Annotated in this window: 52 protein-coding genes and 4 tRNA genes (1 of these 56 only partly in view); 28 read left to right on the top strand and 28 right to left on the bottom strand. The window is 67.2% G+C overall.

The window, feature by feature from the left end; translation table 11 throughout:
• From GORHZ_RS18875 to GORHZ_RS18845, 7 genes are all read right to left on the bottom strand, one after another.
• Positions 1-108 carry the 5' end (the start) of an MBL fold metallo-hydrolase gene (locus GORHZ_RS18875; RefSeq protein WP_006335807.1) on the bottom strand. The gene continues 660 nt to the left of window position 1, outside the view, so 108 of the gene's 768 nt are visible here — the first part of the coding sequence; its start codon is at positions 106-108; the stop codon falls past the left edge of the window.
• Positions 105-2,027, bottom strand: a complete 1,923-nt coding sequence (locus tag GORHZ_RS18870; RefSeq protein ID WP_245551470.1) for a galactan 5-O-arabinofuranosyltransferase — start codon at positions 2,025-2,027, stop codon at positions 105-107. Before GORHZ_RS18870 ends, GORHZ_RS18875 begins: the two co-directional genes overlap by 4 nt.
• A 13-nt stretch (positions 2,028-2,040) precedes the next feature.
• The gene (gene dprE2, locus GORHZ_RS18865; protein ID WP_006335804.1) at positions 2,041-2,802 is read right to left on the bottom strand and encodes a decaprenylphospho-beta-D-erythro-pentofuranosid-2-ulose 2-reductase; all 762 of its coding nucleotides are present in this window, start codon (positions 2,800-2,802) and stop codon (positions 2,041-2,043) included.
• Between the two features lie 34 nt (positions 2,803-2,836).
• Complete coding sequence (gene dprE1, locus GORHZ_RS18860) at positions 2,837-4,255, bottom strand: decaprenylphosphoryl-beta-D-ribose oxidase (RefSeq protein ID WP_040532471.1); 1,419 nt, start codon at positions 4,253-4,255, stop codon at positions 2,837-2,839.
• Between the two features lie 93 nt (positions 4,256-4,348).
• Positions 4,349-5,656, bottom strand: coding sequence for a DUF2254 domain-containing protein (locus GORHZ_RS18855; protein WP_157205265.1), 1,308 nt, complete (start codon positions 5,654-5,656; stop codon positions 4,349-4,351).
• A 37-nt stretch (positions 5,657-5,693) separates the two neighbouring features.
• Positions 5,694-7,241, bottom strand: a complete 1,548-nt coding sequence (locus GORHZ_RS18850; protein ID WP_006335801.1) for a phytoene desaturase family protein — start codon at positions 7,239-7,241, stop codon at positions 5,694-5,696.
• 7 nt (positions 7,242-7,248) lie between these two features.
• On the bottom strand, positions 7,249-8,466 hold the full coding sequence (locus GORHZ_RS18845; protein WP_040532469.1) for an alpha/beta hydrolase family protein: 1,218 nt from the start codon (positions 8,464-8,466) through the stop codon (positions 7,249-7,251).
• Between the two features lie 67 nt (positions 8,467-8,533).
• Here GORHZ_RS18845 and GORHZ_RS18840 point away from each other — a divergent pair, with 67 nt between their 5' ends.
• The 4 genes from GORHZ_RS18840 to GORHZ_RS18825 all read left to right on the top strand — a co-directional run bounded on the left by GORHZ_RS18840 (position 8,534) and on the right by GORHZ_RS18825 (position 13,545).
• On the top strand, positions 8,534-9,364 hold the full coding sequence (locus GORHZ_RS18840) for an aldo/keto reductase (RefSeq protein ID WP_040532488.1): 831 nt from the start codon (positions 8,534-8,536) through the stop codon (positions 9,362-9,364).
• A 209-nt stretch (positions 9,365-9,573) separates the two neighbouring features.
• Positions 9,574-11,592, top strand: coding sequence for an MDR family MFS transporter (locus tag GORHZ_RS18835; protein WP_006335798.1), 2,019 nt, complete (start codon positions 9,574-9,576; stop codon positions 11,590-11,592).
• A gap of 29 nt (positions 11,593-11,621) precedes the next feature.
• A complete protein-coding gene (locus tag GORHZ_RS18830; RefSeq protein WP_006335794.1) occupies positions 11,622-12,125 on the top strand; it encodes a GtrA family protein in 504 nt (167 codons plus the stop codon).
• Between the two features lie 4 nt (positions 12,126-12,129).
• Entirely contained in the window at positions 12,130-13,545 is a 1,416-nt protein-coding gene (locus GORHZ_RS18825; RefSeq protein ID WP_006335793.1) for a phytoene desaturase family protein, read from the top strand.
• Positions 13,546-13,549: 4 nt separating this feature from the next.
• Here GORHZ_RS18825 and GORHZ_RS18820 read toward each other — a convergent pair whose 3' ends face one another.
• The gene (locus GORHZ_RS18820; RefSeq protein ID WP_006335792.1) at positions 13,550-14,428 is read right to left on the bottom strand and encodes a TIGR03619 family F420-dependent LLM class oxidoreductase; all 879 of its coding nucleotides are present in this window, start codon (positions 14,426-14,428) and stop codon (positions 13,550-13,552) included.
• A 141-nt stretch (positions 14,429-14,569) separates the two neighbouring features.
• Positions 14,570-15,043 (bottom strand): winged helix-turn-helix transcriptional regulator, encoded by a 474-nt coding sequence (locus GORHZ_RS18815; protein WP_040532467.1) that lies wholly within the window; start codon positions 15,041-15,043, stop codon positions 14,570-14,572.
• A 55-nt stretch (positions 15,044-15,098) separates the two neighbouring features.
• Between GORHZ_RS18815 and GORHZ_RS18810 the strand changes: the two genes are divergently transcribed.
• Entirely contained in the window at positions 15,099-15,914 is an 816-nt protein-coding gene (locus GORHZ_RS18810; protein ID WP_006335790.1) for an acyl-CoA thioesterase, read from the top strand.
• A gap of 48 nt (positions 15,915-15,962) precedes the next feature.
• Positions 15,963-17,408 carry a DHA2 family efflux MFS transporter permease subunit gene (locus tag GORHZ_RS18805; RefSeq protein WP_006335789.1) on the top strand — a complete coding sequence of 482 codons (1,446 nt, stop codon included), beginning with the start codon at positions 15,963-15,965 and terminating at the stop codon, positions 17,406-17,408.
• Between the two features lie 91 nt (positions 17,409-17,499).
• On the opposite strand, the gene glfT1 is transcribed toward GORHZ_RS18805, so the two are convergent.
• From glfT1 to GORHZ_RS18785, 4 genes are read right to left on the bottom strand one after another with little or no spacing between them, the layout of a single operon-like run.
• Positions 17,500-18,396, bottom strand: coding sequence for a galactofuranosyltransferase GlfT1 (glfT1, locus tag GORHZ_RS18800; RefSeq protein ID WP_006335788.1), 897 nt, complete (start codon positions 18,394-18,396; stop codon positions 17,500-17,502).
• The gene (wzt, locus tag GORHZ_RS18795) at positions 18,396-19,223 is read right to left on the bottom strand and encodes a galactan export ABC transporter ATP-binding subunit Wzt/RfbE (protein WP_006335787.1); all 828 of its coding nucleotides are present in this window, start codon (positions 19,221-19,223) and stop codon (positions 18,396-18,398) included. Before wzt ends, glfT1 begins: the two co-directional genes overlap by 1 nt.
• A gap of 6 nt (positions 19,224-19,229) precedes the next feature.
• Positions 19,230-20,087: a galactan export ABC transporter permease subunit Wzm/RfbD gene (wzm, locus tag GORHZ_RS18790; RefSeq protein WP_006335786.1), complete on the bottom strand. Its 858-nt coding sequence runs from the start codon at positions 20,085-20,087 to the stop codon at positions 19,230-19,232.
• 23 nt (positions 20,088-20,110) lie between these two features.
• The gene (locus tag GORHZ_RS18785) at positions 20,111-20,665 is read right to left on the bottom strand and encodes a bacterial proteasome activator family protein (protein ID WP_006335785.1); all 555 of its coding nucleotides are present in this window, start codon (positions 20,663-20,665) and stop codon (positions 20,111-20,113) included.
• A 63-nt stretch (positions 20,666-20,728) separates the two neighbouring features.
• Between GORHZ_RS18785 and GORHZ_RS18780 the strand changes: the two genes are divergently transcribed.
• The gene (locus GORHZ_RS18780; RefSeq protein ID WP_006335784.1) at positions 20,729-21,925 is read left to right on the top strand and encodes a cysteine desulfurase-like protein; all 1,197 of its coding nucleotides are present in this window, start codon (positions 20,729-20,731) and stop codon (positions 21,923-21,925) included.
• Between the two features lie 147 nt (positions 21,926-22,072).
• Positions 22,073-22,555 (top strand): MarR family winged helix-turn-helix transcriptional regulator, encoded by a 483-nt coding sequence (locus GORHZ_RS18775; protein WP_157205264.1) that lies wholly within the window; start codon positions 22,073-22,075, stop codon positions 22,553-22,555.
• A gap of 37 nt (positions 22,556-22,592) precedes the next feature.
• Here the strand turns inward: GORHZ_RS18775 and GORHZ_RS18770 are convergent, their stop codons facing one another.
• The gene (locus GORHZ_RS18770) at positions 22,593-23,558 is read right to left on the bottom strand and encodes an NAD(P)H-quinone oxidoreductase (protein ID WP_006335782.1); all 966 of its coding nucleotides are present in this window, start codon (positions 23,556-23,558) and stop codon (positions 22,593-22,595) included.
• 68 nt (positions 23,559-23,626) lie between these two features.
• On the opposite strand from GORHZ_RS18770, the gene GORHZ_RS18765 reads away from it, so the two are divergent.
• Positions 23,627-23,711, top strand: a tRNA-Ser gene (locus GORHZ_RS18765).
• Positions 23,712-23,753: 42 nt separating this feature from the next.
• Here the strand turns inward: GORHZ_RS18765 and GORHZ_RS18760 are convergent.
• A complete protein-coding gene (locus tag GORHZ_RS18760) occupies positions 23,754-24,203 on the bottom strand; it encodes a tyrosine-type recombinase/integrase (RefSeq protein WP_051998993.1) in 450 nt (149 codons plus the stop codon).
• Between the two features lie 392 nt (positions 24,204-24,595).
• Here GORHZ_RS18760 and GORHZ_RS18755 point away from each other — a divergent pair, with 392 nt between their 5' ends.
• Entirely contained in the window at positions 24,596-25,570 is a 975-nt protein-coding gene (locus GORHZ_RS18755) for a Fic family protein (RefSeq protein WP_217998344.1), read from the top strand.
• A 406-nt stretch (positions 25,571-25,976) separates the two neighbouring features.
• Complete coding sequence (locus GORHZ_RS18745) at positions 25,977-27,260, top strand: multidrug effflux MFS transporter (protein ID WP_006335775.1); 1,284 nt, start codon at positions 25,977-25,979, stop codon at positions 27,258-27,260.
• A 105-nt stretch (positions 27,261-27,365) separates the two neighbouring features.
• Here the strand turns inward: GORHZ_RS18745 and GORHZ_RS18740 are convergent, their stop codons facing one another.
• Positions 27,366-28,409 (bottom strand): alpha/beta hydrolase, encoded by a 1,044-nt coding sequence (locus tag GORHZ_RS18740; RefSeq protein ID WP_245551469.1) that lies wholly within the window; start codon positions 28,407-28,409, stop codon positions 27,366-27,368.
• A gap of 136 nt (positions 28,410-28,545) precedes the next feature.
• Complete coding sequence (locus tag GORHZ_RS18735) at positions 28,546-29,364, bottom strand: class I SAM-dependent methyltransferase (RefSeq protein ID WP_006335773.1); 819 nt, start codon at positions 29,362-29,364, stop codon at positions 28,546-28,548.
• Between the two features lie 156 nt (positions 29,365-29,520).
• Between GORHZ_RS18735 and GORHZ_RS18730 the strand changes: the two genes are divergently transcribed.
• Positions 29,521-30,195: a winged helix-turn-helix transcriptional regulator gene (locus GORHZ_RS18730; RefSeq protein WP_006335772.1), complete on the top strand. Its 675-nt coding sequence runs from the start codon at positions 29,521-29,523 to the stop codon at positions 30,193-30,195.
• Between the two features lie 25 nt (positions 30,196-30,220).
• On the opposite strand, the gene GORHZ_RS18725 is transcribed toward GORHZ_RS18730, so the two are convergent.
• The gene (locus GORHZ_RS18725) at positions 30,221-31,237 is read right to left on the bottom strand and encodes a magnesium transporter CorA family protein (RefSeq protein WP_006335771.1); all 1,017 of its coding nucleotides are present in this window, start codon (positions 31,235-31,237) and stop codon (positions 30,221-30,223) included.
• 43 nt (positions 31,238-31,280) lie between these two features.
• Between GORHZ_RS18725 and GORHZ_RS18720 the strand changes: the two genes are divergently transcribed.
• The 3 genes from GORHZ_RS18720 to GORHZ_RS18710 all read left to right on the top strand — a co-directional run bounded on the left by GORHZ_RS18720 (position 31,281) and on the right by GORHZ_RS18710 (position 34,847).
• On the top strand, positions 31,281-32,387 hold the full coding sequence (locus GORHZ_RS18720; protein WP_006335769.1) for an acyltransferase family protein: 1,107 nt from the start codon (positions 31,281-31,283) through the stop codon (positions 32,385-32,387).
• Between the two features lie 65 nt (positions 32,388-32,452).
• Entirely contained in the window at positions 32,453-33,685 is a 1,233-nt protein-coding gene (locus GORHZ_RS18715; protein WP_006335767.1) for a hypothetical protein, read from the top strand.
• A gap of 181 nt (positions 33,686-33,866) precedes the next feature.
• Positions 33,867-34,847, top strand: coding sequence for an alpha/beta hydrolase (locus tag GORHZ_RS18710; RefSeq protein WP_006335765.1), 981 nt, complete (start codon positions 33,867-33,869; stop codon positions 34,845-34,847).
• Positions 34,848-34,928: 81 nt separating this feature from the next.
• Here GORHZ_RS18710 and hisC read toward each other — a convergent pair whose 3' ends face one another.
• A complete protein-coding gene (gene hisC, locus GORHZ_RS18705) occupies positions 34,929-35,996 on the bottom strand; it encodes a histidinol-phosphate transaminase (RefSeq protein ID WP_006335761.1) in 1,068 nt (355 codons plus the stop codon).
• 110 nt (positions 35,997-36,106) lie between these two features.
• On the opposite strand from hisC, the gene GORHZ_RS18700 reads away from it, so the two are divergent.
• From GORHZ_RS18700 to GORHZ_RS18675, 6 genes are all read left to right on the top strand, one after another.
• Positions 36,107-36,195, top strand: a tRNA-Ser gene (locus GORHZ_RS18700).
• Between the two features lie 96 nt (positions 36,196-36,291).
• A tRNA-Arg gene (locus GORHZ_RS18695) sits at positions 36,292-36,364 on the top strand.
• A 260-nt stretch (positions 36,365-36,624) separates the two neighbouring features.
• Complete coding sequence (locus GORHZ_RS18690) at positions 36,625-38,163, top strand: phytoene desaturase family protein (protein WP_006335760.1); 1,539 nt, start codon at positions 36,625-36,627, stop codon at positions 38,161-38,163.
• A gap of 157 nt (positions 38,164-38,320) precedes the next feature.
• Positions 38,321-39,085 (top strand): aquaporin Z, encoded by a 765-nt coding sequence (aqpZ, locus tag GORHZ_RS18685; protein WP_006335757.1) that lies wholly within the window; start codon positions 38,321-38,323, stop codon positions 39,083-39,085.
• A 142-nt stretch (positions 39,086-39,227) separates the two neighbouring features.
• A complete protein-coding gene (locus GORHZ_RS18680) occupies positions 39,228-39,953 on the top strand; it encodes a hypothetical protein (RefSeq protein ID WP_006335754.1) in 726 nt (241 codons plus the stop codon).
• Positions 39,954-40,033: 80 nt separating this feature from the next.
• On the top strand, positions 40,034-40,657 hold the full coding sequence (locus GORHZ_RS18675) for a putative glycolipid-binding domain-containing protein (RefSeq protein WP_006335752.1): 624 nt from the start codon (positions 40,034-40,036) through the stop codon (positions 40,655-40,657).
• An 11-nt stretch (positions 40,658-40,668) separates the two neighbouring features.
• Here GORHZ_RS18675 and GORHZ_RS18670 read toward each other — a convergent pair whose 3' ends face one another.
• A complete protein-coding gene (locus GORHZ_RS18670; protein WP_040532463.1) occupies positions 40,669-41,643 on the bottom strand; it encodes a prephenate dehydrogenase in 975 nt (324 codons plus the stop codon).
• A 93-nt stretch (positions 41,644-41,736) separates the two neighbouring features.
• Here GORHZ_RS18670 and GORHZ_RS18665 point away from each other — a divergent pair, with 93 nt between their 5' ends.
• The 5 genes from GORHZ_RS18665 to GORHZ_RS18645 all read left to right on the top strand — a co-directional run bounded on the left by GORHZ_RS18665 (position 41,737) and on the right by GORHZ_RS18645 (position 43,637).
• The gene (locus tag GORHZ_RS18665; protein WP_040532461.1) at positions 41,737-42,279 is read left to right on the top strand and encodes a tRNA adenosine deaminase-associated protein; all 543 of its coding nucleotides are present in this window, start codon (positions 41,737-41,739) and stop codon (positions 42,277-42,279) included.
• 41 nt (positions 42,280-42,320) lie between these two features.
• The gene (locus tag GORHZ_RS18660) at positions 42,321-42,761 is read left to right on the top strand and encodes a nucleoside deaminase (protein WP_040532460.1); all 441 of its coding nucleotides are present in this window, start codon (positions 42,321-42,323) and stop codon (positions 42,759-42,761) included.
• 128 nt (positions 42,762-42,889) lie between these two features.
• Positions 42,890-43,159, top strand: coding sequence for a hypothetical protein (locus GORHZ_RS18655; protein WP_006335739.1), 270 nt, complete (start codon positions 42,890-42,892; stop codon positions 43,157-43,159).
• Positions 43,160-43,265: 106 nt separating this feature from the next.
• Positions 43,266-43,478, top strand: coding sequence for a CsbD family protein (locus GORHZ_RS18650; RefSeq protein WP_006335738.1), 213 nt, complete (start codon positions 43,266-43,268; stop codon positions 43,476-43,478).
• Between the two features lie 71 nt (positions 43,479-43,549).
• Positions 43,550-43,637 (top strand) — tRNA-Ser (locus tag GORHZ_RS18645).
• Positions 43,638-43,698: 61 nt separating this feature from the next.
• Here the strand turns inward: GORHZ_RS18645 and GORHZ_RS18640 are convergent.
• The 3 genes from GORHZ_RS18640 to GORHZ_RS18630 form a co-directional block, all read right to left on the bottom strand.
• Positions 43,699-44,457, bottom strand: coding sequence for a hypothetical protein (locus tag GORHZ_RS18640; protein WP_006335737.1), 759 nt, complete (start codon positions 44,455-44,457; stop codon positions 43,699-43,701).
• 121 nt (positions 44,458-44,578) lie between these two features.
• Complete coding sequence (locus GORHZ_RS18635; RefSeq protein ID WP_006335736.1) at positions 44,579-45,331, bottom strand: IclR family transcriptional regulator; 753 nt, start codon at positions 45,329-45,331, stop codon at positions 44,579-44,581.
• On the bottom strand, positions 45,328-46,770 hold the full coding sequence (locus tag GORHZ_RS18630) for an APC family permease (protein ID WP_006335735.1): 1,443 nt from the start codon (positions 46,768-46,770) through the stop codon (positions 45,328-45,330). The genes GORHZ_RS18635 and GORHZ_RS18630 overlap by 4 nt, the downstream gene beginning before the upstream one ends.
• Before the next feature lie 606 nt (positions 46,771-47,376).
• Between GORHZ_RS18630 and GORHZ_RS18625 the strand changes: the two genes are divergently transcribed.
• Entirely contained in the window at positions 47,377-48,828 is a 1,452-nt protein-coding gene (locus GORHZ_RS18625; RefSeq protein ID WP_006335734.1) for an APC family permease, read from the top strand.
• Between the two features lie 48 nt (positions 48,829-48,876).
• Positions 48,877-50,826, top strand: coding sequence for a primary-amine oxidase (locus tag GORHZ_RS18620; RefSeq protein WP_040532474.1), 1,950 nt, complete (start codon positions 48,877-48,879; stop codon positions 50,824-50,826).
• A gap of 70 nt (positions 50,827-50,896) precedes the next feature.
• Here the strand turns inward: GORHZ_RS18620 and nuoN are convergent, their stop codons facing one another.
• The 5 genes from nuoN to GORHZ_RS18595 are packed head-to-tail and all read right to left on the bottom strand — an operon-like array spanning position 50,897 to position 57,260.
• Positions 50,897-52,633, bottom strand: a complete 1,737-nt coding sequence (gene nuoN / locus GORHZ_RS18615; protein ID WP_006335732.1) for an NADH-quinone oxidoreductase subunit NuoN — start codon at positions 52,631-52,633, stop codon at positions 50,897-50,899.
• Positions 52,630-54,252 carry an NADH-quinone oxidoreductase subunit M gene (locus GORHZ_RS18610; RefSeq protein WP_006335731.1) on the bottom strand — a complete coding sequence of 541 codons (1,623 nt, stop codon included), beginning with the start codon at positions 54,250-54,252 and terminating at the stop codon, positions 52,630-52,632. The genes nuoN and GORHZ_RS18610 overlap by 4 nt, the downstream gene beginning before the upstream one ends.
• A gap of 2 nt (positions 54,253-54,254) precedes the next feature.
• Positions 54,255-56,153, bottom strand: a complete 1,899-nt coding sequence (gene nuoL, locus GORHZ_RS18605) for an NADH-quinone oxidoreductase subunit L (protein WP_006335730.1) — start codon at positions 56,151-56,153, stop codon at positions 54,255-54,257.
• A gap of 10 nt (positions 56,154-56,163) precedes the next feature.
• Complete coding sequence (gene nuoK, locus GORHZ_RS18600) at positions 56,164-56,463, bottom strand: NADH-quinone oxidoreductase subunit NuoK (protein WP_006335729.1); 300 nt, start codon at positions 56,461-56,463, stop codon at positions 56,164-56,166.
• Positions 56,460-57,260 (bottom strand): NADH-quinone oxidoreductase subunit J, encoded by an 801-nt coding sequence (locus GORHZ_RS18595; protein WP_006335728.1) that lies wholly within the window; start codon positions 57,258-57,260, stop codon positions 56,460-56,462. Before GORHZ_RS18595 ends, nuoK begins: the two co-directional genes overlap by 4 nt.
• Between the last annotated feature and the right edge of the window lie 46 nt (positions 57,261-57,306).

Raw genomic sequence — 57,306 nt, 5'->3', positions numbered from 1 at the left:
ACCCTCCTGCAGCACAATCCAGTTCACCACGTCGCTGTACACGAGGAACGCCGACGACGACCCGGCGTCGAGCCGGCTGATCAGAAACCTGCTGCGAGGTGCGATCATCGGCGCACCACCAGCACGAACGGTCCCACCTCGGTGACGATGAATCTCGGGTCTGCGAACACTGTCGGATCGAAGGTCACCGTGTACCTCTTCACATTCGGGTCGTTGGGATAGACGTCTTCGGCCAGCTTCAGCGTGTAGCCGTCGGTGCTGTAGCGGAACAGGAACACGCGAGGCGGCGTCCACGGCGACCGATCGAGTTTGCCGATGAGTTCGCCGGGGGTGGTCGACTCCGACCATCGCTTGATGGTCGCGGCCCGCTTGTCGAACTCCGCCAACGGATTCGCGTAGTGCGATGTCAGGCCCTGAAAGCCCCAGTAGGGATAGATGGACAGGAAGCCGTAATCCGCGGTGAGCAAGACATTCTCGTCGGCGGGCTTGCCGGTCTGTTTGGCGATGAGCCGCCGGATCTGCGGGAAGTACGATTCGGCTCCCGCCGGCCGCTGGTCGGCCCGCTCGCCGTGGCCGTCGGTGTCGGTGTAGGCGAGGGTGATCTCGGTGGAGAGGTAGCCCGGGACCCCTTGCGCGAGCGCGATCGCGACGACGGCGGCCACGGCGCCGATCGCGAATCGCACGTCACCGAGGCGGCCGACGGCCCACCGTGCGAGCTCGGCGACACCGAGCACACCGGCGGCGGCGAGGACGGCGATGAGGAGCGGATCGAGCCGGAACGCCAGCAGGGTCGTCCCGGCCGCGGTGGCCAGCATCGACAACAGGCAGAACAGATAGATGGTCACGACCGCCAGCCCGAGTGCCAGCGCGATGGTGCGCTGACGGAACCGGAGCAGAATCCACACGAGGCCGATCGCGGTGATCACGCCGACCAGCGTCAGATGCACGAACGGCACGGGGAGGATCGCGCCGCGATCGGGCAGATAGTGCTCTGCGGTGCCCCCGCTGGCGGGTTCGCTGCGCACGCGGGCCCACAGGTACGGGGCCCACACGAGCAGAGCGACCAGACCGGAGATGACACCCATCGCGGCCAGTCGGCCGATCACCGCCGTGATGACCGACCGCCGGTGCGCCGAGCGAACGTCGTCGGCCACCGCCTTGTTCGAGTTCCGCAGCCATCCCGCGACGATCAGGTAGAGCGCCATCACGACCGCGATGAACGCGAACAGACCCGCGTAGAGCGTGTAGACGGTCGCGCACAGACCGAGGAACAACCCCGCCGCGATCACCGACGCCCAACTCGTCCCCGATCTCAACCCGCCGACGGGACCCTCGGCGGCACGCGAGCGTCCACGCAACGCGTAGAGCATCGTGATCAGCATCGGGGTGCCGATCAGCACCAGTACCGCGGCATAGGGTTCCGGCGCGGCGTACATCACCGTGACGACGGTGACCGCCAGCGCGATCGGGATACCGCGCCCGGCGGAGACCATCCGATTCCACAGCAGGACACCGACGGTGGCGGCCGCCGCCATCGATATGATCGCCCACGGCTTGTAGGCCTCCCAGCCGGGCAGGCCCTCGACGTTCGCGTACCGGCCACCCCACCAGAACCAGCCCGCCGGATAGTAGGGCGGCAGATCGAGATAGGTCATGTCCGCCAGACGCGGACTGTTGGTCAGCCGCGTCAGGTACTCGGTGCGGAACTGTTGGTCGGCCGACAGCCCGGACAGGTAGAGCCGCGTCGCCCCCAGCGGCATGCCGAGGGTGACCGTCACCAGCCCGGCCGTCGCGATCCCCGACAGCAGGTCGACGAGCCATCGAGGCCGCCCGTAGCGGTGGAGGACCACCGCGACGACGAGGACCGCGATCGCGAGCACCTGACCCGCCGTGGTCAGGGCACGGGTGACGTTGGAGGAGTTGAAGGCCGGCCAGTCGACCGTCGCGATGGCCTTCAGCCCGATGAAGGCGATCAGCGCGCCGAGGATGGCGCCGATGATCAGCTCGCCGGCGTCGCGAGCGCGCACCCCCAGCCCCACGTCAGATGGGCAGTCGACGGAAGATCGGGCGCGGGATGTGCCGCAGGATCATCATCACGAACCGGAACGGCCCGGGCGCCCAGACGATTTCCTTGCCCTTGTCGGCCGCCGCCACCGCGAGGCGGGCCACGTCCTCCTTCTCGACGGTCAGCGGCGCTTCGGCCACATGCGCCGACAGGCGGGTGCGCACCTGGCCTGGTCGGACCACCAGCACGCGAATACCGAAGGGCCGCAGGGCGTCGGACAGTCCGAGGTAGAAACCGTCGAGTCCGGCCTTGGTGGAGCCGTACACGAAGTTGCTGCGACGCACCCGTTCTCCGGCGACCGAACTCATCGCGATGATCTGCCCGAACCCCTGCGCGCGCATCTTCTCGGCGAGCAGCACGCCGACCGACACCGCTGCGGTGTAGTTGATCCCGACCTCGGTCACCGCCGTCTTCTGGTCCTGCCAAGCCTTTTCGTCGTCGGGCTGGATGCCGAAGGCCACGATCGCCACGTCGATGTCGCCGCCGCCGAACGCCTTCTCGAGCACCTCGGCGTGGGTGTCGGGTGCCAGGGCGTCGAAGTCGATCTGTTCGACACTCGACGCGCCGGCCCGCTGCATCTTCTCCACGGCCGCCGCGGCGGTGGGATCGCCGGGCACGGTGGCCAGCACCACCCGCATGGGGCCCTTCGTGAGGTACTCGGCGGTGATGGCCAGGCCGATCTCGGAACTACCGCCCAGAACCAGGACGGACCGCGGCACGCCGACGGCATTGATCATGATCTCAGTTCTCCTTTGGGAAGCTGGTGAACGCTCAGACGAGTTCGAGGCGACGTGCCATGTCGGACACGAAGACCCGCTCGGGGTCGACGCGACGGCGCGTCGCGATCCAGTCGTCGATCTGCGGGTACATGGCGTGGAAGGTCGCGGCCGAGGTCCGTGAGTCCTTGGCGGTGTAGAGCCGGCCGCCGATCGAGGTCACCCGCCGATCGAGTTCGTTGCAGAACTCGGCGAGACCCTTCTTGATCGGGAAGTCGACGCAGATGTTCCAGCCCGCCATCGGGAACGACAGCGGTGCCCGGTTGCCGGGGCCGAACAACTTGAAGACGTTGAGGAAGCTGACGTGTCCGGACGCCTGGATGTCGTAGATGATGTCCTTGAACTCGTCGACGGCCTCGGGCGGCACGATGAACTGGTACTGCAGGAACCCGTTCGAGCCGTAGGCGCGGTTCCAGTTCCCGAACAGATCCAGCGGGTGATAGAACTTCGTCAGGTTCTGGATCTTGCCGGTGTAGTTGCCGCCCATCCGGTAGTAGGCCTCGCCGACGATGGAGAAGTCGAACTTGTTGGCCAGACCGTTGGGGAAGATGTCCGGGAAGTTCATCAGCGTCGGGGCGTCGAACTTCAGCGGATCCTTGGCCAGTTCGGGCGGCAGCTGATCGAGCGTGGCCAGCGATCCGCGTGAGAAGGTGCCACGGCCCAGCTTCGGCGGTTTGCTGATCGCGTCGAACCAGCCCGACGAATAGGTGTAGTTCTCCTCGCTGCCGTCCTGGTGCAGCGCGATCGTCTCGTCGAGATTTCGGGTGACGGCGCCGTCGGCGATGAAGTAGGCGCTCTCGGTGCGCGTCATCGCGATCTTGGCCCGCAGGATGATGCCGGTCAGCCCGATGCCGCCGACGGTGGCCCAGAAGATCGAGGCGTCGGGGTCGTCGTCGGTGCCCTCGGGGGTGATCGTGATGACCTTGCCGCTGCCGAGCAGCAGGGTCATCTCGGTGACGTGATTGCCGAAGCTGCCCGCGCTGTGGTGGTTCTTGCCGTGGATGTCGCACCCGATGGCGCCGCCGACGGTGACCTGCCGGGTGCCCGGCAGGACCGGAACCCACAGTCCGTAGGGCAGGGCCTTGCGCATCAGGGTGTCGAGGTCGACACCGGCGTCGACGTCGACGATCGCGGTGTCCGGGTTGATCGAGTAGATGCGGCGCAGCGGCGTCATGTCGACGGTGAGGCCACCCGCGTTCTGGGCGTTCTCGCCGTAGGAGCGGCCGAGCCCGCGGGCGATCACGCCGCGCTGCAGGTGGCTCGGTTTGTCCGAGTTGTGGTCGGCGACCCGCGCCACCGCCTCGGCGATGACCTCGGGGTATGGCGTCGACAGCACGTGCCCCTCGATGGGCATCGTGCGGCCCCAGCCCATGAGTTTGCGGGTCTCGATCGGCAACAACTCTTCAGTAGACATCGCACATGAGGGTACCTGGCCGCCGCGGCGCCCGGTCCGCGATGACGACCTCACCGCGAGCCGGGGCCGCGCGCCGGTCGGCCGCGGCGGACCCTACGCCCGGGATGCCCGGATCGCCGAGCGGGCCTGCTCGATCTCTCCGCGACAGAAGTGCGTGTTTTGTGGGTCGTCGGCGCGGTCGAGAGCGGCATCGATGAGGTCGAGGTGCGTGAGCACGGTGTCTGTGACGTCGGCGTCGGCGGCGACGACCCCGATCCGGCGGGCGAGCATGATCGCGGCCGTCATCGCCACCGGCGCGTCGAGTGCATAGGTCCGCACCGCGGTGAACACGTCGTCGAGCAACTCCTGTAGGGGCAGGCGGGTCACGATCAGCCGCAGCGTGCCGTCCTCGGTCCGTCCCAGATCTGCGGCCGGGCGTCGGGCGAGCGGCACCAGACCGGCCGCGAGCTCATTGAGCGCGTTGTGTGCGGTGTAGGGGTCGTTCGTGCCGGGCGACAGCGCGCGCACCGCCATCTCGGTGAGCTGCTGCACCGCGAACTGGATGTCCTGGTACGGGGTGCGGGTGGCGCCCAGGTCGACGGCCCCGCAGATCGCCCCGGCGGTGGCGTCGAGGTCGGCGTCGTCGAAGCGACCGGGGTTGGCCGGGTGTACCCGCGCCAGGGGTTCGCCGTCGACGAGGTGATCGCCCGGCCGCACCCGCATCGCGATCAGGCAGTCCCGGTCGACCGCGGCGCGCAGCAGGGCTGGTTCGTCGATCCCGATGACGAAGCCGGATCCCGTCGAGGTGACCTCGCGGCCGCCGGGCGGGGTGGGCGCGGGCACCGCATTGTCGGGGGCGGCCTCGGGGTAGAGCTCCTCGACCACCGCGTCGAGTTCGGAGCGGACCCGCGCCGACAGCGTCGACACCTGAATGGACGACGCGATGTGATTGATGAAGTAGACCAGCACGAGCACGTCGACGATAGCCAGCAGCACCGCCACATTGACCGCGATGTCGGGGACGAACGTCGTTTCCTCCGTCGGGCCGGCGCTGATCGCGCGCAGCACCATCAGGGAGTACAGGAACGTCGCGCCGAACATGCCCAGGACGAACTGGTTGCCCCGGTCGTTCATGAAGTTGCGCACCAGACGAGGCCCGTACGTCGAACTTGCGGTGGCCAGCACCGAGATCGTGATGGAGAACGACGTTGCGGCGACCGCCAGCATCGAGCCGCCGATGGCGCCGAGCAGATCACGCCCCCCGCTGGCCCCGACCCGGTCGAACAGCGCCCCACCGGAGCCGAGGGCCGTGTCGTCGAGGGCGTGATCGACCGCGATCAGCACCTGCGCCAGCACGAGGGCGGCAAGCCCCATCACAAGCGGCAGGAACCAGAACACATCGCGCAAGCGCGCCAGACGCATTCGCATTCCGTCCCTTTCCGATCCGCCCGTCCCGGTGTTACCCGTCGAGAACCTTGCGCGCGGCGTTGCGGCCCGGGATACCGCTCACGCCACCGCCTCTGCGTGCTCCGGCACCGCACAGCAGCAGCCGCGGATGACGGGTCTCGCAACCCCAGGTCCCCACCTCGGTGGCCGATTCGGCCCACGGCCACTGCAGGCTCCGGTGGAAGATGTTGCCGCCGGGCAGCCCGAGGGCGTCCTCGAGATCCTGAGGGGTCTTCACCTCGATACACGGATTGCCGGTGACGTCGTGCGCGATGACATTCTGGATCGGTTCGGCGAGTACCGAGTTCAGCGAGGCCAGGGTGGCGCCGACGGCGTGTTCGACGGCGCCCGGTTCGTCGAACACGTCCGGCGGGGTGTGCAGCCCGAACAGTGTCAGCGTCTGCTTGCCGGCGAGTTCGGGGCCGAGGATCGAGCGGTCCGACAGTGTGTGGCAATAGATCTCGCACGGCGGCAGTTCGGGCACCTCACCGCGATCGGCCTGCCGCCAGGCCGTGTGCAATTGCGTCGCGCTTTCGTTGATGTGGAAGGTGCCCGAGAACGCCGCCTCCGGGGACACCGACGTGTCGCGCAGCCGAGGCAGCCTTTCCAGTAGCAGGTTGATCTTCAGTTGCGCTCCGCGCGTGTCGTTCTCGGTGACGATCGGCTCATCGAGGAGTTGATTGATCACATCCGGTGCGCAGCCCGCATACAGCATCGACCCGGAAACGGTGCCGTCGGCGAGTTCGACGGTGCCGTCGGCCGGATCGATCCCGGAGATCCGCACACCGGTCCGGATCTCCGCGCCGGCCGACGACGCGGCCTGATACAGGGCCCCCGAGACCGCGCCCATCCCGCCGCGGGGGACGTCCCAGTCGCCCGTGCCGCCGCCGATCAGGTGATAGAGGAAACAGATGTTCTGCCGCAGCGTCGGGTCATCGAGGTCGGCGAAGGTGCCGATCAGCCCGTCGGTCGCGACGATGCCGCGGACCACGTCGTCGTCGAAATACTGGTCGAGCAGCGTGCCGAGGGGCTGCGAGGTGAGTGCCTCCCAGAGTTCGGCCTCGCTGGAATCGGTCCCGACGACGAGATCGTGGATCTGTGCGGCCGACCGCAACGGTTCGGTCATGGTCGGGAAGACACGCTGCGCGATCGTGCCCATCCGGGTGTAGAACGACTGCCACGCGGTGAACACGGTGTCGGTTCCGGTTGCCTGCCGAAACGAGTCGGCCGTCGCGTCGAGATCCTCGTTGTCGACCAGGATGCCGCGCGTGGGATCGGAGGGCAGCGGCGTGTACGACGAGTAGCGACGACGGATCAGCGTGATGTCGAGTTCCAGATCCGCCACGATCTCGCGCGGCAGCAACGACACCAGATAGGAGTACCGCGACAACCGGGCGGGCAGACCGGGAAACGGCATCGCCGACACCGCGGCACCACCGACGTGATCGGCCTTCTCCAGCACCAGCACCGACCGGCCGGCGGCGGCGAGATAGGCGGCGGCGGTCAGGCCGTTGTGGCCGGCGCCGATGACGATGTCGTCGAAATGCGCAGATCGGGTCACGATGATGTCACCTCATGATGCGTTCGAGGAAGGGGGTGGAATCGGCCGTCGACGCGAGCACGGTGCCGGAATGGTCCTGGTTCGGGTATACGTGCAACTCGACCGGTTGGTCGTTCGCCCGCATCTGTACGTACAGCGACAGCGCGGACGGCGCCGGTACATCGGTGTCCAGCAGACCCTGGCCGAGGAAGATCGGCCGGTCGTACCCCGAGTACGGAGTCCCCATGTAGTCGGCGAGGGCTTCGCGCGCGCCTGGGATACTGCTGATCGGGGCGCGGAACAGTGTACGCAGGTCTCGATCCTCCATCAGCCTGTCCATCTCCGCATAGCAGAGATGGTGCGCCCGCTCGATCAACGTCGCACCCGCTGGGCTCAGCACAGAGTAGGGCCGCAGATCGGGGCGGGCTTCCATGAAACCGGCCAGGATGTAGGCGGTGTAGGTGTTCAGCCCGGCCGGGAGGATGACCGGTGGGAAGGCCGGTCCGCCGAGCACGATGAGGTCTTCGATATTGGCGGGGGTTCCGGTCGCAACGACTCCGCGATAGTCGAGGCCCGAACCCCGCGACAACTCGGTGGCCCGCCGTGCGGCGTTCAACGCCGCGCCGGCCCCCTGGGACTGCCCGACGATCGCCCACCGGCGGCTCAACGGCACTCCGATCTGATGGGCGGCCCGTACCGAGTCGACGATCGAGTGTGCCTCAGACTCACCGTTGAGATAGCTCATCAGGCCCGGTGTGCCGAGCCCCACGTAGTCGGTGGCCACGATCGCGTATCCCTGGCGCAACCAGTGCGACAGGTACGCGGCGTCGCGGGCGCTGCGCGGCAGCGCCGACGGTGTGCAGTCGTCGCCGAGGCCGGTGGTGCCGTGGGCCCAGGCGATCACCGGCCAGCCACCGGGCGGCGGGACACCGGCCGGGATGAACACGGCACCCGTGCTCGTCGCCGGCCGGCCGTGCTGATCCGGTGTCGCGTAATGGATCCGATAGGCCTGCGCGGCACCGGGGATGCTCAGTGTGTCGGCCAGCGGGACCTGCGCGATGAGCGTCCCGGCGCGGGTCGGTGCCGGGCCGGCGTAGGTGCGGACGTCCAGGCCCGACCAGTTCGGCGCGGCCGTGGCCGGAGTCGTCTCGGCCCCCGCGGTGGGGTGGCCCACCGCGACCGCGATCACCGCGGCCAGCGAGGTGATCATCGCCGCGACGGCTCGACGCGGCCTGGGAGACCTCATGTTCGGCAGCCTAGATGAGGACGGCGACCGGCACGCCCAGATGGGCCGTTGGCCCTATTCTTGGTTGGTGGACATTCCGTCAGTGACGCTGAACAACGGTTTCTCGATCCCGATGGTGGGCCTCGGTACCTTCTCGATGATGGGGCGGCCCGGTGTCTCGGCCGTGGCGGGAGCGCTGCGCGCGGGGTATCGCATGGTCGACACGGCCAGTCAGTACGGCAACGAGCGCAGCGTCGGTCTCGGATTGCGGGAATCGGGTGTCCCCCGTGACGAGATCGTGGTGCAGACCAAACTCTCCGGCGGCGATCAGGGGTTCGACGAGGTCATCAACGCCGCCAAGGACAGCGCCCGACGACTCGGTGTCGACCACCTCGACGTCTTCCTCATCCATTGGCCGTGCCCGAGTCTCGGCCGCACCGTCGACTCCTGGAAGGCCTTGCTCACCCTGGCCGACGAGGGGTTCATCCGTGCGGCAGGCGTGTCGAACTTCAAAGAGCACCACCTGCAGATGCTCTACGACGAGACCGGACAGTGGCCGGCGCTCAACCAGATCCAGTGCTCGCCCGCCCTGGCCCGCACCGACCTGCGGGCGTTCATGGCCGAGCGGGGAATCCACGCGCAGGCGTGGCATCCCACCGGGCGCAAGGAGGGGATGCTCGGGGAGGCCGTGGTGATCAAGCTGGCCCGCAAGTACGGCAAGTCGCCGTCGCAGATCGCGTTGCGCTGGTCGGTGCAACAGGGTGTCAGCGTCGTCCCGAAGTCGTCGCACGTCGGGCGGCAGATAGAGAACGCGGACCTGTTCGACTTCTGGCTGGACTCCGACGATCTCGGCGCCCTCGAGGCCCTCGACCGCGGGGAGAGGGCCGCCCGCGACTCGGACGTCGAAGAGCAGTTCTGACCTGATCCCGGTGACCTCATCCTGGTGACCTCATCCCGGTGATCGCGTGGTTCTGACTTACCCGGTGATCGAGTGGTTCTGACTCACCCGGTGATCGCGAGTAGCCCGAGCCGCCAGGCGAGGGCGTATCGAGATCGGGCGCGCCGCTGACCCCGCCGGTCTCGCGCGAACGGCCGTCCGCCCGGTGCCGAAAGTCGTAGTGTCGGCACATGACCGACGGCCGGGCCCCGACAGCCGATGCGCCCCCGGTGGGCGACCTCGATCAGCGCCGTATCTGGTCCATCTTCGGCGGCCTGATGCTGGCGATGCTGCTGGCCGCTCTCGACCAGACGATCGTGTCGACGGCGTTGCCGACGATCGTCAACGACCTCGGCGGGGCCGAACACCTCACCTGGGTCGTCACCGCGTACATGCTGGCCACGACCGCGACGACCCCGCTGTGGGGCAAACTCGGTGATCTCTACGGCCGCCGATATCTGTTCATCGGGTGCGTGGTGATCTTCCTGATCGGGTCGGCGCTGTGCGGCACCGCGACGACGATGGGTCAGCTCATCGGCTACCGCGCTCTGCAGGGTGTCGGGGCGGGCGGCCTGATGGTGCTGGCGCAGGCGATCATCGGCGATGTCGTGCCGCCCCGCGAGCGAGGTCGCTACCAGGGGATATTCGGCGCGGTCTTCGGGTTCGCCAGTGTCGTCGGTCCGCTGCTCGGCGGATTCTTCGTCGACAACCTCAGCTGGCGGTGGGTCTTCTACATCAACCTGCCGATCGGTGCGGTGGCGCTGGTCGCGGTGATCCTGGTTCTGCCGTCGACGTCGGCGGCGGTCAAACCGTCGATCGACTACCTGGGCATCCTGCTCGTGGCGAGCGCGGCCACGGGCGTGGTGCTGGTCACCAGCTTCGGCTCGATCTGGGGCTGGGGTTCGTGGCGGGTCATCGGGCTGGCGGTGCTCGCGGTGATCGCCGCGATCGCGTTCGTGGCAGTGGAGCTTCGAGCGCCGGAACCGGTGCTGCCCATCCGGCTGCTCACCAACCGGGTCTTCGTCATCGCCGCGTCGGTCGGTTTCGTCGTCGGCTTCGCGATGTTCGGCGCGATCACCTTCCTGCCGGTGTTCCTGCAGTCGGTGCAGGGCGCCACCGCGACCTCGTCGGGTCTGCGGATGGTCCCGATGATGGTCGGTCTGCTGCTCACCTCCATCGGCAGTGGCCAGATCATCAGCCGCACCGGCCGATACAAGATCTTCCCCATCGTCGGCTCGGGGATCTTCACGATCGCGTTATTGCTGCTGTCGACGATGGACCGGTCGACGTCGGAGCTGACGACCAGCATCTATCTGTTCATCCTCGGGTTCGGGCTCGGCATGGTGATGCAGGTGCTGGTCCTCGCGGTGCAGAACGCCGTGGAGTACCGCGACCTGGGCGCCGGGACGAGCGGGGCGACCTTCTTCCGCACCATCGGCGCGTCGGTCGGTGTCGCGGCGTTCGGGGCGGTGTTCAACAGCCGACTCGACGCCCACCTGACCGGGAGCGCCCCGCCGGGGGCGGTGGGTCCGTGCTCGGCCGAGGTGCTCAAAGCCTCCAACCTCACCCTGCCGTCGTGCCCGCCCGATGTGCAGATCTGGTTCCTCGACGCCTTCACCGCGGCGTTCCATGTGGTCTTCCTCGTCGCGGTGCCGATCGGGGCGATCGCGTTCATCCTGGCCTGGTTCATGCCCGAGGTGACGCTGCGTACGGTCACCAAGACCGCCGATCCCGGCGAGTCCTTCGGCATGCCGTCGGCGCGGACCTCGCTGGAGGAGCTGCGCCTGAAGGTGTGGCAGACATTGGCCCGCGACGACCGGCTACGTGCCTGGGAACTCGTCGTCGAGACCGCGCAGAGTTCGTTGTCGCGCGGGGAGGCGTGGATGGTCAGTCGGGTGTCCGAGGAGACCTCGAGGGAGATGTCGGCGATGGCGGATGCCTCGCAGACACCGCGCCCCGTCGTCGAGGAGACGGCGCGGTCGCTGGCCGACCGGGGCATGGTCACCATCGACCACGGTCTGGTGACCATCACCGAGGAAGGCGTTGCGGAGGCCGAGCGACTGTTGGAGGCGCAGCGGCAGCGGCTGCGGGATTTCGTCGCCGACTACCCGGGCAGCGACGAGGCCGATGTCGACGACATGCTCGACGAGATCGCGCGCCGGCTGCGCGACGACGTGCCGCCGCACGGGCTCGTGACCAGTGAACACTGACCCGACGTTCCTCGACTAGGGTCTGAAGCGTGTTCCAACCCGAGCCCGGCGCGGCCGATCAACATCCGCGCCACGAGGATTTCACCACCCGCCACGCCCCGACACCTCCGGAACTGCCGCTGCGTGATGGGGAGGCCTCGACGAACGTCGATCTGAAGACGCAGATCGTGCGGTTCGTCATCACCGGGGCGGGGTCCGGGGTCCTCGACTTCGGGTTGACCCTGTTTCTGCAGTACATCGTGGGGACGCCGTTCTGGATCGCCAAGTCGCTCGGCTTCGTCCTCGGCACCACCACCGCCTACCTGCTGAACCGGCGCTGGACCTTCGAGGCCGAACCGAGTGCGCTGCGGTTCGTCGGCGTCGCCGCCCTCTACGCGGTGACGTTCTTCGTCAACGTCGGTCTCTACACGTGGCTGTCGCACCTGTGGCCCGAAGAGGTGCTTTTCAGTTTCGTCGCCTACGTCATCGCCCAGGGCACCGCGACCGTGATCAACTTCGTGGTCCAGCGACTGGTCATCTTCCGGATTCGCTGACGCCATGACCACCGCGGTCGTTGTCGGGAGCGGGCCCAACGGACTGACCGCGGCGGTCGAACTGGCGCGGGCCGGCTGTGAGGTCCATGTCGTCGAGGCCGCGGACACGATCGGGGGCGGAGCGCGTTCGAGCGAGATGCTGCGGCCGGGGATCATCCACGACCACTGCTCGGCCGTTCATCCGCTCGGCGCGGGTTCGCCGGCGCTGCGCGCGTTGGGCCTCGACGAGTACGGACTGCGCTGGCGCCGACCGGAACTCGATTGCGTGCATCCACTCCCGGATGGGCGTGCCGGTGTGCTCCATCGGTCGGTCGCGCAGACCGCCGCGGGCCTCGGCCGTGATGGTGAGGCCTGGCGGGACATGATCGGCGGTGTCGCCGAGGATTTCGACCAACTGGCACCCGACGCGCTGGGGCCGATGCTTTCGATCCCCCAGCACCCGGTCCTGTTGGCGGAGTTCGGGCATCGCGCGCTATACTCCGCCACCGTGTTGGCGCGGGTGTTCCGCACCGACGAGGCCCGCGCACTGTTCGCCGGGGTGGCCGCGCACGCCTTCACCCGGCTCGACCGGCCCGGCTCGGCGGCCGCAGGGCTGATGCTGCTCGGTGCCGGGCACCGCTACGGCTGGCCGGTCGCCGAGGGCGGATCGTCGGCGATCGTCACGGCGCTGGCGGCCGCATTGATCGACGCGGGTGGCACGATCACCACACGGCAGCGGGTCACCGACATCGCTGAGGTGGAGCCCGCGGATGTGATCCTGCTCGACGTCATGCCGGGCGCGGCCGCCGGCATGCTCGGAGACCGGCTGTCGCCGAGGATGTTCCGCCGGTTTACCCGTTACCGGCACGGTCCCGCGGCCTTCAAGGTCGACTACCTCGTCGACGGTGAGGTGGGCTGGACCAACGAGGACTGCCGCCGTGCGGGCACCGTCCACCTCGGTGGGGACATCGCCGAGATCGCTGCGTCCGAGGCGGAGTCGGTGTCCGGCCGGATGCCGCGACGTCCGTTTACCTTGGTGGCCCAGCAGTGGTTGGCCGATCCGTCGCGTAGTCCCGGTCGCGTGAAACCGCTGTGGGCCTACGCCCATGTGCCGCAAGGCTTCACCGGTGACGCGACGGACGCGATCAGTGCGCAGATCGAGCGGTTCGCGCCGGGTTTCCGCACGCGGATCGTCGCATCGGTGAGCACCTCGCCGGCCGATCTCGAGCGGGTCAACCCCAACCTGGTCGGCGGTGACATCGGCGGCGGCCGAAACGATCTGAAGCATCTGCTGGCCCGGCCGAGGCTGTCATCGAATCCGTATGCGACCGGGGTCGAGGGTGTCTACCTGTGCTCGTCGGCGACCCCGCCCGGAGGTGGGGTGCACGGCATGTGCGGCCACCATGCCGCTCGGGCGGCACTGTCCTATCTGGGGCAGTGAGCCGTCAGCCGTTGACCTTGTCGATGATGTTCTCCGCGTACCAGCGCAGGTGCGCGAGTTTCTTGTCGAGCGGTTCGGTGTCGTCCCCGGTGATGTAGGGCATCCGGAACCCGACGATGACGTCGGTGATCCCTCTGTCCTCCAGTCGTTTACATCCGTCGACGGAGTAGGCGTCCAGCGAGATCACGTGGATCTCGAAGGGATCGTTGGTCTTTCCCTCCGCCTTGCGGATGTCGGCGATCTTGTCGAGGAGGGCCTCGAGTTCCTCCGGCGGTCCGCCACCGTGCATCCAGCCGTCGCCGCGGATGACCGCACGCCGCAGCGCGGCGTCGGCGTGCCCGCCCACGAGCAGCGGGATCGGTTGTGTCGGTGCGGGGGTCATCTTGTACCGCCCGATGTCGTAGAACTCGCCGTGGAACTCGAAGTAGTCGCCGGTGGTCAGGCCCCGGATGATGTCCATGCACTCGTCCATACGCTTGCCGCGCCGCGCGAAGTCCACGCCCATGAGCTCGTAGTCCTCGGGCCAGGGGCTGGTGCCCACCCCGAGTGCGAGCCGGTTTCCGGTGAGGTAGGCGACCGAACTCGCCTGTTTGGCGACGAGGGCGGGTGGGCGCACCGGCAGTTTGAGCACAAACGGGATGAAGCGGATCGTCGAGGTCACCGCGCCGAGCGCCGCAGCCTGGATGAAGGTCTCGATGAACGCCTTTCCGTCGAGGAATTCGCGGTCGCCGTCGGGGGTGTAGGGGTAGGTGGCGTCGGATTCTTCGGGGTAGGCGAGTGAGTCGGGGATGGTGAAGCCCGCGTAGCCGGCCTCCTCGGCGGCCTGCGCGAGCGGCGCGTAGAAGCTCGGGTCGGTCATTGCCTCGGCGAAGGTGAAGCGCATCGTGCTCCTCGAAACGGGTGGCGGTCTCCACCCAGAGTAGAACACGTTCTAGTTCTGCTGGGTTGATTCTCGCTGCACCATTCCGTTCGGGCTCCCCCGATCGAAGGGGCGGCAACCAAACCGTGTGGCGGGAACCGGAGGTCAGCGGACCGGCAGAGGGCTGCGCTCGGTGGCGCCGGGGCCGGGGCGGACTCGCAATGAGCCGGGACCGATCGGCTCGCGGCATTCGGAGCACACCAATTCGGCCGTCATCTCCTTCCCGCAGGAGCGGTGAATGGTGATCACAGGTGCCCCGTTCTCCGCGGTCCACTTGTCACCCCACTGTCGCAGTGCGGTGATCACCGTCCACAGATCACGGCCCTTCTCGGTGAGCCGGTAGTCGTAGCGCACCGGCTTGTCCTGGTAGGGCTCCTTGGTCAGCACGCCGTGCGCAACGAGCATGTCGAGACGCTGGGTCAGCACATTGCGCGCGATCCCCAGCCGCGACGAGAACTCGTCGAAGCGGGTCACGCCCAGAAGGGCGTCTCGGATGATCAGCAACGTCCACCACTCGCCGACGATCTCGAGTGTCTGGGCGATCGAGCAGTTCATATCCGTGAAGGAAGCGCGGCGCATGTCTTCGAGAATAGTGGGTTGCGTGAAACAACTCAATGATGCTTTGATGAGTTGCATGAAACAACTCACAAGGTATGCGTTGACCGACGAGTTCTCTGCGATGCCGATCGGCGCCGGTAGATGGTCGGCCGACATCGACCGATCGTGGTGGGGCTGGTCCGGACCGCACGGCGGGGCGATCGCGGCGCTGGCGGTTCATGTCGCCGCCTCCGCCGCGCCGGAGGCGGCCGTGCGGGCACTCGACCTGCGTTTCGTCGGCCGGCCGTCCGAGGGTGAACTCGTGCTCACCCCGGCGGTGCTGGAGGTGGGCCGGCACACCCGCGTCGTCGATGTCTCGATGACGCAGGGCGGCCGTGCGGTGGCCGCGGCATCGGTGACGCTGGGCCGCGTCGGACCGCCGCACCCCGACGACGTGGTCGACGTCTCGCGGGTGTCGCTCCCGAGACCGGAGGATTGTGAGCCGTTCATGATCCCGCCGGAGATCGTGCCCATGGGCGGTCATCTGGACCTGCGGCCCACCGACGGGCCGCTGCCGCTGAGCGGGTCGTCGGAAGCCTGGATGCGGGCCTGGATCTCCACGATCACGCCGATGGCGATGGACGCCGCCTACCTCGCCCTGCTCGCCGACTGCCTGCCGCCGGCGGTGTTCCCGACGATGACGGCGCCGGCGGCGATCCCGACGGTCACGTTCTCGATGCACCTCACGGCGCCGTTGCACGATCCCACCCCGGGGCCGGTGCTGGTCCGCACCGCCAACGTGTCGACCTCGGGCGGCTGGTCGGTCGACGACACGACACTGCGCGATCCGTCCGGACGCCTGTTGGCCACGGCCCGGCAGTCCCGTCGTGTCCAAACCCCGACCACCCGCTGACGCTCCCGCCCCCGTCACCCCGACGATCGAATCCTGGAGGCTCATCCCATGACCGACCTCGCCCGCACCGCAACCGGTGAACCGCTGTCCACGACGCCGGGCGGCGCATTGTCGAGCGCGCCCGGCCGCCCCGGCGTCGTGCTGCTCATCTTGTCCGCGGCCGCGTTCATGGCCAGCCTGGACGTCTTCATCGTCAACGTCGCCTTCGACGACATCGGACAGGACTTCCACGGCGTCGGGCTCGCCGAACTGTCGTGGGTGCTCAACGCCTACACGATCATCTTCGCTGCGCTGCTGGTGCCCGCCGGGCGGATGGTCGATCGCTACGGCCGTAAGGGTGGTTTCCTGTTCGGCCTGGCGCTGTTCACCGCGGCCAGCGCGGCATGTGCGGTGGCGCAGGGGATCTGGTGGCTCGTCGCCTTCCGGTGTCTGCAAGCTCTCGGTGCCGCGATCCTCACACCGGCGAGTCTGGGGCTGGTGGTGTCGACGTTGCCGGTTGCGGTCCGGGCGCGGTCGGTACGGATCTGGGCGGCGACCGGGGCCCTGGCCGCCGCATTCGGGCCCGCCGTCGGGGGTCTGCTCGTCGAGGCGTCGTGGCGGTGGGTGTTCCTGGTGAACCTGCCCGTGGGCGTCGCGGCTCTGATCGCCGGTGCGATCGTGCTCACGCGGTCTGAGAACGACACCGCGACGGGGCTTCCCGACCTCGTCGGCGCGGCGCTTCTGGCGCTGTCGATCGGCGCGCTGACTCTCGCACTCGTGCAAGGCGGTGACTGGGGCTGGACCGATCCCCGGATCGTCGGGTCCGCGATCGTCGCGGTCGTGGCGCTCGGGGGCTTCGTCGTCAGCTCCGCCCGCCACCCTGAACCCGTCATCGATCCGGCGTTGCTGCGGGTGCGGGCGTTCTCCTTCGCCAATGTCACCGCGCTGCTGTTCGCGATCCCGTTCGCCGGTGCGCTGCTGGCCAACATCCTGTGGCTGCAACAGGTGTGGGGATACTCGGCGATCAAGACCGGCTTCGCGGTCTCGACGGGTCCGCTGATGGTGCCGATCTTCGCCGCCGTCGCCCATCGTCTGAGTGTGCGCTATCCGATCGGTGCGATCGTGTCGGCCGGGTGTCTGCTGTTCGGGCTCGGTGGCGTGATCATCGCGGTGTCGGTGGATCAGACGCCGGACTACGCGACGGAGATCCTCCCGGGCTGGCTCATCGGCGGTATAGGGGTGGGACTCGCTCTGCCGTCGATCCTCTCCTCGGCCACCGCGGACCTGCCGATGCACCAGTCCGCGACGGGGAGTGCCGTGGTCAACATGAGCCGCCAGATCGGCATGGCGCTAGGCGTGAGCCTGTTGGTCGCGATCCTGGGCAGCCCGATCGGCTACGTCGCCGCGCACACTGTGTTCGTGCAGGCCTGGTGGGTGCTCGGCGGTGTCGCACTGTTGGGTGCGCTGGCCGCGCTGGGGATGAGCCCGCGCGCTGCCGTCCCCCACGCTTCCTGACGGTTCTTCCCTCGGGTATGACTTCGTCGTCCGCGAGCAGGCGGAGGGCGAAACGATACCCGAGGGAAGAACTGTCCTTGAAGGAGTGGGGCTATGGCCGCGTGAACCGCTCCCGACGACCCATTCGGCGCAGCCGCATCCACTCGGCGAACCCCTTCGGATCGTGCTGCTGGACGAGGAAGTACCAGCCGAATCGCGCGTACTCCTGAGGGATCAGTTTGCGCATGCCGGGCTGTGACATGAGGTAGCCGCGGTTGCGATAGGTGTAGAACCGCTTCGTCGGGTTGTCGGGGTACTGGGTGTGCATGCGGCCGCCCAGGATCGGCCGGAACTCATCCGATCCGTAGGGATGCAGATAGCCGGTGGTCAAGCAGGTGCCGAAGGCCAGTCCGGACCTCTGCAGACGGCGGTGCATCTCCACCTCGTCGCCGCGGAAGAACAACCGCAGGTCCGGGACCCCGATCACGTCGAGGGCGTGGGCGCGGAACAGCGCACCGTTGAACAACGACGCGATACCCGGCAGGAAGTCGTCGTTGGTCTCGGTGACCAGTTCCGAGCGTTTGCGCCGCCACACCAGGCCGCGGCGCAGCGGGAAGGCCAGGGTGTCCGGGTCGTCGATGTTGGCGACCACCGGCGACACCTCGTCGAGGTGGTGGCGGGCGGCGCAGTCGAGCAGCGTGCTGAGCACGGTCGGGCCGTCGGGCCGGCCGTCATCGTCGGCGCACCAGACCCAATCCGCGCCCAGGGCGAGCGCATGGAGCATGCCCAGCGCGAAGCCGCCGGCACCGCCGAGGTTGCGTTGCGATCCCAGATACGTCGTCGGGATCGGCTGCCCGGCGACGAGTGCGGCGACCTCGGGTTCGTCGGCGTTGTCGACGACGACGAGGTGGTCCACCGGGCGGTCCTGCGTCGCGATCACGGCCAGCGATCCGGCGAGTAGTTCGACCCGACGATGTGTCACCACGACGGCGATCACGCGTTCGGTCATCAGTTCCGTTCCTCGCCGTCGAAGCCGGCCTTGTCCTCGAGGCTGGTCAGCACCTTCCGCACGTGCGCGGCGGCCTTGGGCCCCTCGTAGGCGCCGACGACCTCCTCGATGCCGCCCTCCATCCGGATCTGGCCGTGGTCGATCCACAGCGCGCGGTCGCAGAGCTGGGCGAGGAACTCGTTGGAGTGGCTGGCGAACACCAGGATTCCGGACCGTTCGACGAGCGCCTGTAGCCGCGTGCGGGCCTTGCGCATGAAGTCGGCGTCCACGGCGCCGATGCCTTCGTCGAGGATGAGGATCTCCGGGTCGATGCTGGTGACGACGCCGAGCGCGACCCGCACCCGCATACCGGTCGAGTAGGTGCGCAGCGGCATCTGCAGGTAGTCGCCCAGTTCGGTGAACTCCGCGATGTCGTCGATCTTTTTCAGCATCTCCTTGCGGGTCATGCCGAGGAACATGCCGCGGATGATGATGTTCTCGTAGCCGGAGATCTCCGGGTCCATGCCGACACCGAGATCGAAAACCGGCGCCACCCGTCCGCGGATCCGGCAGGAACCGCGGGTGGGTTCGTAGATTCCCGACAGCAACCGCAGCAGCGTCGACTTGCCGGCGCCGTTGTGGCCGACCAGACCGACCCGGTCGCCGTGCTGCAGATGCAGGTTGATGTTCTTGAGCGCCTCGACGACGACGACGTTCGAATCGGTCGAGCCGATGACACCACCGGCGGCACCGATCACCGACTTCTTCAGCGACCGCGTCTTGGCGTCGAAGATCGGGAAGTCGACGCAGGCGTCCCAGGTGTCGACGCGAACCGTGCTCTCAGCCATATATCCCTACACCCAATAGGCCACACGGGCCCGATAGTTGCGCATCACGGTCATCGCCAGCACCCACCCGACGACGGTGCAGCCGATCACGATCGCCCAGTGGTAGAAGGCCACCGACTGGCCCAGCAGGGGACCACGCGCGATGTCGAGGTAGTGGTACATCGGGTTGAGCTCCACCAGCTTGAGCCTCGACGACGACTGGCCCGTCTTGCCGAGGCTCTGGGTGGTCCAGATGATCGGTGTCATGAAGAACACCAACTGGACGACGGTGGTGAGGAGCTGGCCGATGTCCCGGAACCTCGTCGAGAGGATGCCGAAGACGATCGCGACCCAGATCGCGTTGAGGACGTAGAGCGCGATCGCGGGGACCACGAGCACCACGGTCCAGTTCAGCGGCGGCGGGAAGATCAGGAAGATTGCCACGATGATCACGATGTTGTGCGCGAAGATGATCAGCTGACGCCACACCACGCGGTACACATGCACGCTCACCGGCGCGGGCAGCTGCTTGATCAGGCCCTCGTTCTTGGAGAAGACCTCCGCGCCGTCGAGGATCGAGGCCTGGATGAAGTTCCAGAAGATGAAACCCAGCGCCACATAGGGCAGGAAGAAGTTGAGGTCCATGCCGAAGAGCTCGCCGTAGAGCAGACCCATCGCGACCGCGGTGACACCCGTGGCGACGGTGATCCACAGCGGTCCGAGGACCGAGCGTCGGTAACGCTGCTTGATGTCCTGCCACCCGAGGTGCAGCCACAGCTCGGAGGTGAACAGCCCCTCGCGGAGATCCTTCACCGCACGCTTCAGGGTGCGGGATTCGGACGCCGTCGGTGCGGGGGGTACCTCGTCGCTGACTACGGTTGACACGAGGTCACAGCATACAAGCGATCTCAGAGGTACTGACCGGTGCTCGGCCCGCCGGGTCCGCCGCCGGCGGCGATCCCGGGCGGCAACGCACCCTGACGCATGTGTTCGAGCTGCGACCGCGCAGCCATCTGCTGGGCGAACAACGCAGTCTGGATGCCGTGAAACAGACCCTCCAGCCAGCCGACGAGCTGGGCCTGAGCGATGCGGAGTTCGGCGTCCGACGGGGTCGTGTCGTCGGTGAAGGGCAGCGCCAGCCGTTCGAGTTCCTCGCGCAACTCCGGGGCGAGCCCGTCCTCGAGTTCACGGATCGACGACTGGTGGATCTCCCGCAGCCGATTTCGGCTGGCGTCGTCGAGGGGTGCGGAGCGGACCTCTTCGAGGAGCTGCTTGATCATGGTGCCGATCCGCATGACCTTGGCGGGCTGTTCGACCATGTCGGCGACCGACTGGCCGTCGTCGTCCTTGTTGTCCTTCTCGGCCTCGGCGGGCGAGTGGTTACCGACGACGATCACCCGGTTCGCCTCGTCGCCGGCGGCGTCGTTGCGATGGTTGTTGTCTGGGAACGGGCCAGATGTCATGGCAACCATTGTGCCCAAGCCGTCCCGGACATCGTGCGCGACCCCGATGTCTATCGTTGAGCCATGGCCATCGACGTCGCCCGCGTGCGCGGATTGTTCCCCTCGCTCGGTGACGGATGGATCCATCTCGACCCCCAGGCCGGGGCACAGATCCCCGATTCGGTGGCGACGGCGGTGTCCACCGGATTCCGGCAGCTGGTCTCCGCGCCCGGTGGTGTCTACGCGGCGTCCCAGGCCTCGGCCGACGCCGTTGACCGCGCCCGGCGGGCGGTGGCCGACCTGCTGGCCGCCGACCCCGCCGGAGTCGTCCTCGGACCCTCGAGATCGGCGTTGATTGGTGGTCTCGCCGAGGCCATCCCGCCGACCACCTGGTCACGTGGGGCGGTCGTGCTCAGCCGGCAGGACGACGAACCCAACATCGTGCCGTGGTTGCGGGCGGCCGACCGTTCCGGTGCGGAGGTGCGCTGGGCGGAGGTCGACGTGGAGACCGGCACGCTGCCGGCCTGGCAGTATCGCGATCTCGTCGACGCGCGTACTGCGCTGGTGGCGGTGACGCTGGCATCGTCGACGACCGGGGCGATCACCGACGTCAGCGCGATCGCCGCCCAGGCCCGGGCGGCGGGTGCCATCACCGTCGTCGATGCCACCTGCGCCGCCCCCTACCTGCCGGTCGACATCGGCGAACTCGACGCCGACATCGTGGTCGTGTCGGCCGAACGCTGGGGTGGGCCGCGGATCGCGGCGATGGCGTTCCGGGATGTCGCGATGATGGACCGGCTCCGCACGCTGTCGATGGACCCGCGCGCACTGGGCCCGGCCCGGCTGGAACCCGAACCGCACGTCGGTGCGTTGCTCACGGGTCTGGTGGCCTCGATCGAGCATCTCGCGGCTCTCGACGACGAGGCCACCGGGAGTCGCCGGCACCGGCTGGTCACCTCGCTCGACGGGACGTACGAGTACCTGCACCGGCTGACGTTCTACCTGATGACCACGCTGCAGCACCTGAACCAGGTCAGTCTGGTGGGCACCGTCGAGGACCGGATTCCGGCGGTGAGTTTCACCTTCGAGGGTGTCGGTGCCGACAAGGTCGTGCGACGACTCGCCGACAACGGCATCTGCGCGCTCGCGGACGTGCCGAGCCGCGCGCTGGTTCGGATGGGGGCGGGGGACTTCGGCGGCGCGGTCACCGTCGGTCTCGGGCCCTACTCCACCCCGTATGAGGTCGATCATCTCGTGCGGGCGCTCGGCTCCCTCGGGTGACGTACATCAATCGGATGAACAACTAGGTCGATTGTCCGACTTGACCGGAGAGAGCGTCCGATTTGACCGATACTGGATTAGCAATTCGGCATCATGGCCATTACGTTGGCGACGACCATTGTGGCAGTGTCGGTTTCCGGAGAGGTGATGAGCACAGTTCACGAAGATTCTGGCCGGACACTCAGCGATTCCGAACGCGAGGTGTGGCGGTCGTTTGTGAACGGAGGGTGGGCCCTGCTGGCGGCGGTCAACGCCCAGCTCTCGACTCGCGGGGTGACCCAGGCCGATTTTCGGGTACTCGAGGTGCTCGCCGACTCTCGCGAGCGCAGCATCAGCGAGCTGTCCGACACCGTGCACATCCGCGTGAGCACGATGTCGCGTCAGGTCGGGCGGCTCGTCGACGACGGGTCGCTCGAGCGTGTGGAGAATCATGCCGACGGCCGGCAGCGGTTCGTGCGGATCACCGACCACGGTCTCGAGGTGTTCGCCGGGTATGCGCGGATTCGTGACGACCTGATCTGCCGGTTGGTCATCGATCCGCTGACCCCCGAGGAGTTCCGAACACTCGGCGAGGCGTTCCGCAAGATCAGTGACCGCATCGCGGACTCGGCGATCGAGTCTGCGGACTGACGGCCCGATCAGGTTCCCCCGAGCGAGGTAGCGGGCGTCACTGCATGGTCAGCAGCACCTTGCCGATCGCGTCCCCGCCCTCGAGGTGCGCCTGCGCGGCGTCGGCCTCGGCCAGCGGGTAGGTGGCGTCGACGATCGGGATCACCTCGCCGTCCTCGATGAGCGGCCAGGTGACGTGACGTGTCGTCGCCACCACCTCCGCCTTGGAACCGGGGCCCTCGACCGGCCGCGCACGCAGCGTCGTCCCGAACACGGCGGCCCGCTTGGTCAGCAGTTTGGCGATCGACAACTCGGCCTTCGTGCCACCCTGCATGCCGATGATCACCAGGCGTCCGCCGGTGCGCAGCGCGTCGATGTTACGGGCCAGGTAGGCGCCACCCATGATGTCGAGGATCACGTCGGCGCCGCCGCTGCCGCTCACGACGTGCACGAAGTCGGTGGTGGAGTAGTCGATGAGGATGTCGGCCCCCAACTCGTGGCAGCGTTCCAGCTTCTTTTGGGTGCGCGCGGTGACCGCGACGCGGGCGCCGAGGGCGTGGGCGACCTGGATGGCGTGGGTGCCGATGCCGCTTGAACCGCCGTGGATCAGCAGCAGTTCGCCACTGCGCAGGTGCGCGGTGTCGAGGAGATTGGATGCGACGGTGCACGCGACCTCGGGCAACGCGGCCGCGGACACCAGGTCGACGGGGCCGGGTTTCGGCAACACCTGCACGGCGGGCACGGCCACTTTCTCCGCATAACCGCCGCCGGCGAGCAGGGCGCAGACCTCGTCGCCGACCGCCCAGGCGGCGACGTGCTCACCGACCGCGGAGATGCGACCGGACACCTCGAGGCCGAGCGTGTCGACCGCGCCCGGCGGCGGGGGGTAGAGCCCGCGGCGCTGCAGGAGGTCGGCGCGGTTGATCCCGGCGGCCACGACGTCGATGACGACCTCGTGCGGCCCGGGTTCGGGATCGGGCAGGGTGACGACGGACAGCTGGTCGGTTCCGGCGATGGCGCGCACGTTGGTAAGGCTGTCACATCAGGGTCGTCGGTGTACGCGTGATCCGATCCAGTAGCCTCTACGGTCAGGGAAGCGTGGCAGAGCGGCCGAATGCACTCGCCTTGAAAGCGAGCGTGGGTAAAACCACCGGGGGTTCAAATCCCTCCGCTTCCGCAGAGAGTCCCAGCCTGTTCGCTCAGGTCAGGGACTTTTCTGCTATCCGGCGGGATCCTGCTCGGGTGCTTGTGCCCACGGTTTGGCCACATTCGCCGATGATCGTGCCTGATTCGGAGCGATCTCGACGGCGTCGAGATCATCGTCGAATACGTCCGAGTACACGTCGAGCGTCATGGCTGCCGAGGCGTGCCCGAGCATCCGTTGCAGTGCCTTCACGTTGACGCCGGCCGAGATTGCCGTCGACGCCGCCGAGTGCCTGAGGTCGTCGATCGTGACCCAGGGGACTCCGGATCGGCCGACGGCCCCGGCGAACAACCCGGTGAACGACATGGGCCGTTTGAGGTGGCGGCCGTGTCCGTCGTCGAACAGGAGCGCATCACCGCTCTTGCAGCGTGTTGTGGCTGCCGGCTCGAAGACGACGAACTCCGGTATATCGACATCGATCGGGGCTCGTCTGACTTGGGTGTGCCGACGACGAGCCTTGTCCATCCCCACCGAGTTTCACATGGTTGTGCCACGCGACCTCGATCGGAGGTACGACGACGGTTTCAGGTCGGACTGTTTGCGTTCGAGCCACGCTGTCGCCAACCCCAGGCAAAGCCCTCAGACCCGGAGCGAGTTCGAGCGACTATGCCCTACGGGGCGTGACTTTGGTGCTCTGGGGGCGCGCCACCCTGGGGGAGTGGCAGGTCACCTGAGCGGCCATCCGGAATGTGTACGCTTGAGCGAAAATAAACGTACAGTACGAAAGTGGCGGCATTATCCCTGCTCGCGCCCGAAAATTTGAACTGTACGCTTTGGTTCCGGGTAACCGTACAAATTCGGTCAGCGGAAGGATCATTCCCATGTCAGGCGGTCGAGGGCGGCCAGCTCGTTCTGAGGTGTACCGGCGGCTCGACACTCAGATCGCAGAGTTGTGGAACCGGCTGGGCGGCCTCCCCAACCCGATGGAGGCCGCGGACATCTGGAAGGACATCTGGACTGCGGAGGCACATCACTCTACGGCTATTGAGGGGAACACTCTCGTCATCAGTGAGGTCGAGAAGCTCCTCAGCGAGGGGCGTGCCGTGGGATCGAAGCTTCTGCGGGAGTACATGGAGGTCCGCGGCTACGCGGATGCATCGGACTGGGTGTATCGGGAGGGGATACAGCCGACCAGTTATGACCCCGACCGCATCATCACGATGCAGGATGTGCGGCGGGTCCATCAGCAGGTGATGGCCCTCGTCTGGGATGTCGACCCGCACCCGGATGCAACCGAGCGTGAAGGTCCGGGCAACTTCCGGGAGCACGAGATCCAGCGATTCGATGGAGGGATGCAACCGGTCAGTTGGACGCTTGTTGAGTCTGAGATGGACTTGTGGCTCGAAGAGGCGAATGCGCTCAAGCCAAGGTCTCTGCAGTTTCCAGAAGAGGTTGCGAAGGTACATCGTGACTTCGAGGCCATCCACCCATTCCTCGATGGCAATGGCCGGACTGGCAGGCTTGTGCTGAATCTGATCCTCGTGCGTCATGGCTACCCACCCGCGATCATCTACAAGGGAGATCGAAGCAAGTACCTTCGCGCTCTGCAGCGGGCGGATAGTGGTGAGTACGGTGCCCTTGGTGAGTTCATTGCTCGAGCGATTCTGGACAACCTCTACAAGTTCATTGTCCCCGCCATCGCGGGGCCGGCCAGGCTGGTTCCTCTCGCTGCGCTGACGACGGACGAGTTCAGCGCCACAACCCTCCGTGCAGCCGCGAATCGAGGTGCTCTGCAGGCAACCAAAGGACCTGACGGCCAGTGGCGGTCGAGCAGGAAATGGGTCGAGGAATACGCGGGACAGCGGTACAAACGAAATCGCGGAAACGAGTAGGTCTGCCCACATTCTGCCGTCACTTGCCCGCGAAACCCAGGGATCTGGCGTGATGTTCGGTGACGATAAACCGCTGTTCACGAGGTGTTTTCCGGTCTGACCGGCACCATCGATCAGGGTTCGAATCCCTCCGCTCCCGCCGGTCTCGGGTCCCGCTGGAAGTTTTGGCCCGAATCGTGTGAAGCCAGCCCCGGGCTCGGAGCTGGCTTTATACGATCTCTGATTCTTTCGGAGCGGTGTTCAGCGGACCTTCGTCAAGATGGTGTGGCCAAATGGAACTCCGCCGTATCCGTACGTCGTGCCCCGGTATCCGTGTGGGGTCTTGGTGTATTCCGTGCGGCTGAACCACACGGTGAACGGATCCTCTGACACGGTATTCAACCCGCCGTGCTTCGTGACCGTCTGAATGGTAATCGGCCCGGACGCCGGGTCGAGCACCGACCGACGCGGGACTATCGTCACGTCGGTGAACACGACCACCCCGCAGCGCGAGGGCCTGGGGGCGCGCCTGCTTCTGGCTCTCGCGTTGCTCTCGGCCACCGCGCCGATCGCGACGGACCTCTACCTGCCGTCGTTCCTCGACGTCCAGGAGTCTCTGCACACCGACGCGACGTCGGTCCAGCTGACGCTGACGGCCTTCCTCGTCGGGGTGGCCGTCGGTCAGGTGCTGTGGGGTCCGGTGTCGGACCGGTTCGGACGTCGGGGTCCGCTGCTGATCGGCTCGGCGACGGCGGTGATCGCCGGCGCGGTCGTGGTGGCGGCACCGAATATCGAGGTCCTCATCGCGGCACGGTTCGCGCAGGCGGTGGCGGCCGCGGCCGGGATGGTCATCGCCCGCGCCATCATCGCCGACCTGCTGCACGGATTCGCCAGCGCCCGCTCGATGACGCTGATGATGACCATCCAGAGCCTGGCCCCGGTCATCGCGCCCGTCATCGGCGGCGTCCTGGCCGGCCATGTCTCCTGGCGGGGCGTGCTGGGCGTGATCCTCGCCGTGACCGTGCTGCAGCTGATCATGGCGGTGACATCGGTGCCGGAGACACTCCCGGCCGGCGAACGCGTCGTGCAGCTGCATCTGGGCGACGTGCTCAATCGGTTCCGGAAACCGGCGTTCCTCGCATATGTGTTCGCCCAGGCGTTCGCCTTCGGTGCGCTGATGTCCTACATCTCGAGTTCGTCGTTCGTCTACCAGCGGGTGCTGGGCACATCGTCGGTGGTCTTCGGACTGTGCTTCGCCCTCAACGCCTTGGGGATGACCGGCGCGGGTCTGACCGCCGCCCGCCTCGCCCGACGACACGTTCACCCGGCGCGCACCATCCGTGTCGCGATGTCGGTGCTGGTCCTCGCCTCGATCGGGGTGCTGGCCGCAACCGTGTCGCCGTGGCCGGTGCTGCTGGTGGTGCCGCTGTTCGTCGCGGTGACGTCGTTCGGCTTCATTACGGGCAACACGACGACGCTCGCCATGGAACACAGCCGCGACGCCTCCGGCGCGGGCAGCGCGGTCCTGGGTGGGCTGATGTTTCTGGTCGGCGGCGCGGTCTCACCGCTCGGCGGTCTCGCCGGCGACGACACCGCGGTACCGATGGCTTGTGTGATGACCGCGTCGGCGGTGCTGGCGCTGGCGTGCTTCGCCGTCGCACGCTGGTATGTCGCGCGTCATCCGGACAGTGAGGCGGTGTTCACCCGCTGAGTGTGCACGGTCGCCTGCTCTGGCGTGCACGGTCGACGGAATTCACCCGCGTGGGTGCACGGTCGATGATCTGTTGCGCACCATCGGCGCGCGGGATGTAGGAGATCAGCGCAGGCCGAGCGACTTCATCAGGATCGGCCAGGACGCGGCGAGTTCGTCGTTCCAGTAACCCCACTTGTGCGTGCCGGAGGTCCGCATCGCGGTGGTGTACGGAATGCCCAGCGCGGACAGCCGTGAACTCATCTGGCCGGTGCAGAACGCGGTCCCGATCTCGCCGATGATGCCCCGGACGGTCTCGTCGACCGGGTCGTCGAGCAGGGCGTTGTACTTGCCCGGGACGCCGTTGCCCGACGACATGTAGATCGTCTTGCCGCGCAGCTGGTCGGCGATCAGGTATGGGTCGTGGGCCGCCCAGCCGGGAGCGCCGACCGGACCCCACATGTTCGCGACGTCCCCCCCGCCCCGTTTCACGTCCCACTGGGTGAGCAGCTGGTTGGGCATGCTGGAGATGTTCGCGCAGTCGCTGTAGCCGGCGACCCCGCGATAGAGCGACGGATGCCGCGCAGCCAGGGTCAGCGCGGCCACACCGCCCATCGACGCGCCGGCGATCGCGTTGGTGCCGTTGCCGCCGAACTCCGCGTCGACCAGCGGCGGCAGTTCGGAGGTCAGGAAGGTTTCCCACATGAACTTCTTCCCGATCCCGGGGTCGAAGGATTGCCAATCGGTGTAGTAGCTGTGCGGGTCGCCGACCGGGGTGACGACGTTGAGCCGTTCCGCGCTCGCCAGAGTGGCCAGGTCGGTCATCGCGTACCAGCCGGACTCCTCGTCGTGGGCCTCGGCGCCGTCGAGGAGATACAGCGTCGGACGCGACCCGTCACCCGTCGGGCGCTGGATGTCGACGGTCACCGCCCTGCCCATCGCCGGCGACCACACGGTCAGGCGCTCCCGCTGCGCGAGCGTGCTCGTCGAGACGACATGGGGCCGGGTGCGGTCGGGCGCGGTGAGCGCGGTCGACTCGGGCTCGGCGAGAGCGGTCGGGGCCGCGAGCCCGCTCGTCCCGATGCCGAGAACGACGACGGCGGCCGCCACCGCGTGGAGGACTCGCCGCCGACGACTCAGCGCACTGCCACATAAGTAAACACCAGTCACTTCTGCCCCTTCTGTATCGGGTGCAGTATGTGGCATATGGCCGTCCGCCGCCAATTCGGAGACGGTTCCGTGATCGCCGGGTGACCGGGCCGCAAGCTCGTGACCTGCGGACCGGCCACCGATCATCTGCTCGCGATCACCGCACCGTGGCGGTTACCAGCAGGTACTCCCAGTCCATCGATCCGTCGACCAGATTCCGGTCGGCGAGCTCGGCCACCGCGTGGTCGAGTTCGGCGGTTCGGGCAGGGTCGTCGGCGATCGTCTTGTAGGCCGCGATGGTGGGTCCGTAGTACGCCTTGAAGAAGTCGCGGAATGCCGCGCCGTCGGTGAACTGCGTCACCGGCACCGTCTCCGTCGTGGTGGTCAGATTCGTCACCCGGTTGCCGAACAGGTTACGGACATGATCGGCGTTCCCCCACAGCACACCGGGCTGTGCGCCGGGAGGCGGCGGAGGAGCGTAGGGCTTCATGACGGAGAACAGCTGTCCGACGAAACCGGTCGGTGTCCAGTTGATGAGGCTGATCCGGCCGCCGGAGCGTGTCACACGGACCAGTTCGTCGGCGCACGGCTGGTGGAATGGCACGAACATCACGCCGACGCACGAGAGGGCGACATCGAAGGTGCCGTCATCGAACGGCAGATCCTCCGCGTCGGCGGTGCGCCAGCTCATCGCGAGGCCTTCCTGACCGGCGCGGGATTCGCCGACCTCCAGCAGCTCGGGGGTGAGGTCGGTGGCGACGACCTCGGCACCGGAGCGTGCCGCGGGAATGGCGGCGTTGCCGGCGCCGGCGGCGACGTCGATCACGCGATCGGCGGGTCCGACGCCGACGGCCTCGACGATGCGCTTGCCGAGCGGGCCGATCAGATCGGCGACGTTGGGGTAGTCGCCGGATGCCCACAGCGCCCGATGGCGTGCCTTGAGCGCGGTGTCGGTCGCGATGGAATCGATGGACATTGTGCCCTCCTCAGGGGGTGTTTGGGTGCTTCGAGCATCCCGTCCGACCTCGTGATGCCTCCAGATCAAGAAATGAACCGCCGACGCTTCTGAATCTGTACTGGTCACCATTCCGCCACGGGTGTGTACTGGATCAGCGGAGGAGAGGTGGCGGCGATGACTCCATATGGACAGTTCTGTCCCGTCGCGAAAGCGATGGAACTGCTCGACGAGCGCTGGACGATTCTGATCGTCCGCGAACTCCTCTTGGGCAGTAGGCATTTCAACGAGCTGCGCCGCGGGGTGCCGAAGATGTCGCCGGCGCTGCTGACCAAACGGCTGCGGGAACTCGAGCGGGCCGGCGTCATCCGGCGCTCCGAGGTCGGGGGTCGGTCGGTCTACACCCTGACCGAGATGGGTGAAGAACTCGACCCCGTGGTGAAGTCGCTGAGCACGTGGGGAATCCGCTGGATCGGCGAACTCGGCAACATCGACCTCGATCCGCATCTCCTGATGTGGGACATCCATCGGACGATCCCGATCGATCTCTGGCCGCGGCGTCGGACCGTGGTGGAGTTCACCTTCCAGGACATCGTCGGGAAGGGTGGGACCTGGTGGCTGGTCGTGGACGGCGCCGACCCGCAGGTGTGCGACGCGAACCCCGGCTATGACGTGGATGCGCGGGTCGTCACCGATCTGCGCACCCTCACCCAGGTGTGGCGGGGGGACATCGACTGGCGCACCGGCCTCGGGGAGGACCGCATCACCGTGCTCGCGCCGACGGAGATCCGCCGCCAGATCCCGGACTGGGTGGGTCAGTCCACCTCGGCCGCCATCCCCCGGCCCGCCTGAACCGATTCGCGAAAGAGGTTGTGCGTCACAGCCAGTCGCGACGCCGGAAGCTGACAAAGAGCACGGCGACCAACGCGACGATGACGGCGGTGCTCGTGATGAACCCGACCGTGTTCGCATAGCCGGGGAAGGGGATGTTCTGGCCGTACCATCCGGTGATGGCGGTCGGCACCGCGATGATCGCGGCCCACGCGGTCAGCTTCTTCATCACGGTGTTCAGGCGCGCATCGGCCAGCGAGAGATTCGTCTCGAACACCGTGGTGACCATGTCCCGCAACGATTCCGTCCACTCCGCGGCCCGCAGCGCGTGGTCGTACAGGTCCGAGAAGTGCGGATCGAGTTCGGGCGGTGCGTGATTGTCGAACCGGCGTCGTTGGATGCCGGCGATGACCTCTCGCATCGGCAGGACCACCCGGCGCAGGAGAACGAGATCCTTGCGGAGGGCATAGGTCTGACGTTGCAGTGCCCGACCGGCGACCTTCTCGTCGAAGAGCATGCCCTCGACGTCCTCCATCGCGTCGTCGAGGTGTTGTACGGCGTCGAAGTGACCGTCGACGACGACGTCGAGCAGACCGTGCAGCAGGGCGCCGATGCCGTACTGTTCGTCGCCGATGTCCGCCCAGCGCGCGACGACGGCGTCCATGTCGAAGCCCGCGGTGCGCCGCACGGTGATCAGGGCGTTCTTCTTGACGAACACCGAGATCCGATGAAGGTCGAACAGGCTCGCCTGTTGGGTCGGCGGCCGCTCGTCGGCCGGCTGGGTGTCCGGCGCCCGCAGCACGACCGCATAGACCATCAGAAAGGTGTGCTGGGCGTAGGTGACGGTCTTGACCCGTTCGGCGGCGGCGATCGTGTCCTCCACGGCGAACGGGTCGAGGTCGAGTTCGTCGGCGAGCCTGGCCATGGTCGAGCGGGTGGGGCATTCGAGGTCCGCCCAGACAAGCAGACCGGGATCGGAGATGCAGTCCGACACCTCGCTGAGATCGAAACCCTCGACCTTGGTTCCATCGCGCCAGATCTGGCCGCGGATGCGTTCCGGCATGCCCACATCCTGCCACCGGGGAGGTCAATGGCAGGATCGCGACATGACCGCGCGGATTGGATCCCTGACCGGTATCCGGACCCTGGCGGCTTTGTCGGTGTGTCTGACCCACGCGGCGTTCTGGACCGGCCACTACACCGACGACTACCTCGGTCGCCTCGCCGCCCGCTTCGAGGTCGGAGTCGCGATCTTCTTCGTCCTGTCGGGCTACCTGCTGTTCGCGCCCTGGGTTCGGGCGTTGGAGAACGGGCTGCCGTCACCGTCGACCCGACGCTACTTCTGGCATCGGGCGCGACGCATCCTGCCGGCGTACTGGCTCACGGTGATCGCGGTCTATCTGCTCTACGCCATCCATCCGCCGGGCGACGCATCGTCGACGGGGACGGGGTGGGAGGGTTTGTTGCGCAACCTGACCCTCACCCAGGTGTACGGCGTCGGTCACCTGCAATGGGGGCTCACCCAGATGTGGAGCCTGGCCGCCGAGGTCGTCTTCTACCTGGCGCTGCCGGTGGTGGCATGGGTGCTCGTCGTGGCGGTGTGCCGTCGGCGATGGCGCCCGGATCTGCTGCTCGTCGGGCTGGTGCCGCTGTTGCTGGTGTCGCCGATCTGGTCGGTGATCGTCGCCGGCAGCGACGGGATCAGCCCGACGGCCCGGCTGTGGGCGCCGGCCTTCTTCGGCTGGTTCGTCGCGGGCATGGGACTGGCGGTGAGCGTGCGTCTGATCCGACGCTGGAATCCGTCGGTGTCGGTCGGGGTGGCCGTCGGCGCGTTTCTCCTGTCGGCCGGAACCCTTGCCGGGGAACCCACCATCACGCCGACGACAGGATCGGCCACCGTCGTCAAACACGTCCTGTACCTCGTCGTCGCGGTCGGCCTGATCGGTCCCCTCACCATGCGCGACCAGACGAACTGGTGGGCGCGCTGGTGCGGGAGCCGGCCGATGGTCTGGTTCGGCGAGATCTCCTATGAGTTCTTCCTTGTCCACGTGGTGGTGCTGGAGATCGTCATGGATGCGCTCGGCTACGAGGTCTTCACCGGTTCGACGGTGGTCGCGTTCCTGGTCACCACCGTGATCTGCGTACCGGTGGCGTGGCTGCTGCACCGGGCCACCGCACCGCTGTGGCGAGTTCGCACACCCGTGTTGTCCTGAGCCGCAGGTAGCATCGAGGTGCGGTCCGGGTGGCGATCCCCGGACAGGGGAATGAGGCATATCCGATGGGTGACAACCGGGGTCTGAGAACGCAGATCATCACCAGCGACGAGATCCGGGCCTGGTGCAACGAGTCACGCCTACCCGGAGACCGGCCGGAGCTGTCCGATGTGGCGGCGGTGCTGATCGCCTCGGGCTTCCTGACACCGGGCGGGCGGGCCATCGTCGTGCGCCGCGTGTCCACGGGGCTGGCGTTACCGACATTGCCGGGCGGGTTCGGTGAACTGAGGCGGCTGCAACGCGCCGTCGCGCAGACCGAGCACCAGCTGGCCAATCCGGTGATGCCGAGCGTGGTCGCGGCGATGATGCGTAACCGTCTCAACGGGCTGGTGCGTCGTCGCGACGAGGCGCGCAAGATGATTGTCACCGGCAAGGGCGTCTTCGCCGGCGGCACCCGGGCGATCCGTCGGGAACGCCGGGAGAACGTCTACCTCGAGATCGAGGAGCGCGAACGCCTCTTCGGTGGGCTCGCCTGCACCCCCACGCCCAACGTCAACACCCCCGGATACATGCGGCGCGCCGGCAGCGCGGCGATCGACCGGCTGGCCGGTGTGGTCGGCCAGGTGGCCGCGCGGTCGGGGTATCCGCAGGCCGGACAGTGGGCCGGTCAGATCCTGATGCCCGACCGGGGTGACACGGCCACCCCCGGCGGCACACCGGGCTCCGCGACCTTCGTCGACGGGTACGAGACCCTGCTGTTCCTCGCCGGACACTTCTACGACCGCATCATCGGCAACCCTGCGTGGCGGTCGGACCACTTCGAGATCCAACGCACCCAGGTCAACCTGCACGCCGAGCTGGCCGAGATCGCGGCCGACGTGATCGCTCTGCGCGCCGTCCGACTCGACCTGGACCGTGCAAAGGCCAACGGCGGGTTCGACCGGTCGTTCGCCGAGCACATCGACCGTCGCGAAGCCACGCTGCGTCCGGTGTGGACGGAACTGATCGATCGGGTGCAGGCGCTCGGCGAGGTGGCTGCCGTCGTCGAGTCGGCCGCGGTCGAACTGCGGGTGCTGACCGAGTACAACCGGGCCAGCACCATCGACGACCGGATCGACGAGCTCATCGCCCGTTCCGGGGACCGCGAGATCTCCGTCGACAACGCGAAACGACTCACCGAACAGGTGCGCAGCGGTGAGGAGCAACTGCGCATCTACCGGGACGTGTTGCAGGGCAACATCGCCCGAATCTCTCCCGCGGCCGGCCGGGAGTTGCCGGCGCGCTACGAACCGAACTGAGCGCTGCTGTTCACCAGCTCGCAGCATGCTCAGGTTTCGGGGTCGACCCCGAATCGTTACCCTTGTCGGGAGGCTGAGAGCTGTGAGCTGAGGCCCGTCGGTACGCCGGTGGGTACAGCCTTTGAAGAATGTGCGGTCGATGGTCGGCGGTCGCACATGCATATGTGTAGTGAGGAAGTAGATGCGCAAGGCGAGTCAGTGGGCGGCAGTTGTCGCATCCCTGCTGATGGCGATGGCGGTGGCGCCTGGCGTCGCCCAAGCCGACACCCCCGCGGCGAGGATCTCGAACGAGACGATCCTGAGTCCGTTGCGCACCGACATCTGGGTGCAGTCCCCCTCCATGGGCGGCAAGGTGAAGGTCTCGGTACTCACGCCGCAGAACAGCAGCGGCCCTCGGTCGACCGTCTATCTGCTTGACGGCGCTGACGCCGGCAAGGACGTCAGTGACTGGATCACCAAGGGACGCGCGGGCAAGTTCTTCGCCGACAAGAACGTGAACGTGGTGCTGCCGACGGGCGGCGCGGGCAGCTTCTACACGAACTGGGTGCGCCGGGACCCGACGATCGGGAAACCCCAATGGGAGACCTTCCTCGCCAAGGAGCTACCGCCGCTGATCGACAAGCGCTTCGACGGCACCGGCCGCAACGCGGTGGTCGGTCTGTCGATGGGCGGACAGGCCGCGTTCACCCTTGCGGTACGCCATCCGAGTCTCTACAGCGGCATCGCATCGTTGAGCGGCTGCCCGACGGTTGCCGGGCCGGTGAACCAGGCCTACGTGCGCACCACGGTGGCCCGCAACGGTGGCGACGCCACCAACATGTGGGGCCCGTTCGACTCACCGAACTGGTCCGCGCACGATCCGAGCAGTCATCTCGACGAGCTGCGCGGCAAGAACATCTTCCTCGCGTCCGGTTCGGGGGCGATCGGGCCGTTGGATCTCACCGCACCGTTCGACCCGGAGGACGGGCCGCGGGAGGCTGTTACGGCCACAGGCTCGGCACTCGAGTTGGGGGCGTGGCGCTGTTCGCTGGAGTTCGCGGCAGTGATGAAAGCCAACAACGTCCCCTTCAACAGCGGCTTCCACCTGATCGGCACCCACAACTGGGTCTATTGGGAACGGGATCTGCCTGCGGCATGGCCGACGATCTCGCAGGGACTCTGACCGGGGCGATCTGACCCCTGCCGATCCATAAAGCCGACCTGCAGAGGACGGCCTGGCAGAAGGCAACCTGAGTGAAGCCGATCAGGCCGAGGCCTGACTCCACCGTTCGGCGAACGCGAGGAACACGTCGTCCTCGTCGGGTTTGGTGACCGTCACGCGGGCGCCGTCACCGGCGAAGGGCCGGACGATGACGCCGGCCGCGGTGCAGGCCGTCGCGAACTCGGTCGTCTTGTCGCCCAGGTCGAGCCAGACGAAGTTCGCCTGCGAGTCCGGCACGCTATAACCGAGTTCCCGCAGTCGCCGCGTCACGCGGGTGCGCTCGGCGACCACGGCGTCGGTGCGGGCCAACAGCTCGTCGCCCGCCTCCAGGGCCGCGAGCGCCGCGTGCTGGGCGAGGCTGTTGACCGAGAACGGCACGTGCACCTTGCCGAGCGCGGTGACGACGCGCGGATCACCCACGGCGTAGCCCACCCGCAGGCCGGCCAGGCCGTAGGCCTTGGAGAACGTGCGCAGCACCACCAGGTTGGCGAACTCGCGGTGCAGTTCCATGGCGTCGTAGGCCTGCTTCGGGCCGAGCCGCAGATACTCGAAGTACGCCTCATCGAGGGCCACGATCACGTCCGGCGGCACCGACCGCAGGAAGGTCAGCAGATCATCGGCGTCGACGACCGTGCCGGTCGGATTGTTCGGGTTGCACACGAAGATCAGGCGGGTGCGGTCGGTGATCGCCTCGGCCATGGCCGGCAGGTCATAGGTCAGATCCGCGGTCAGCGGCACCTGGACCGGTGTGGCACCGGCCACGCGAGTGGCCAGCGGATAGGTCTCGAACGACCGCCAACCGAACAGCACCTCGTCGCCGGGACCGCTGGTGACCGTGATCAGGTTCTGGCATAGGATGACCGACCCGCAGCCGACCTGAACCTCCTCCTCGGTCACGCCGAGACGCTTGGCGAGCGCTGCGGTGAGATCGACAATGCCGTTGTCGGGGTAGCGGTTCACCGTCGCTGCGGCGGTGGCGATCGCGTCGACGACGCTGGGCAGTGGGCCCTCGGTGACCTCGTTGCTGGCCAGCTTGACCGCGCCCGGAAACGTCTTGCCGGGCACGTAGGCGGGCAGGTCGTCGAGGTCGGGGCGGATACGCGGAGTCACCCGTCAAATGTAGGTCTGCCGTGCTCGGCGCACCAAAACGGTGGCGGTTTGCTTCTGGGCGCACGGTGTGTGTAACCTTTCGCTTCGGCAGTTCGAAAGGACTCCGCCAAGGAGGCGTGCCAGAGCGGCCGAATGGGACTCACTGCTAATGAGTTGTCTCGCTAAAACGGGACCGGAGGTTCAAATCCTCTCGCCTCCGCCGACCCGCAGTCGCGACTGTGGGATTGACTCTGCTGTCTCCGACAGCGGGGATTGACTCTGCTGTCTCCGACAGCGGGGTACAACTGAATACCACGCGCCCGTAGCTCAACGGATAGAGCATCTGACTACGGATCAGAAGGTTTGGGGTTCGAATCCCTACGGGCGCACCGAAACCCCAGCTCAGGCCATGTGCCTGGGCTGGGGTTCCTCATTTCGACCCTCCACACCCCGCGCTTATCCCCGTTGCCGGGAGAACCGCCGCGGCAGCCGACCGGCGATTTGTCGTGCGCGGCGGCGGTCCGCCGATAGTGACCTGCGCGCCGTCGGCTCGAGATGAGAGAACGGGGCTTTCGGCCCTTCCTGGCCCCGGACGTGCGGTCGATGGTGGAAATAACCCTCGGAAGCACCCGTTGAAAGGCGGAACATCATGACCGAGCGAGCAGATGCCGTGGTCGTCGGAGGCGGGCTCGGTGGGTTGGCGGCGGCGGTGACGCTGGCCGGTGCTGGTAAGAGGACTGTTGTCCTGGAGCAGAACTCCGTCCCTGGCGGATACGCCTCTGCATTTCGGCGCGGACCGTACCGGTTCGATACGGCGTTACACGAACTCAACGGGCTCGCGCCGGGCGGCGGGGTGGACACGCTCTACCGTCAACTGGACATCTGGGACCGTCTGCGCCTGAACCGGTTGGACCCGCTGTATGTCCTGAGGGGTCCCGGCCGGGAAATCGTCGCCCACGCTGACCTGTTCGCCTATGAGGCCGAACTCATCCGGAGTTTTCCGGGCCAGACAGATCAGATCCGCGCGTACCTCGACGACGCGGCCACTGTCTACCGTGATACCCGCCGTCTCGCCACCGACCGGGCGGCCGGCCGCGATCCCTCACTGGAGGAGATGCTCGCCAAGTATCCGGCCATGGTGCAGGCAAGTGGTGAAACATGGGATCAGATGATGGCCCGGCATGTGGCCGACCCACAGCTACGTAGCGCCCTCGGCGCATTGTGGGGCTACCTGGGTCTGCCGCCGTCACAGTGCGCTGCCATCCTGGGCGCGTCGATCACCAGGTCATACCAACAATATGGGGGCTGGTACCCCGAGGGCGGCGCAGAGGCGATCAGCGCCGCGTTGGCAGATGTGTTGCTCGAACGCGGTGGTGAGATCCGCTGCGAGCAGACCGTAACGGGTTTCGAAGTCGACGATGACCGTGTAGTGGCCGTCGCCACGGCTCAGGGTCTTCGACTGGAGGCCGACGTTTTCGTCTCCAACGCCAGCGCGCCGGCCCTCGTGGCACTCGTCGGTCGCGAACATTTTCCGACCGACTACGTGCAACGGATCGAAGGGCCTGCGCCGTCCTACACCACTTTCTCGGTCTATCTCGGACTGGACCGCGACAACCTGGGCGAGCACGAGGCCCCCCACGAATGGTTCCTGACTGCGTCCTGGGATGCCGACAAGGCGTGGCAGGCCTCGCAATCCGGTGACTGGGACCAGGTCGATCTGTCTGTCACCGACTACACACAGGTCGACCCCGGATGCGCACCACCCGGACACGGCGTCGTAGTACTGACCACAGTTGCCGCGTGGGACTACCAGGACGTCTGGGGAACCCATGGTGACCTCACCGGCTACCACGAGAACCCCGCCTACGTCCGGATCAAAGAGCAGGTGGCCGACACGCTCATCCGGCGAGCCGTCGACGCATTCCCCGCTCTCGCTGAATCCATCCGCTTTCGGGAGGCCTCGACACCCTTGACGAACTTCCGCTACACGCACAACCCACACGGTGCGATCGAGGGCTACGAGAACACACCGGCCAACTCCGGCCTGGGCTGGCTGCCCCACCACACACCGCTGCGCAACCTCGTTCTCGCCGGTGCCTGGACCAACAGCGGAGGCATGAATCCCGCCATGGACTCGGGCGTCAGAGCGGCTCAACTGATCCTGGCGCCTTCGCGAACGCCGGCGTGAGCGCCGGGAGAACTGACCGGCTCGGCCCTCTGGTTCCATAGGGATCAGAGGGCCCTCCCGTGTCGGAGAGTTTTCACAGCATTCACTCCCTTTACATCGATGTCCGATAGCGTCAAGCGCGTCGGTGGACATCTGTGGCCGGACGAAAGGACCTCTCGTGACCTCTCCCTCACCAGCGGCGAAGTACGGCGCCGAGCTCTTCGGCACCTTCTGGCTTGTCTTCGGCGGCTGCGGCAGCGCCATCTTCGCCGCCAAGCAGGTTGCCGAATCCGAGGACGGGCGCAGCACGTTCCAGGTGGGTATCGGATTCCTCGGTGTCTCCTTGGCATTCGGACTCACCGTCGTCACGATGGCCTATGCGGTCGCACACATCTCCGGGGCGCATTTCAACCCGGCGATCAGCCTGGGCGCCGCGGTGAGCGGCCGTCTGCCGTGGAAGGAGGTCCCCGGCTACTGGATCTCGCAGGTCGTCGGCGGTCTGCTCGCAGGGCTGCTGCTGCTCATCATCGCCAACGGCCTGCCGGGCTTCTCCCGAGAAGGAAACATGGCCGCCAACGGATATGGCGAACATTCGCCGAGCGGCTACTCACTGACCGCGGTGATCATCGCCGAGATCCTGCTGACCGCGTTCTTCCTGATCGTCGTCCTCGGCGCCACCGACGACCGGGCGCCGAAGGGATTCGGCCCGCTGGCGATCGGCCTCGCGCTCACCCTCATCCACCTGATCTCGATCCCGATCAGCAATACCTCGGTCAACCCCGCCCGGTCGACCGGTGTGGCGTTCTTCAACGGCAACGGTGCACCCGGCCAGCTATGGGTGTTCTGGTTGGCCCCGCTGATCGGTGGGCTCATCGGCGGCGTGATCTATCCGTTCCTGTTCGAGAACGGCAAGCTCGCGATCGGTTCCCGCGCCGCCGCCTGACACATCGCACTCGGCACCTCGCTCGGGCCGTCCGGCTGACGGCCCGAGCGGCTCGAGGCTCCTCGCCGACGACGCCTTCGGACGTCGCTTCCATGTCGTCGTACTGTCGGAGGTACCGACGACACGCGACGGGAGGCCGACCATGGGACAACCCGACGGCGGACCCGCGCGCCCGCTCGACGATCTCTATCGCACTCCGCTGTATCCGCAGCTCTATCCACCGCTGGGCTACGCCCCCGACGGGACACCGATCTTCGTGCCCGGCCAACAGGGTGCGCCTCCGTCGCCACCCCTTGAACCGATCGCCGATTCCGGTTCTGGTGATTCCGCGGGCGCCGACGAAGCGCCGCCGGCGGCCCCGGGCCGTGGCGATCGGTCCGATCGACGCCTCATCGGTGTGCTGTCGTTGGTCGCGATCGCGGCCATCGGATTGCTCGCGCTCACGGTCGGGCGGGCAGCGCTGCGCACTGACGAACCCGCGGCCGCGCCGACCCTGCCCGTCTTCATCACGCCCACCGAACCGCCCACCGTCGCACCGGGGGTGCCCGGGCTGCCCGGCGACGCGACCGAAGCGCTTCCGGGTGACCCCGGGGCGCCCGTCGCCCCGATCGGCAAACAGGTCGTCTACGAGGTGACCTCTGCGGGAGGTGCCACTATCCTCTACGTGGACGCCGCGGGGCTGCGCACGACGATCGGCGCGCCGAGCCCGTGGACGCTCAGCTTCACCGGATCGGCGAACCCGCTACGCGTCCTGGTGCTCGCCGGTCCGGGTGCGGCCTCGTGCGTGATCAAGGTCGACGGACGCATCGTCGCAGCCGACCGGATCTCCGCGGATTCGACTCGCCGTACCGTCTCCTGCAGAGCCTGAGGTGACGCTGCTCACGAATTGTTGCCCCCAAGGCGGCCATCAACTGTGTGCCGAGGTCCTCGGGTCGCTACCGTAGATCTGTGAGTTCTTCGCAGACAGCCCCCGACAACGTCGCTCGGGCCGACGACGACGCCCCATCGGCTGACTTCAAGACGATGATGACCTGGCGCGGGGAGGGCGCGGACCGGCTGGAACAGGTACGCGTGCTCGTCACCGGGATGCGGATCAAGGCTTACGGCCGGATCATCGCGGCGGCCACCGACGAGCACGAGGCGTTCTCCGCGTCGTACGAACTGGTGACCAACGACGCCGGCGTGACCAAGCGGTTGTCGGTGCATCTGCTGCGGGTGAGTGGCGATACACAGCTGGCCATCACCCGTGACGGTGAGCACAACTGGCTGGTCCAGACCCCCGACGGTACCGTGCGGAGCGATTTCAACGGTGCCGAGGATGTCGACCTCGCGCTCTCTCCCATGTTCAACGCGTTGCCCATTCGCCGCCACCGCCTGCATGAGGGCAGCGGCGACATCGAGGTCCCGGTCGTCTACCTGTATCTGCCGGGCGGCACGGTGGAACCCGCGACCCTGCACTACACCGCCGGTCCCGACTCGATCGCGGTCGTCTCACCGATCGTCACGTCGATGCTGACCACCGACGAGAACGGCTTCGTCGCCGACTACGCAGGTCTCGCCAGCCGGGTCTGATCTGTTCGGCGTCAGCCGATCCACACGCGTGCCTGGTGCGCCTGGCGGCGCAATTCGTGGGCCCAGCCGTGCTCTCCGACGACGACCCCCGTGATCGGTGCCGGGGTCGCTCCGGTGACCGCCTCGTAGGCATTCCGGGCGCGGTGCCCGTCGTCGACGAGGATTTCGACGGTCCCGTTGTCCCGGAGTTCGTCGCGGGCCGCGATCAATCGGTCGATGGCCTCGCTGAGCACGTTGAGCAGCGCGATCCCGTTCGCCTCCAGCATCGCGCGTTGCAGCGCGGGCGCGGTACCGGCCACCCGGGTGCCGTCGCGGAAGCTGCCGGCGGCCAGACGCAGTGCGAGCCCGCTCTCGCCGGCGCCGACCGCCGCAGTGGTGGCCGCGGTCAGATGCGGCAGATGTGAGATCGCGGCGACGGCGCGGTCGTGTGCGTCGGGGGCCGCGGGTACCACGTAGGCGTCCACCGCGCGTGCCATCGAGGCCACCGCGAGCCAGTCGTCGGGTCTGGTGTGATCCTCCGTCGTGACCATCCACATCGCATCGGTGAACAGTTGGGGATCGGTGGCCGCCCAACCGGACTGGCTGGTCCCGGCCATCGGGTGACCCCCGACGTAGCGCATCCCGGGAGCCAGCCGCGCAACCGCCTGCGCGACCGGCTGTTTGACACTGATGACGTCGGTCAGCAGACAGTTGGGCGCGTATTCGGCGATCGACTTGAGGAGGTCGTCGATGACGGTGACCGGTGTCGCGAGCACGATCATCGCATCGTCGGAGGCCGCCTGGCGCAACGTCGCGACCAGGTCGTCGGATGCCCGGTAACCGGCCGCTGTCGCGTCGGCGACGGTCTGCGCGGACCTGTTGTACCCGAAGGCCGATCGGCCGCCGTCCGACAGCGCCCGCAGCAGGGATCCACCGATGAGACCGAGACCGATCACACAGACGGGCGGCCCAGCGAGCGGGCTGGAATGGGATGGCGCTGCAGTCACCTCCTCACATTCCCACATCGGCGCACGCGCGGTGAGCGAGTGCCCGGACGTGAGGACTTGGGAGAGGCGCCGATTCCGGCTACCGTGACCTGCATGGCAGGAGCCGCGGGTGTATCGGGTGGTTCGAACAGGCAGGACGTCGGTGATGACGTGGAGGGTTTCGCTGTCGCGGTCATCCGCGAGGACGGCTCGTGGAAGGTGACCGCGCTGAAGCAGTCCGCGCTGCTCGATCTCCGCGATGCCGAACGTCAGCTGCGTGAACTGCGGTCGTCCGGCGCCGTATTCGGTCTGCTCGATGTCGACGACGAATTCTTCATCGTCGTGCGGCCCGCACCGTCGGGTGCGCATCTGCTCGTCTCGGACGCCACCGCCGCCGTCGACTACGACATCGCCGCCGACGCGCTCGAGGCGATGAACATCGAGGTTCCCGATCTCGATCCCGACGAACTCGACGACGTCGACCCTTGGGAGGAAGGCGATCTCGGCATCCTCGCCGACCTCGGCCTGCCCGAACCGGTGATGAGCGTCATCGTCAGTGACACCGACCTCTATGCCGACGAACAGATCGGCATGATCGCGGCGCGTCTCGGTTTCGCCGACGAGCTATCCAAGGTGCTCGACAAACTGGGCCATTGAGCCGACGAGGCGCAGGTCGACAGCTCACCGAGTGGGAGGCCATGATGCGGCAGGCCCTTTTGGCCGCGGCCGACGCCGGCGCCGACGATGTGCCGATCGGTGCCGTCTGTTTCGATCCCGACGGTGTCGAACTGGCCCGCGCCGCCAACCGTCGGGAGGCCGACGGTGACCCGACTGCGCACGCCGAGATCCTGGCGCTGCGGGCCGCGGCGGCCCGTTTCGGGGACGGTTGGCGGCTGCCCGGCTGCACGCTGGTGGTCACCGTGGAGCCGTGCACGATGTGTGCGGGCGCGGTGACCATGTCGCGCGTCGACGCGCTCGTGTTCGGTGCCTGGGAACCCAAGACCGGTGCCGTCGGCTCGCTCTGGGACGTCGTCCGTGACCCGCGCCTCACCCACCGGCCACAGGTGCGTGGGGGTGTCCTGGAGGCCGAATGCCGGGCGCTCATGATCGACTTCTTCGCTACGCGCCGCGACGACTGAGACCGTGTGCTGGGAGAATCGGGGACGAAATCAGGGTCGAGTCAGGGTTCGCGCACGCCGTTGACCTGGCACATTGGTAGATACGGGGCAGCGGCACCCGCCGCGCTCCCAGAGACCGGAGGAAAGAGATGTCCGACACGACCGACAAGGTGACCGCGGTGGTCGATACCGCCCGGGAGAAGTTCGAGGAGTTCGTCGGTAGCGAGGCGGTGCAGGGTGCCGTCAGCTCCGCGAAACAGAAACTGAACGAGTTCGCCGAGAGCGACACGGTTCAAGGCGCCGTCAGCACCACGAAGGAGAAGTTCACCGAGTTCACCGAGAACGAAAAGGTGCAGGACGCCATGACGACGGCGAAGGAGAAGTTCGACGAGATCAAGGTCAAGGTGACCGGTCACTGACCGCTCTGACCTGCGATCCTGGTCGCCTCTGAGTTTCCCTGGCACGGTGGGTGATGCCCCCACCCGTCGACAACACGGTTGGCGGGAACTCAGGAGGAGGCTGTTCATGGGAATCTCTGATGACGCCAAGAACAAGGCTGAGGAACTGAAGGGCCGCGGTAAAGAAGCTGCCGGCGGCCTGACCGACAACCAGGACCTGAAGCAAGAGGGTCAAGGTGACCAGGCGTCCGCCCACGGAAAGCAGAAGATCGCCGACGCCGCGGACGCGGTCAAGGGCAAGGTCGACGACATCAAGGACAAACTGACCGGGAAATCGTGACAGAGACGCTCCCGGCGCCGCTCTGACCAGCCAATTTAGGACTCACGCCGGACTGCGGTACAGTCTTCCGCGGTGGCGTGTCCGAGCGGCCGAAGGTGCAGCACTCGAAATGCTGTGTGCGGTAACCCCGTACCGAGGGTTCAAATCCCTCCGCCACCGCAGCGAACGGCCCCCTACCGAATCCGGTAGGGGGCCGTCGTCGTCCCGAAGCGCGTCGGCGTCAGACGCCGAGTTTCTCCTGGATTCCTGGTTGCAGCACCTCCGTCAGGTCCGTCCACGGCACGGTGACCGGCAGATAGTCGCCGAGTGCATGGCCGACCGGGACGTAGACGCGCAGACCGCTCCCCAGCGGCACCCAGTTGAGGAAGTTGTCGATGTGCGCGGTGGTGATCATCGCTCGCGGGTCCAGGCGGTTCACCGAGTCGGTCAGCACCTGGGCGGCTGCGGTGGGGTCGGTGACCACATCGGTCAGCAGAACCGGCTGCGCGGTGTCGGCATCGATGGTGATGGTGGCGACGTGGTTGTTCGGGTGCGCCGCGCCCTGACTGTAGGCCGAGAAGATGGCGACGCCCGCGACGACGTGATCGGTGATCGTCGTGACGGCACTGTGCTCGTCGCCGAGCAGTTGCCCATCCTCGACAGTGGTGTCCACCAGGCTGGTGGTGAGCTCGTCGAGGGCAGAGCGCATGCCGGAGTTGAACCGCGCGCGGACCGCCGCGTCCCCTCCGCGAAGTTGGGGCAGGTGGACGTCGAAGGTCGTCGAACTGCGGGTGCCGCTCACGCGAGGGGTCGTCGCCTCGTACCCCTGGGTCGCAGCGGATGACACCGCCGACGACGCCGGCGGTGTGGGTGAGAGTTCCACCGACGACGTCTGCAGGGAGATCGGCGCCGCCGGTTCGGCGGGCTCGCTGCATGCGGACAGCACAAGTGTCAGGGCGGCGCTCGACACCGCGAGCGCAATCGCGCCCCGTCTGGTCATGTCTGAACGATACGCATCCGCTCGCCTACGCGGGAGTACGCCCGACGCCTCCCCGATCTGTCCCGGTTCGGATGCTACGGAACCCGGCGGCGCAGAGTGTTCTCTCACAGCTGTTGTCCCCTCACGCCAGAAACGGCCCGAGTCGCTGCGCGTAGTCGACCAGCGACGGGATCTGTCTGCCCATGAGTTCGCAGCGGTCGGCCGTTCCGGACAGTGCCAGCGCTGCGACGAGGACACCCGAGCGGGACCGCACACCGACCGCGACGCAGGCCCGATCGGGATCGAGCTCGCCTACCTGCGTGGCGTAGCCGTCGCGGGTGATGGCCGAAAGTTGTTGTTCCAGAGCGTCACGCGTCGTCGGGGTCCGGCCGGTGAGAGCGGTGAGAGGGAAGTGGACCCACTCATCGAGCTCCGACTTCTCCGCCAACAGCAGCTTGCCCACCGCGCTGGCGTGGAGATAGCGGTTGATGGTCGGCTCGTCGGCGGTCGGCGGGAACTCGGTGTCGACGTCGGCGGCACGCACCGAGGTGTTGGTGAAGTAGTAGAGGTGGGCGCCGAAGCGGATGGACAGTCGTAGCTCGGCCAGCACGTCCCGGGCGGCGGCGCACACGCGCGGCACCAGGGTGGCGTCCACGAGCGCACCGGTGCGCGGGCCGAGGGCGAAGCCGGCGAGGTCGGGCATGCGCACCACGTACTCGTCGGCGACCAGGAGATTCAGCAGTCGGTACACCGTCGCCGACGGGATGTCGAGACGTTCGGAGATGTCCTTGGCCGTGATTCCTGCGCCTCCTCGGGCGATCTCCTCCAGTACCTGCAGTGCGGTCTGGACGGCCTTGGGCTGCCGACCCGACAGGCTCGGTCCCGCCGGGCTCACCGACGGACCTGCCACGGGTCGTAGTCGTTGATGACCTGGTCGGAGGTCGTCTCGTCGAACACCCCGACCCGCGCGGGGAGCCCCGGGTCCCGCCGCCGCCGCAACGCGTACACCGCGAACCCGCCGAGCACGAGGGCGGCATAGGTGGCCGTGGCGATCCATACCGGTGCGTCGATCGTCAGTGCCGCCCACACGATGATCGCAACCAGCGCGAGCGCAGCGAGGGCACCGATGATCACCGGCAGTCGGCCCAACTCGCCGATCTGACGGAGAAAAGCGGGGGCCGCGACGCAGACCAACAGGTAGGCGCAGATGTAGCCGTGCGCCGAGATCGCCAACATCCCGATGAGGGTGCTCCGCGCCGAGCCCGCCGCCACGAGGTAGATCAGCGGGACCAGTGTGACCAGCGGCATCACCACGAGAAGTGCGGTCACCGGGGTATGAAAGGTGCGGTGGGTGCGGCCCATCGCGGCTGGGACAACCCCCTCCCGTCCCATCGCGAACAGCGTCCGCGACAACGCCGTGCACGACCCGATCACGCATGCCATCCACGACGCGGTGATGCCGAGCTCAAGCAGCACCGACAGCACCCCCGAACCGATGCCGTGCGACGACGGCAGGTTCAGGACGATCGGAACCGTGCCTGTGGTGGCGGGTGCGGTGTGGCCGGATTGCGCGACGGCCGCGAACACATACAGCACACCGAGGACCAATGGCGACCAGCGCACCGCTCGGGTGACCGCGATGAACGGGTGCCGCGCCTCACGTGCCAGGGTCGTCGCGCTCTCGAAGCCGACGAACGACGTCGTCGCCAGCAGCAGCGCGAAGCCGATCGCGCCGTCACCGAGCGAGCCGGTGGGTGACGGACTGTCGCCGCGCAGCGCCGCCGCGGTCAGCACCGTGGCCGCCGCGACCACTGCGAAGACCTCGATGCTCAGCGAGATACGCGCCGACAATTGGATCCCGCGGACCATCAGCGCCAGCGCCACCGCGCCCACCACCACGACCAGCACACCGATCGTCGCGCGCCCGTCCGGCACGCCGACCCGATGCAGCAGCGCGGTCAGATAGGCGGCGGCGCCCACGGTGCTGGCCATCGCCGCGCCGGCGTACCCGATCACGACCGACCAGCCCGCACCGATTCCGGCCGTCGGCCCGAGGCCCTTGACCGTATAGCTGTAGAGCCCGCTCACCGCAATCATGCGCGTGGAGAACTGACTGATGCAGTATCCGACGGCGAGGAACAGCACCGTCGTCACCACGAAAACCGGTACTGTCCAGCGGCCCGCCGCCGGAATCACCAGTGCCGGCACGGTGACCATGACCGCGGAGGGCGCGACCGCCGCCACGGACTGGCCGAGAACCTCGGCGAACGACAACTGCGCGCGCCGTAAACCGGCGACCGGCGACCGGCCCCGGATAGTTTCCCCGCTGCTCACGTTCTACCGCCTCCCGGCCTTGTCGCCCGAAGCAACCAGGCATCGAGGACCCAACCCATCGAGACGATCATCACACTGTTTCGGCGCCGATTCAATCGGGGATCGGTTCAAATGAGAAAGCTGCCGCTAACGCATTCTCATTTGAACCGGAATATCGGTTCAACCTGGGGATATCGCGACCCTGCGCGGGTGATCCGCGGCCCACGTGAGGCTGTTCAAATGAGAATCCGACCCTCTCGAATACCCATTCGAAATAGGTAGTGACACAGCTCATAGAGCGGGCGTAGGGTCAGTCTCACCGATCCACCGACACCGCACTGCAGTGCGAGATCTGGTGCAGAAACACTGGTCAGGCAGCTGCGATGTCGGGGTGGAGGTTTCCACCACTCGGCTGTGTCGCACCGGTCGTGCGGGTTCGGTGATCAGCGTCCGAGGAAATTGAAAAATCAACTGAGAATCCAGGAAATCTCGATTGAGAATCGACAGCAAACCCGATTCTCATATGCGGTATTCGAATGCTTACCTTTCCATAATTCCGCGACAATGATTCGGGTCGATTCTTGTGGACAACCGATTCGATTTCGCCCGAGAAGGATGAGAAGTGACATGACCACCACACCAGTTTCGACGGCACCGTCGACCGCCTCCACAGACGGCGGTCCGCACGCGCTGTCCGGCCGGCTCGGCCCCACCGGCATCGTCTTCATGGTGATCGCGGCGGCGGCACCCCTGACCGTGATCGCAGGTGCCGTCCCGCTCGGCATCTCCGCGGGCAACGGCGCGGCCTACCCGGCGACCTACATCGTCTGCACCGCGGTGCTGCTGCTGTTCGCCGTCGGGTTCACCGCGATGGCCCGGCACATCCCCGGCGCGGGTGCCTTCTACACCTACGTCGCGCACGGGCTCGGCCGTCACGCCGGGCTCGGGGCCGCGTTCCTGGCGCTGCTGTCCTACACGGCAGTGCAGGGCGCGGTTTACGGCTACATCGGCGCCGCGATCAACGATCTGGTCACCGCACATGGTGGACCGGCAGTACCTTGGTACGTGTATGCCTTGGGCATCCTCGTCGTCATCGCCTCGCTGGGATATCGCCACATCGAGCTGTCCGGCAAGGTGCTCGGCGTCCTGCTCGTCTGCGAGGTGGGCATCGTGATGATCATCAACCTGTCGGTGCTCGGCCACGGCGGCGCCGAGGGACTGTCCACGGCCGCGCTGAGCCCGGCGAACTTCTTCCACGGGGCGCCCGGGATCGCGCTGATCTTCGCCCTGGCCGGCTACATCGGTTTCGAGGCCACCGCGGTCTTCCGTGACGAGGCCCGCGACCCGGCTCGGACGATCCCCCGCGCCACCTACCTGGCCCTGCTGCTCATCGGCGCCTTCTATGCCCTCAGCAGCTGGCTGATGGTCAGCGCATGGGGCGACGCGGGTGCGGTCCAGATGGCCACGGAGAACCCCGAGGGCATGATCACCGAGACCGCCGTCCGCTACGTCGGGTCGGTCGCCGGGGACCTCGTGCAGGTGCTGCTGATCACGAGTCTCTTCGCCGCGGTGCTCTCGTTCCACAACGTCCTCGCCCGCTACATCCACTCGCTGGGCAACAGCGGAGCACTGCCCGCTTCTTGCGGCCGCTCCCACGCCCGCCACGCGTCTCCCCATGTGGCGTCGATCGTCCAGACGACCTCGGCAGCTGTGGTCATCGTGGCCGCCACACTCGGTGGACTTGATCCGGTCACCCAGGTGTTCGCGTGGTTCGCCGGGGTGTCGTCGGTCGGGATCGTCGCTCTCATGACCCTCACCTCGATCGCGGTCATCGTGTACTTCCGCCGGACCCGCAAGGACACCCGGTTGTGGCAAACGATCCTGGCGCCGGGACTGGGATTGATCGGACTCGCGACGCTTCTCGTCCTCACCGCGGTCAACCTTCCGTTGCTGGTCGGCGGTTCGGACACCCTCGCGATCATCATCGCGGTGCTCCTGATCGCCGCGTTCCTCAGCGGAGCCGTGGTCGCCGTCGCGCGACCGCACGCGGCCCGGCACACGATCTCGGTAGACAACTGAAATCCATTGTTCATCAACGACATCCATATTGACGCGAAGGAGAACATGATGAGTACCGCCACCGTGACCGACCCCGGACGTACCGACAGTGTCGGCCCCGACCACCCGCTCACCCCGCTGACAGCTGACGAGATCACGGCGGTCCGCGAGATCGTCGATGCCGCCGGGCTGCTCGGCGAGCACACCCGGTTCGTCTTCGTCGCCCTCGACGAACCCGCGAAGGACGCGGTGCTCGCCTTCCGTCCCGGAGACCCGATCGAGAGGCGGGCGCGGGTTCTGCTTCTCGACCGCGACACCGGACACGGCGCCAACCTCATCGTCTCGGTGACGGGGCGAGCCGTCGTCGAACGGACCACGATCGACGCCGCGTCCGAAGGTCACGTGCCGATCCTGGACCAGGAGTTCGAGGACATCGAGTCCTACCTCCTCGACTCGTCAGAGTGGCTCGAGGCGATGAAGGCCCGCGACATCGAGCCGGCCAACGTGCGTGCGGTCCCGTTGTCCGCCGGCGTCTTCGGGCACGAGGACGAGGTCGGTCACCGGATCGTCCGGGTGCTCGCCTTTTACCAGTCGGACAAGGCCGACCTGCCCTGGGCGCATCCGATCGACGGTGTCGTCGCCTACGTCGACCTCACCGAGCGTCGCGTCGTCAAGGTGATCGACGAGATCGAGCTGCCCGTGCCTGCCGAACGGGGCGAGTGGAATGCCGAACCGCATGCCACGCCCACCCGCACCGACCTCAAGCCCATCGAGATCACCCAGCCCGAAGGCCCCAGCTTCACCGTCGAGGGCAATCAGATCAGTTGGGCCGACTGGACCTTCCGGTTCGGATTCGACGTTCGTGAGGGCCTGACGCTGCACCAGCTCTCGCTGCGCGACGGCGATCAGGTGCGTCCGGTCATCTACCGCGCGTCGATCGCCGAGATGGTGGTGCCCTATGCCGATCCGTCGCCGGTCCGTTACTGGCAGAACTACTTCGACCAGGGCGAGTACCTGTTCGGCCGGTACACGAACGCCCTGGAACTCGGGTGCGATTGCCTCGGCGACATCACCTACTTCGACGTGACGATCGCCGACGAAGACGGCAATCCGCGGGTCATGAAGAACGCGATCTGTCTGCACGAGGAGGACTACGGTGTGCTGTGGAAGCACACCGACATGTTCAACGACATGGCCGAGACCCGGCGATCACGCCGGCTGGTGATCTCCTTCTTCCTGACCATCGGCAACTACGACTACGGCTTCTACTGGCACCTCTACCTCGACGGCACCATCGAGCTCGAGGCAAAGGCCACCGGCATCGTCTTCTCGTCCGCATACCGCGGTCCCGACGGCTTCTCCACCGAGATGGCACCGGGTCTCGGCGCACCCTTCCACCAGCACCTGTTCTCCGCGCGGTTGGATATGGCCGTCGACGGTAACCGCAACGTCGTCACCGAGGTCGACGCGGTGCCGGTCCCGATGGGGCCGGAGAACCGGTGGGGCAACGCATTCCGACAGCAGAAGACACCCCTGCGTACCGAGTCGGAAGCCATGCGGATGGCCGACAACAGCAAGGCCCGGGTCTGGCACATCACCAACCCCGACAAGCAGAACCGTCTCGGACAGGACGTCGGCTACGCGCTGCACCCGGAGGGTCAGCCCGCCCTGCTCGCCGACCCGAAGAGTTCGATCGCTGCTCGAGCCGCCTTCGCGACCAAACACCTGTGGGTAACGAAGTACGATGCCGCGCAGCGGTATCCGGCAGGCGACTATGTCAACCAGAATCCCGGACACGACGGCCTGCCGGCGTACGTGGCGGCCGACCGCAACATCGACGGCGAGGACGTCGTCCTGTGGCACACCTTCGGCCTCACGCACTTCCCGCGGCCGGAGGACTGGCCGGTCATGCCGGTCGACTACGCCGGTTTCAAGCTCAAGCCGGTGGGCTTCTTCGACCGCAATCCGGCGCTCGGTGTCCCGTCGGGTCCGACCAAGTCGCACTGCTGCGAGAGCTGACATCCACCTGCGACATCGCCTCCATGAGCACGCTCGCCGTCTTCGGGCGGCGGGCGTGCTCACGTCATCGTCAGGGCAGGAAGTGGGCCGCCTGCGTGGCGAGATCGAGCAACGGTTGCGGGAAGATGCCCAGCACGATGGTGACGACCGTGCAGACGGCGATCGATGACGTGGTCAGCACGCTCGGCTTCACCACGTGCGGGGCGTCGGTGGGGGCATCGGCGAAGAACATCGCGACGATGATCCGAATGTAGAAGTAGGCGGCGATGGCGCTACTGAGCACACCGATCACCACGAGCACTCCGCCGCCGTTGGCCGCGACCGCGGCGAACACGTCGAACTTGGCGATGAACCCGCTCGTCAGCGGGATACCCGCGAATGCGAGCAGAAACATCGAGAACATCGCCCCGACCAACGGATAGCGCTTCCCGAGCCCGGCCCACTGCGAGATCGCGGTGGCCTCGCGCCCGGACAGATGCGGTCCGGACGGCCGGTCGGGTTCGCGGACAACGGCGACGGTGGCGAACGCCCCGAAGGTGGAGAAGGCGTAGGCCGCGAGGTAGAACATGGTCGCCGCCAACCCGGGCTGTTCTCCACCGCTGCCGACACCGGCGTCATACGCGATCAACCCCAACAGGATGAAACCCGCGTGGGTGATGGACGAATAGGCCAGCATGCGTTTGACATCGGTCTGGGTCACCGCCATCACCGCGCCCACCAGCATGGTCGCGATCGCGACGGCCCACAGCGCGGGCTCCCAATCATCCTTGAGCGCACCGAATCCGACATAGAACACCCGCAACAGCGCACCGAAGGCGGCGACCTTGGTGGCCGCGGCCATGAATGCGGTCACCGGGGTCGGCGCGCCCTGATACACATCGGGCACCCAGGCGTGGAACGGCACCGCACCGATCTTGAACAGCAGCCCCACCGACAGCAGGCCGAGCGCGATGAGCGCGAGCGTGGTGTCGCCGTCCGGTGCGGCGGCCGCGTCGGCGACCGACCTTCCGATGACCCCGAGCTGCAGTGAACCCGTTGCGCCGTAGGTGAATGCGGCGCCGAACAGGAAGAACGCCGACGAGAACGCGCCGAGCAGGAAGTACTTGAGCGACGCCTCCTGCGAGATCAGCCGGCGGCGACGCGCCAGACCACACAGCAGGTAGAGCGGCAGCGAGAGCACCTCCAGCGCAACGAACATCGTCAGCAGGTCACCGCAGGCGGGGAACAGCATCATGCCGCCGACGGCGAGCAGGGTCAGCGGGAACACCTCGGTGCTGATCGCCCCGGCGCGGGTCGCCTCGTATTCGGCGTCGGTATTGGGCACCGACGCCCCGGACGGGGTGAACATGTCCGCGTCGACCGAGTCCAGAGTCGCCTGTGCTGCGGCGCCCGGACCGTCGCTGACCCGTCGGCGCGAGGTGCGGACCGAATCCGGTTGCGGCGGAAGCCCGGCGACGACTCGTTCGAGTCGGCGTTCACCCATGAACGCGACCGCCGGGATGGCGATGAGGACAAGCAGTCCCTGTAGGAACAGGGTGGGCCGATCCACCACGACGGCTCCCGACATCGCGAGCTGCCCGAGACGCCCATCCTGCGACTCGGCGATCGCCACCGCGACGACCGCCACGAATGCGGCAACCAGACCGCCGAGGGCGAGCACGAGCTGGATGCCATAGCGGAATCGTCGTGGCGAGAACGCCTCGACCAGAACGGCGACGACCGCGGCACCGAAGACGATCAACATCGGCGACACCAGGCCGTACGCGATATCGGGCGGCGTGATGGCGGCGAGGTGTTCGACTCTCACTTCGGGCCTCCCTCGGTCGGGACACGGTCTAGCACGGGCACCGCCGGGCGCGGCTGCTGCTCATGAATCGTGCTCAGGGTGTGTGCCACCGCCGGATCGATCAGGTCCAGCAACGGTTTCGGGTACGCACCGAACACGAGCAGCAACGCCAAGAGCGGGGCCACGACGACGAGTTCGCGGCCGTGGAGATCGGGCATCGACCGGGTGGCCGCCCCCGGCCCCTCGACGGGTTTGGGTGGGCCACCCATCATCCGTTGGTAGAGCCACAGCACGTAGATCGCCGACAGCACCAGCGCACTCGCCGCGACCACCGCCGCGACCGGATAGCGCGTGAAGGTGCCGATCAGCACCAGGAACTCACTGATGAACGGGGCCAGCCCGGGCAGCGACAGCGTGGCCAGGCCGGCGATCAGGAAGGTGCCGGCGAGCACCGGGGCGATCTTCTGCACGCCCCCGTAGTCGGCGATGAGCCGGCTGCCGCGCCGCGACACCAGGAACCCGGCCACCAGAAACAAAGCAGCCGTGGAGATCCCGTGGTTGACCATGTAGAGGGTCGAACCGGCCTGCCCCTGTTCGGTGAATGCGAAGATGCCCAGGATGATGAACCCGAAATGGGAGATCGACGTGTAGGAGATCAGCCGCATCACGTCGGTCTGGCCGATCGCCAGGATCGCGCCGTAGACGATCCCGACGACCGCCAGCGTGACGATCAGCGGTGCGAAATACCGCGCGGCGTCCGGGAAGAGCTGCAGGCAGTAGCGCAACATCGCGAAGGTGCCGACCTTGTCGACCACCGCCATCATCAGCACCGCACTCGACGGTGTCGCCGCCACCGCGGCGTCGGGCAGCCAGGAGTGGAACGGCCACAGCGGTGCCTTCACCGCGAACGCGAACATGAAGCCCAGGAACAACAACTTCAGCACCGACGACTCCGCGTCGAGCCCGCCCGCCGACACCGCATCGGCGACGACCCGCAACGAGAACGTGCCGCCGCCGTCGGCACCCAGCCCGGAGCGGGCCGTCACCACATAGAGCCCGATCACCGCGGCCAGCATGATCAGCCCGCCGAACAGGTTGTACAGCAGGAACTTCACCGCGGCCCGCGATCGGTCCGGACCGCTGCCGAAACCGCCGATCAGGAAGTACAGCGGGATCAGCATGGCCTCGAAGAAGATGTAGAACAGCAGGATGTCCAGGGCGACGAAACTCATCAGCACCATCGCCTCGACCGCCAGCGTCAGCGCGATGTAGGTGTGTGGTCCCTTCTGCCGACGGCCGGACGAATCATCCAGGGAGCCGGACTGATCCGCGTCACCCCAGCCCGCGATGACCAGCAGCGGCACCAGCACCGCGGTGAGCAGCACCAGCACCAGCCCGATTCCGTCGAGGCCCAACGCATATCGGGTGCCGAATGCCGGAATCCAGCTGTGGTCCTCCACGAACTGATACCGGTCACCGTGCGGGTCGAACCCGACGGCCAGCCCGATCGCCACCACCGCGGTGGCCAGCGAGACCACCAGCCCCAGCCATTTCGCGATATCGGGCCGCATGTTGGGCACGGCCAGCACCGCCAATGCACCAGCCACCGGCAGCAGCCACAGGATCGTCAACCACGGCATGTTCACAGCACCCCCACCACCATGACCACGGCCACGATCACGACTCCGCCGGCGAACATCGACATCGCATACGAGCGCACATATCCGTTCTGCCAACCACGTATTCGCTGCGACAGCGCCGCGATGGTGCCGCCGATGCCGACGGTCGCAGCGTCCACCCCGTCCTTCTCCACCAGGACCAGACCGCGGGTGAGTTCCTGCCCGGGACGCATCAGCAGGTTCTCGTTGACCGCGTCGCCGTAGAGGTCGCGGCGCGCAGCGACGGTGAGTGCGGACACGTCGTCGGGGGCGGTCTGCGGGACAGGCCGGGTGCCGTACTGCCGCCACGCGATCGCCACACCGACCGCCACCACCGCCAAGATCGTGACCGTCACCACCCAGGCCGGCACCGACAACTCGCCGTGCTCCTCACCCACCACCGGTTCCAGCCAATTCACCAGCGCATCACCCCACACCAGCAACGCTCCCGATGCCAGGGAGCCGATGGCGATCAGACTCATCGGGACGGTCATCGACGCCGGGGACTCGTGCGGATGCGCTTCCGGCTGCCAGCGTCGTTCGCCGAAGAACGTCAGCAGCATCACCCGCGTCATGTAGAAGGCGGTGATCCCGGCACCGAGGAGCGCAGCGCCACCGAGCAGCCAGCCGCCGACGCCGCCGGAGGCGAAGGCCGCCTCGATGATCGGGTCCTTGGAGAAGAACCCGGAAAACGGCGGCACCCCGATGATCGCCAGATAGCCGAACCCGAAGGTGACGAAGGTGATCGGCATCAGGTTGCGCAGACCGCCGTAGCGGCGCATGTCGGTCTCGTCGTTCATGCCATGCATCACCGATCCGGCGCCGAGGAACAGGCCGGCCTTGAAGAAGCCGTGGGTGAGCAGGTGCATGATGGCGAACGCGTAGCCGGCGGGGCCGAGGCCGGTGGCCAGCACCATGTAGCCGATCTGGCTCATCGTCGACGCCGCGAGAGCCTTCTTGATGTCGTCCTTGGCGCAACCGATGATCGCGCCGAACAGCAGGGTGACCGCACCGACGACGGCGACCCCGGCCTGCGCGGCGGGCGCGAGATCGAAGATCGGGTTGGACCGGGCGATCAGGTAGACACCGGCGGTGACCATCGTCGCGGCGTGGATGAGCGCGGACACCGGGGTGGGACCCTCCATCGCGTCACCCAGCCACGACTGCAGCGGTACCTGCGCCGACTTGCCGCACGCGGCGAGCAGCAGCATGAACCCCATTGCGGTGAGCGCACCGTCGGACGCATCGCCCGCCGCACCGAACACCACGCCGAACGACACCGACCCGAACGTCGCGAACATGATCATCAGCGCGATCGCCAGCCCCATGTCGCCGACCCGGTTGACCACGAACGCCTTCTTCGCCGCCGTCGCCGCCGACGGGCGATCCTGCCAGAAACCGATGAGCAGGTACGACGCGAGACCCACACCCTCCCAACCCGTGTAGAGGCCGAGGAAGTTGTCGGCGAGCACCAGCAGCAGCATCGCGGCGAGGAACAGGTTGAGGTAGGCGAAGAACCGGCGACGATCCGGGTCGTGGGCCATGTAGCCGATCGAATAGATGTGGATGAGCGACCCGACCCCGGTGATCAGCAGCACGAAGCACATCGAGAGCTGATCGAGTTGCAGGCCGAAGTCGACCTGCAGGTCGCCAACGGGTACCCAGCTGAACAGGATGTGGTGCACCGCGCGGTCGTCGGCGGTTCGTCCGAGCATGCCGACGAACATGGCGAACCCGACGACGAACGAGACCAGCGCCATCGCGCAGGCCAGCAGGTGACCCCACGCGTCGGTGCGACGCCCGCCGAGCAGCAGCAACGCCGCTCCGATCAGCGGGAGCGCGGGTACCAGCCAGAGAAGGTCCGCGGTCGATTCGGTGCTCACCCGTCGCCTCCTATCGCTTCAGCAGATCTGCGCCGTCGACCGAAGCCGACCGTCGGGCCCGGAAGATCGTCATGATGATGGCCAGGCCGATGACCACCTCGGCGGCCGCGACGACCATGGTGAAGAACGCGATCACCTGTCCGTCAAAGGATCCGTGCATCCGCGCGAACGTGACGAACGCCAGGTTGGCCGCGTTGAGCATCAACTCGATGCACATGAACACGACGATCGCGTTGCGTCGCAGCAACACCCCCGCGGCGCCGATCGTGAACAGCAGCGCCGCCAGGTAGAGGTAGTTCTCCGGGTTCATCGGTGCCCTCCCAGCGACCTGCGGATGCCGTGGGAGGCCGCCGAAGGTGCCTCCTCGTGGGGACGAGGCCGCAGGGTCGCGTTGACCGACAGATCCGACGGTGACCCGTCGGGCAGCAGGGCCGGCACGTCGACCGCGTTGTGCCGGGCGTAGACACCGGGACTCGGCAGCGGGGTCATGTCCACCCCGGTGCGGAACCGTTCGGTCGACAGCTCCCGCTGGGTGCGGCGCGGTCCGAACCGTTGCCGGTGCGCGAGGACCATCGCGCCGAGCGTCGCCGCGATGAGCAGCGCGCCGGTCATCTCGAACGCCCAGAGGTAGCGCACGAAGATCAGCATCGCGATCGCCTCGATGTTGCCGTCGCCCGCGGTGCCCGATCCCTGCCCGTCGGCGACCGGCGCGCCCGCGAACACCGCCAGGGATGCATTCGCGATCGCCGCGATCAGCAGCACCCCGAATCCGACGCCGAGGACGACGGCGGCGACACGCTGTCCCCGAAGGGTTTCCACCAGTGAATCCGACGAGTCAACGCCGATCAGCATGAGCACGAACAGAAACAGCATCATCACCGCACCGGTGTAGACCACCACCTGCACCACGCCGAGGAACAACGCACCCTGCGCGACATAGAAGATCGCGAGGATGATCATCGTGGTGGCCAGGAAGATCGCCGAGTACACCGCCTTGGTGGCGAACACCACGCCGAGCGCGCCGAGGACCGCGACCACGCCGAGCACCCAGAACTGGACCGCCTCACCCGTCGACGTCTGCGTCATCGCGGCGAGGACGGTCGTCATGACCGGTCCTTCGCGACGAGGTGACCGTCCTTGGAAACCTCACCGC

Source organism: Gordonia rhizosphera NBRC 16068 (assembly GCF_000298195.1).
GTDB lineage: Bacteria > Actinomycetota > Actinomycetes > Mycobacteriales > Mycobacteriaceae > Gordonia > Gordonia rhizosphera.
Note: the sequence above shows the minus strand (reverse complement) of the source record. Positions and strands in the feature narration are given on the sequence as shown.

Coding starts and splice junctions, on each gene's coding strand:
- GORHZ_RS18720 (WP_006335769.1), top strand. CDS start 31,281: ATGACCGCGCGGATTGGATCCCTGACCGGTATCCGGACCCTGGCGGCT.
- GORHZ_RS18595 (WP_006335728.1), bottom strand. CDS start 57,260: ATGACGACCGTCCTCGCCGCGATGACGCAGACGTCGACGGGTGAGGCG.
- GORHZ_RS18690 (WP_006335760.1), top strand. CDS start 36,625: ATGACCGAGCGAGCAGATGCCGTGGTCGTCGGAGGCGGGCTCGGTGGG.
- GORHZ_RS18710 (WP_006335765.1), top strand. CDS start 33,867: ATGCGCAAGGCGAGTCAGTGGGCGGCAGTTGTCGCATCCCTGCTGATG.
- GORHZ_RS18650 (WP_006335738.1), top strand. CDS start 43,266: ATGGGAATCTCTGATGACGCCAAGAACAAGGCTGAGGAACTGAAGGGC.
- GORHZ_RS18805 (WP_006335789.1), top strand. CDS start 15,963: ATGACCGACCTCGCCCGCACCGCAACCGGTGAACCGCTGTCCACGACG.
- GORHZ_RS18760 (WP_051998993.1), bottom strand. CDS start 24,203: ATGGACAAGGCTCGTCGTCGGCACACCCAAGTCAGACGAGCCCCGATC.
- GORHZ_RS18775 (WP_157205264.1), top strand. CDS start 22,073: ATGAGCACAGTTCACGAAGATTCTGGCCGGACACTCAGCGATTCCGAA.
- dprE1 (WP_040532471.1), bottom strand. CDS start 4,255: ATGTCTACTGAAGAGTTGTTGCCGATCGAGACCCGCAAACTCATGGGC.
- GORHZ_RS18660 (WP_040532460.1), top strand. CDS start 42,321: ATGATGCGGCAGGCCCTTTTGGCCGCGGCCGACGCCGGCGCCGACGAT.
- GORHZ_RS18715 (WP_006335767.1), top strand. CDS start 32,453: ATGGGTGACAACCGGGGTCTGAGAACGCAGATCATCACCAGCGACGAG.
- dprE2 (WP_006335804.1), bottom strand. CDS start 2,802: ATGATCAATGCCGTCGGCGTGCCGCGGTCCGTCCTGGTTCTGGGCGGT.
- wzt (WP_006335787.1), bottom strand. CDS start 19,223: ATGGCTGAGAGCACGGTTCGCGTCGACACCTGGGACGCCTGCGTCGAC.
- GORHZ_RS18745 (WP_006335775.1), top strand. CDS start 25,977: ATGGTAATCGGCCCGGACGCCGGGTCGAGCACCGACCGACGCGGGACT.
- GORHZ_RS18835 (WP_006335798.1), top strand. CDS start 9,574: ATGACCGACGGCCGGGCCCCGACAGCCGATGCGCCCCCGGTGGGCGAC.
- GORHZ_RS18825 (WP_006335793.1), top strand. CDS start 12,130: ATGACCACCGCGGTCGTTGTCGGGAGCGGGCCCAACGGACTGACCGCG.
- GORHZ_RS18785 (WP_006335785.1), bottom strand. CDS start 20,665: ATGACATCTGGCCCGTTCCCAGACAACAACCATCGCAACGACGCCGCC.
- GORHZ_RS18655 (WP_006335739.1), top strand. CDS start 42,890: ATGTCCGACACGACCGACAAGGTGACCGCGGTGGTCGATACCGCCCGG.
- GORHZ_RS18780 (WP_006335784.1), top strand. CDS start 20,729: ATGGCCATCGACGTCGCCCGCGTGCGCGGATTGTTCCCCTCGCTCGGT.
- nuoK (WP_006335729.1), bottom strand. CDS start 56,463: ATGAACCCGGAGAACTACCTCTACCTGGCGGCGCTGCTGTTCACGATC.
- glfT1 (WP_006335788.1), bottom strand. CDS start 18,396: ATGACCGAACGCGTGATCGCCGTCGTGGTGACACATCGTCGGGTCGAA.
- GORHZ_RS18665 (WP_040532461.1), top strand. CDS start 41,737: ATGGCAGGAGCCGCGGGTGTATCGGGTGGTTCGAACAGGCAGGACGTC.
- GORHZ_RS18725 (WP_006335771.1), bottom strand. CDS start 31,237: ATGCCGGAACGCATCCGCGGCCAGATCTGGCGCGATGGAACCAAGGTC.
- GORHZ_RS18610 (WP_006335731.1), bottom strand. CDS start 54,252: ATGCCGTGGTTGACGATCCTGTGGCTGCTGCCGGTGGCTGGTGCATTG.
- GORHZ_RS18620 (WP_040532474.1), top strand. CDS start 48,877: ATGAGTACCGCCACCGTGACCGACCCCGGACGTACCGACAGTGTCGGC.
- GORHZ_RS18680 (WP_006335754.1), top strand. CDS start 39,228: ATGGGACAACCCGACGGCGGACCCGCGCGCCCGCTCGACGATCTCTAT.
- GORHZ_RS18845 (WP_040532469.1), bottom strand. CDS start 8,466: ATGAGGTCTCCCAGGCCGCGTCGAGCCGTCGCGGCGATGATCACCTCG.
- GORHZ_RS18730 (WP_006335772.1), top strand. CDS start 29,521: ATGACTCCATATGGACAGTTCTGTCCCGTCGCGAAAGCGATGGAACTG.
- GORHZ_RS18815 (WP_040532467.1), bottom strand. CDS start 15,043: ATGCGCCGCGCTTCCTTCACGGATATGAACTGCTCGATCGCCCAGACA.
- GORHZ_RS18820 (WP_006335792.1), bottom strand. CDS start 14,428: ATGCGCTTCACCTTCGCCGAGGCAATGACCGACCCGAGCTTCTACGCG.
- GORHZ_RS18640 (WP_006335737.1), bottom strand. CDS start 44,457: ATGACCAGACGGGGCGCGATTGCGCTCGCGGTGTCGAGCGCCGCCCTG.
- GORHZ_RS18735 (WP_006335773.1), bottom strand. CDS start 29,364: ATGTCCATCGATTCCATCGCGACCGACACCGCGCTCAAGGCACGCCAT.
- GORHZ_RS18855 (WP_157205265.1), bottom strand. CDS start 5,656: ATGCGTCTGGCGCGCTTGCGCGATGTGTTCTGGTTCCTGCCGCTTGTG.
- GORHZ_RS18810 (WP_006335790.1), top strand. CDS start 15,099: ATGAAACAACTCACAAGGTATGCGTTGACCGACGAGTTCTCTGCGATG.
- GORHZ_RS18625 (WP_006335734.1), top strand. CDS start 47,377: ATGACCACCACACCAGTTTCGACGGCACCGTCGACCGCCTCCACAGAC.